Consider the following 57,121-nt stretch of genomic DNA (forward strand, 5'->3'; position numbering starts at 1 on the left):
CTGAACATTTCCCGTTTGTGTATTACAGCCAGACGCTGGAGATGGCGGATCGCGGTACGGCGGGGCAGCTGCTGGTGCAGCCGAGTCAGGTTGGCTAAGCGCATATCTGCATAGCCTGTTGGATTTTAAAAGCGCGTTAAGAAGCACTCAGCACTACAGGTGAACGCCCTCTAAAGCGATGCCTGAAGCCAAAGTGCAGGGAGACCGGGCAGAAGAGTAAAGCGTCCCGCGCCAGGGAGGGCGCGGGCCGAGCTGTCAGGGATGACGTTGTTTGCGTCTTTACGATCGGTCCGGTCTCCCTGCGGGAGCGCCAGACCTAACCGCGATTTTCATTAGACCCAACCGCGATTTTTATCAGAATCAACTGCGACTGTCAGCGGCAGCGAGTCGCTAAATCAATCATCCTCAATTCAGCTCATCCGGGTGTGGCCCCAGACGCGTACCGCGATCCATTTTCGCAATTTCGCTGATCTCTGTTTTCTCCAGGCGGAAATCAAACACGTGGAAGTTTTCCTCAATGCGCGATGGCGTTACGGATTTCGGAATAACCACCAGACCGCAATCCAGATGCCAGCGGATCACAACCTGCGCTGGCGTCTTGCCATATTTCTTCGCCAGCTGCTTAATCACCTCCTGATCGAACACGCCTTTGCCGCCCTGTGCCAGCGGGCTCCAGGATTCGGTTTGGATCTGGTGCATGGCATTCCAGGCATGCAGCTCACGCTGCTGAAGCAGCGGATGCAACTCAATCTGATTCACTACCGGCGTAACGCCCGTCTCATCAATTAACCGCTTCAGGTGCTTCTCCTGAAAATTACAGACGCCAATGCTTTTCGCCAGCCCTTGCTGCTGCAGCGCGATCATTCCTTGCCAGGCCTCGACATAATCATCCTTCCCGGGGCAAGGCCAGTGCATCAGATAGAGATCGACATACTCCAGCTGTAATTTTTGCAGGCTGCTTTCCATCGCCTGCTGCCAGTTCAACTGATCCTCATTCCACAGTTTTGTCGTCACGAAAATATCTTCACGCGCCACATCCGTTTGTTGCAGCGCCTGACCTATCCCTTCCTCATTTTTATAAATGGCGGCGGTATCGATAGAACGATAACCCACTTCAAGCGCCTTCAGCGCCGCATCGCGCGCTTCCTCTACGCTGGCCTGCCAGACGCCGAGTCCCAGCTGCGGCATCATATTGCCATCACGCAGTTTAATAATTGGTTGGTCTGCCATAACTTCTCCTTAATGGTGAGTTGGACCCGATAACGCTTAAGTTTAGTCGAGATATGCTGTAACGGCAGAGCCGTCCGGGACGTGGTAAAAAGTCCAATGCTCATTTCTGCCGGAAACTTGCCTGTTTCTCCAGGCCGCTGGAGAATTCTGCTGACCAGGGGCAAACTTGCTGAAAGGTCAACTGACGTGAGTAGAGAAGATGGATCGGGAAGCGATCTGCGCCGGCCTGGCGCAAAAAGTGATTCAGCTGCGTAAAGCCGAACGCGCTGCCTTGCCTGAACTGCCAGAGGTGCAGCTGCTTTATGCTGATAATACCCTGGGCCGCACGCCGGTCATGTACCGGCCTGGCATTGTTATTCTGTTTCAGGGCAAAAAAGTCGGCTATATCGGTACTACCACCTTTAACTACGATGCCAGCAAATATCTGATGCTGACCGTTCCGTTGCCGTTTGAATGCGAAACTTTCGCCACGCCGGAACATCCGCTGGCAGGCATTATGCTGCATGTGGATATGCCAAAGCTGCAGGATTTGCTCATCGAACTTAATAATGACGAAAGCTTCCAGCCTAAGCCGTTAAACCAGGGGATCCACTCAGCCCTGCTCTCAGAAGAGCTGCTGTGTGCGACCGAACGGCTACTGGATGTAATGCAAAAAGATCGCGATGCGCGCGTGCTCGGGCCGCAAATCGTGCGGGAAATCCTCTATTACGTTCTGACCGGTCCCTGCGGCGGTGCGCTACTGTCGCTGGTTAGCCGCCATACCCAGTTCAGCCAGATAGCGCGAGCGCTGAGGCGTATTGAAAGCTGCTATACCGACAGCCTTAGCGTTGAGCTGCTGGCGGCAGAAGTGAACATGAGCGTTTCGGCGTTTCATCATAACTTTAAGGCGGTAACCAGCACCTCGCCGCTACAATATCTGAAAACTTATCGGCTGCATCAGGCGCGCAACATGATGTTGCAGGAGGGCTTAAAAGCCAGCGCGGCGGCAATGAAAGTGGGTTATGAAAGCGCTTCGCAGTTCTCGCGCGAATTTAAGCGCTACTTCGGCGTCACGCCGGGCGAAGAGATCACAAGAATGCGGCTGGCAGGCTAACCGGCCCGCCAGCCGCTAATGCTCAGGCGCGCTGACGGCGCTTTTTCCAGATAAGCGCAACGCTGCCTGCCAGACCCAAAAACAGCAGGGCGACGGGCAGAATAATCAGAATCGCCATCACCTGATCTTCATGACGCTTAATAAAGGGCACCTGACTGATACCGTAGCCGAAAGCGGTAACCATCGTCACCCACAGCAGGCCGCTCAACCAATTAAACAGCTGAAAGCGCCCATTTTGCAGGCCAGAGATGCCCGCCATGGTGGGCAACAGCGTACGTACAAAGGCCAGAAAACGGCCAACCAGCAACGCCATCAGGCCGTGGCGGTTAAACAGATGCCAGGCGCGTTGATGATATTGCGCGGGCAGATGCATCAGCCAGCCTTTCACCAGTCGGGTATTACCCAGCCAGCGACCCTGCAAATAGCTTAGCCAACAGCCGAGACTGGCGGCAGTGGTCAGAATGACCAGCGTAGGGATAAAATCCATCACCCCTTTGGCAATCATCGCGCCCGCCAGCAGCAGCAGGCTGTCGCCCGGCAGGAAAGAGGCGGGCAACAGGCCATTTTCCAGAAACAGCGTAAGAAACATAATGCCGTAAACGATCCAAACCACATCTGGATTGGCCAGCGCGGCAAAATCCTGATGCCAGAGCGCCTGAACAATCTCATGTATCACACCCATGTGCTTCCTCGTTGACTGTGGTAATCGTTTAATTGTAACTGCAAAGGGACACCCGTCTTCTGCCGAAGCATGACAAAGGGCAACCCGTTAAGTATCCGTTTAAGGTTAACGTGATGTTTACCGCTTATGGTTGGGCGATGCGCGCGAAACCGGCGGCTAAATCGTCAATCAGATCGTCGAGATGCTCCAGGCCGATATGCAACCGCACCAGGGTCCCGCTAAAATCCACGCCGTTCACCGGACGAATCGCCGCCAGTTCTTCTGGCTGATTGGCCAGGATCAGTGACTCGAATCCGCCCCAGGAGTACGCCATGCTGAAGTGATGGAAACCATCGAGGAATTCTGCCAGCTTTTCATCGCTCAGTTTTTGCGCCAGCACAAAAGAAAACAGACCACTGCTGCCGCTAAAATCGCGTTTCCAGGCCTGATGGCCAGGACACTGCGGCAACGCCGGATGATTAACGCGTGCCACTTCCGGGCGTGTCGACAGCCATTCAGCTACCGCCAGCGCGCTTTCTTGATGCTGGCGTAGGCGCACCGCCAGCGTACGCAGGCCGCGACTGGTAACATACGCGGTATCCGCATCCACCATTTGCCCCATCAGATAGGAATTTTCACGCAGGCGATCCCAGCAGCGCGCATTGCTGACGGCGGTGCCGATCATCGCATCAGAATGACCCACCAGATATTTGGTGCCTGCCTGAATAGAAATATCCACGCCGTGATCCAGCGGACGGAACAGCAAACCGGCAGCCCAGGTATTATCCAGCATAATAATCGCATCGGGCGCTTTGCTGCGTACCGCCTGCACAATAGCGGGCACATCCTGCACTTCCATAGTGATCGAAGCGGGCGATTCGAGGAAAACCACTTTGGTATGAGGCTGCACCATATCGGCGATATCAGCACCGGCAAGATGATCGAAATAGCGTGTCGTCACACCCAGTTTAGCGAGAAGCTTATTGCAGAAATCCTGGGTAGGCTCATAAACCGAACCGGCCATCAGGACCTCGTCGCCCGCTTCGACAAATGCCAGTATCGCATTGGATACCGCTGCCGCTCCGCAAGGATAAAGCGCACAGCCCGCGCCGCCCTCCAGCTCACACATTGCCTCCTGGAGCGAGAAATGCGTTAAGGTGCCACGGCGGCCATAAAACAGTTCGCCCTGCGCACGCCCGGCGGTGGCGCGTTTTTTATCGGCAACGGTAGCAAATACCAGCGAAGAGGCGCGTTGAATAACGCTGTTAACGGAGCCCTGCGTGTAACGTGGTTGTCGTCCTGCGCTAATCAGTGCGGTTTCAATATTTTTTTTCGACATGCTGCCAGCGGTCCTGCCTTACCTGTAGTGAGGCGTTAACTTACCACGTTTAGCGGGTCGGGGTTGAGAGCGAATTGCCACTATCAGACAGTAGCCAGAGAGAGAAAGGCTGACGACAATCCTTCATCGTCAGCCGGGCATTATTCTTGTCACCGCTACGGCAAAAAAACGTTGCGGCAAAACAAGCGCGCGTTACATCACACCCATCATATGCGGCAGCCACAGAGAAATGGCCGGGACATAGGTTATCAGCAGCAGCACGACAAACAGCACGCAGTAAAACGGTAGCATTGCCTTTACCACCTGCTCCATTTTCTGCTTGCCGACCGCGCTGGCGACAAACAGCACCGAACCCACCGGCGGCGTAATCAGACCGATCCCGAGATTAATCATCATAATCATACCAAAATGCACCGGATCAATGCCCAACGCGGAGGTCACGGGCAGCAGCACCGGCGTCAGGATAAGAATAATCGGTGCCATATCCATCAGCGTACCAATCACCAGCAGCAACAGATTAATGCACATCAAAATGACATATTTATTATCGGAAATGCTGGTGAAAAAATCGGTAATTAGCTGTGGCAGTTGCATAAAAGTCATTACCGCGCCGAAGCCGGAAGCAAAGGCAATCAGCACCATGACAATGGTGACGGTTTTAATGGTGCGAAACAGCAGGATATGTAACTGGCTCCATTTAAAGTCACGGTAGATAAACATGGTGACGAAAAAGGCCCACACGCAGGCGATGGCCGCTGATTCCGACGCGGTAAAAATACCGGATAGAATGCCGCCGAGGATAATCACCACGGTAAACAGGCCCCAAAAAGCGTCAAGAAAGATTTTTATAGCCTGAGGGAAGGGGATTCGTTCACCGCGCGGATAGCCGCGTTTACGCGCAAAGCCAAGGCACATCACCATCAGACATAATCCCAGCAGCAAACCGGGCACGATACCGGCGACAAACAGTGAAGAGATAGTCACTACGCCGCCGGTGGCCAGCGAGTAGATCACTGAATTGTGGCTGGGCGGGGTCAGTATTGCCTGCACGGAACCGCTGGCAGTGACCGCAGCGGCAAAGTCACGCGGATAGCCTTTCTCTTCCATTTGCGGGATCATTACCGAGCCAATGGAAGCGGTATCCGCCACCGAAGAGCCGGAAATCGCGCCAAAAAAGGTTGAGGCAACGATATTCACTAATGACAGCCCGCCGCGGATAAAGCCGACAAAAATATAGGCAAAGTTAACCAGCCGTCGGGCGATGCCGCCTTCAGCCATAATCGCCCCCGCCAGGATAAAAAACGGGATGGTCAGCAAAGAGAATTTATTAACGCCATTAGTAATCTGGATAACGACCGCCTCCAGCGGCAGATCGATCCACCACGCGCCAATAAAAGCGCTGAGTCCGACGGCAAAAGCGACCGGAAAGCCCATCAGCAACAGGATCATCAGACTGCCAATTAAGATCAGTGCGTCCATTATAAGCTCCGAATCAGTGGGTGCCGCCAAGGCTGACCAGCGGGCGCTCGGACTGATCGCCGCACAGCAGGCGTTCAATCACAAACAGAATAGTCAGCAGTGCGCCGACCGGAATGGGCAGATACATCTGACCAAAGGTGATAGCGGGCAGCGAAGCCTGAGGCTGATACCACATCGCTTCGCACAGGGCATAGCTGGCCTGAAAAATAACCAGGCAGGCGACCAGCATGAGCAGATTACTGAGCAGCATCGCTATTTTTTGCCCATGCGCTGAAAGACGATCGGTCACCATTGTTACGCTAATATGGGTGCCTGCCCGAAATCCTACCGGCGCGCCAATAAAGGTGAAAATAATCATGCAAACAATGGCGACCGGCTCTGGCCAGGAGAGGGAATCGTTCATTACATAGCGGGCAAAAATGCCGATGGGGATCACGGTCACCATTAATAATAAAGAAACGGCGGCAATCATCATGCACAGCAGGTAGACCGCATCCATCAAACGTGAATATGCAGACATAGTGTGTTACCTGATTAGCAGCGCCACGAGGAGACGTGGCGCAAGGAAAAGGTTATTTCACCGCAGCGATTTGCTGCATTAGATCCTGGTAGTCTTTACCGTATTGATCGCGGACCGGCTGCGTCGCCTTCATAAATCCGTCGCGATCGATCTGCTGGAAGGTCACGCCGGCCGCTTTCATTTTATCCAGCGATTGCTGGTTATATTCAGCCCACAGCTTACGCTCATCTTCCTGTGCTTCTTTGCCCAGCTTGCGCAACAGGGCCTGATCCTCAGCTGAAAGTTTGTCCCAGCTGCGTTTAGAGAACAGGATCATTTCCGGCTGGATAAAGTGCCCGGTCAGGGTGTAATACTTCGCCACCGGCAGATAGTTATGGGCGACAAAGGTGGGCGGGTTATTTTCCGTGCCGTCCACCACGCCAGTTTGCATCGCGCTGAATACTTCGCTGACGCCCATCGCTACCGGGTTAGCGCCCATCGCCTTCAGCGTTGCCAGCGAAATGGCGCTATTCTGTACGCGGATCTTCATCCCTTTCAGATCCTCCGGCTTCGTTACCGGATCTTTGGTGATCATGTTGCGTACGCCCGCGTCGGTCCAGCCAAGGAACACCATGCGCGAGCGGGGATTCTGCTCAAACTTTTCCACAATCGCTTTGCCGGGTTCGCCGTCCAACACCTGGTGCATATGATTTTCATCACGGAAAATATAGGGCAGCGTCAACACGCCGGTTTCCGGTGCGATAGTCGAGACCGGTGCCAGCGAGACGCGGATCATATCTATCGCGCCGAGCTGCACCTGCTGCAGCGTTTGCTCTTCATCGCCCAGCGTACCGCCAGCATAAATTCGCATTTCCAGCCGACCATTGGTTGCCTGCTTCAGCTTTTCCCCCATATGTTCAAGTGCAACAACGGTGGGATAACCGGCAGGCTGGACTTCCGCTACCTTCAGTACCTTTGCCGAGGCGACTGTAGAAGCAAACAGCGCGGTGGATGCCAGCGACAATGCCAGCAACAGTTTTTTCATTTTCATATGATGTTCTCCTGCGCTTAAAGGGAGCCCGGTTTCTGGTCTGAAAGAGAGGAGAGTAAAGGTCAGAGGCCAGCAGGGCTGATTCACTATAAATAAATTGCGCAGGTGAAAAATTGGCGCAGATGAATTGGATGAATCCCATCACATAATTAAAACGATGTTTTAATAAATTTATACGCAGCGTCACAATTTAAAAACTAACCGCTTACATCATTCCGCCACACCGCCCGGGAAACCACAAAAGCGCGAGAAATGTTTGTAAATAGTAATGAGAACTAGTATCAATTCGCTTTTGTTTTGGTATGATCCGGAACTGTTTGAATGACTCATCTTAAGGTTGGAGAAATAGCGTGGTGACCAATGAACTGATGCAGACGGATCTCTCTGTCTGGGGCATGTATGAACATGCGGACATCGTAGTAAAAACGGTAATGATTGGGTTGCTTATGGCGTCCGTTGTCACCTGGACCATCTTCTTCGGCAAATTCACTGAACTGACCTCAGCGCGTCGGCGTCTGAAACAGGAACAGCAGACGCTGGCGGAAGCGCGTTCGCTGCGTCAGGCAGCCGAGCTCAGCGACAGTTTTCATGCACGCAGCCAGAGCGCGCTGCTGCTACAGGAAGCGCAGAATGAACTGGAGCTTTCAGCTGGTTCAGATGATAACGAAGGCATCAAAGAGCGCACCGGTTTCCGCCTGGAACGACGCGTTGCGGCTATCAGCCGTCACGCCGGTCGCGGCAACGGCTTCCTGGCGACTATCGGCTCTGTGGCACCCTTTATCGGCCTGTTCGGCACCGTCTGGGGCATCATGAACAGCTTTATCGGCATCGCTCAAACGCAAACTACCAACCTGGCGGTTGTCGCGCCGGGCATCGCTGAAGCGCTGCTGGCAACGGCTATCGGCCTGATTGCCGCTATCCCGGCGGTAGTCATCTACAATATCTTTGCGCGCATGATCGCCAGCTACAAAGCGGGCCTGGGCGATGTCGCGGCGCAGGTTCTGCTGCTGCAAAGCCGCGATCTTGACCTGGCGCGCAGCAAAAACGACGCGCAGCCGGTACAGAGTGCGCATAAACTGCGGGTAGGTTAAGCGTTATGGCGATGCGGTTAAATGACGACTTAGACAGTAACGGCGAAATGCACGAAATCAACGTGACGCCGTTTATCGACGTGATGTTGGTGCTGCTGATTATTTTCATGGTAGCCGCGCCGCTGGCCACGGTAGATGTGCGGGTTAACCTGCCCGCCTCGACCAGCGCGCCGCAGCCGCGTCCCGAAAAGCCGGTTTATCTTTCAATTAAGGCAGATAAACAGATGTATATCGGCAATGAAGCAGTGACCAAAGATAAATTAATTGAGGTGCTAAATGCACAGACCGAAGGCAAAAAAGATACCACTATCTTTTTCCAGGCCGATAAGTCTGTGGATTATGAAACGCTGATGAGCGCCATGGATGCGTTACGCGGCGCAGGCTATCTCAAGATTGGCCTGATGGGCATGGAAACCGCGCAAAAGTAACCGACCGGGGCAGTATGCCCCGGTAAACACCCTCTGTTTTTTGTCGCGCTTGTTTGTTACGCGCATGAATAGCGCTAAGCTTTCAACCCACTGCACTTTAAACCCGCCTGCACCAACGTCGCTGTAAAATAAGCCAAAACCTTCAAAGAAAGGAAACTATTATGGCTATGGCTATGGCTATGGCTATGGCTATGGCTATGGTTATGGTGACTCTACGCGCAAATATGAGACCAAAGGGTTGTTGGCGCATAAAAAATGCCGCAGCGTTATCCGCTGCGGCACTCTCGCTACGCTGGAGATAAACCTCCAGAGCACAGGCCAATCAAATCTTAGCCCAGATGTTCACCACCGGTCACGCCATGCACTTCCGCCGTCACATAGCTGGATTCCTGCGAGGCCAGGTAGACATAAACGCCTGCCAGCTCGGCTGGCTGACCAGCTCGCTTCATCGGCGTCTGCTTACCAAACTCCGGTAGTTTCTCCTGCGGCTGGCCGCCGGCGATCTGCAATGCGGTCCAGATGGGGCCTGGCGCTACGCTGTTAACGCGAATGCCTTTCTCTGCAACCTGCTTCGCCAGCGCGCGGGTATAGGCAAGGATTGCCGCCTTGGTGGAAGCGTAGTCCAGCAGATGCGGGCTTGGCTGGTAAGCCTGAATGGATGACGTGGTAATAATTGAGGCGCCTTCCGGCAGTAACGGAATAGCGGCCTGAGTGATCCAGAACAGAGAGAACACGTTGGTCTCATAGGTTTTACGGAACTGCTCAGTGGTCAGCTCAGCAATCTGTTCAACCGCCACCTGTTTACCCGCTACCAGCGCCAGGATATCCAGCCCGCCCAGTTCTTCATGCGCCTGCGCGACCAGCTGTTTACAAAACGCCTCTTCACTGATATCGCCCGGAATCAGCACAACTTTGCGGCCTGCCTCGCGGATATAGTTGGCCACTTCTTCTGCGTCACGCTGTTCAGCGGGCAGGTAGTTAATCGCCACATCCGCACCTTCACGGGCATAGGCAATAGCGGCGGCACGGCCAATACCGGAATCAGCGCCGGTTACCAGCGCCTTGCGTCCTTCGAGGCGCTGGCTGCCACGGTAGCTTTGCTCTCCGCAGTCCGGCACCGGCTGCATATCCTGCTGGATGCCAGGTGCGGGCTGGCGCTGTTTCGGGTATTCACCGCTGTAATACTGGGTGAGAGGATTCTGCATTTTATTCTGGTCTGCCATGTTTCCTCCTGATGTATTCAAAGAAAATTCACTGTTAAGGCTAGGAGAAACCCACGGGTTGTCGAGTCCTGTAACTGCTCATACCAGTCAAGTCACTGTCAGCAATAGAAAAAAGCGTGAAGAAAAAATGCGAGAAAATATTAATAAATATGAATAATCCCCATCAAAAAGTGCATTTTCCAGCGAAAAATAATCCCTACGTCGCTTTGTTAAATAATGGTTACTAAAGCGATCGTTTTGTAAACTGAAATGGTGATTATCATCACATTATGCGGACAGGAATCGGGCTACAACGGGAAAAAACACAAGGAAGCCAGTATGAAGTCAGCTAAAAATTTACAAAACTCGCGCCGCAGCGCCGCTAAAACCATCTTCAGCGTCACCAGCGGCAATTTTCTCGAAATGTATGATTTTATGGTATTCGGCTATTATGCCAGCGCAATCGCCAAAACCTTCTTTCCAGGCAATAATCCATTCGCCTCGCTAATGTTGACGCTAATGACCTTTGGCGCAGGTTTTCTGATGCGTCCGCTGGGCGCAATTGTATTGGGTGCGTATATCGATCATCACGGAAGGCGTAAAGGTTTGCTGCTTACGCTGGGGCTGATGGCGCTGGGCACGCTCACTATCGCCTGCGTACCGGGCTACGCCACGCTCGGCGTCGCCGCGCCGATTCTGATCCTGCTGGGACGTTTATTGCAGGGGTTCTCCGCCGGCGTCGAGCTGGGCGGGGTTTCTGTTTATCTGAGTGAAGTCGCTCCCAAAGGACGTAAAGGTTTTTATGTTAGCTGGCAGTCCGGCAGCCAGCAGATCGCGGTGATCTTTGCCGCGCTGCTTGGCCTGCTGCTTAACCATCTGCTGGCGCCGCAGGAGGTCACCGAATGGGGCTGGCGTATCCCGTTTGTGGTGGGTTGCCTGATTGTTCCGTTTCTGTTCTGGATCCGTCGTATGCTGGAAGAAACTGAAGCCTTTAGTCAGCGTAAGCAGCATCCTTCAATGCGCGCGATTATGCGTACGGTTGCCGGTAACTGGGCGTTGGTGTTGGCAGGTATGCTTATGGTGGTAACCACTACCGTGATGTTTTACATGATCACCGCTTTCACCCCGACCTTCGGCAAAACCGTGTTGATGATGAGCGATAAACAGAGCTTTCTCGTTACGCTGTGTATCGGGCTCTCCAACCTGATCTGGCTGCCGCTAATGGGGGCCTTATCTGATCGCGTTGGTCGTCGTCCGTTATTAATTACCTTTACCCTGTTAATGATAGCGACCGCCTGGCCTGTGCTGCACTGGCTGGTGGGATCACCCTCTTTTAGCCATCTGCTGGAGGCGGAGCTGTGGCTCTCTTTCCTTTATGCCAGCTATAACGGCGCGATGGTGGTCTACCTGGCCGAAGTCATGCCTGCCGAGGTGCGTGCCAGTGGCTTCTCGCTGGCCTACAGCCTGGCGACTGCGCTGTTTGGCGGCTTTACGCCAGCGATTTCCAGCTATCTTATTCATGCGACCGGCGACAAAGCGATGCCTGGCGTCTGGTTAACCATCGCTGCGGTCTGTGGCTTGCTGGGAACTTTGCTTATCAGGCGTTTGCTGAAGCAGTATCAAAGGCGTCAGGGTGGCGTTGTCGCGGCCTCTACGGCAGGGTAATAACGCACCTAATCAATAAATGACTTTTACTGTATAACCCGCTCTGGCAAAGCGGGTACCAGAAAATGGAAATTTTAATACCACATATTTATTAAGCCGCAGCACGTTAGGGACCTGGACTTATTTAAGGTCAACCCGCCGATCCCCCTCAGTGATATCTATCCGAAAATGTTTAACAGTGTTATTTTCTTTTTTGGCATGAGAAAGATCGCCTTTTTATAGGCTAACCTGACTAAGCTGGCACTAAAAACAAGTTGTTATAAAGCCTTATTGCTGGCAGGGAAATAAGCAGGCAGGCCTGAAGTCCGTCAGTACCAGGGGTTATTTGCTAAATAAACTAAAACAATTTTTATATATTTTTCATTTATCGTTGAACAATGTCCGCCGCTGGCAGGATGTTGTTTCCGGCAATCTCTTTTATTCATCAAGAGAGTGGTAAGTATTGGGTCTGGTATGCCGATAACTTATCCAATGCAAACCGTGTAACGCTTGCTGTTGCTTTTTTAACTTTGCGCCTGCTGCAGGCATTAACTGGCGGATAAGTCTATGTTGATAATGTCTTACGATACGGTAATGGTTATCGTATCGATACTCGTGGCTTTTCTGGCTTCCTATACTGCGCTGGATATGGCAGGCCGGGTAGTAAACAGCACCGGCAGAGCTGCTCAGGCCTGGCTGCTTGGCGGTGGATTTGCCATGGGTATTGGCATCTGGGCGATGCATTTTATCGGTATGCTGGCAATGAAGATGCCGATGATGATGAGCTACAACGGCCCGCTGACGCTACTGTCGATGATTATTGCTGTCGCCGCCTCGCTGTTTGCACTGTGGATCGTCTGCTACGGTGAACTGCGCTGGCCGCGCTTAAGCTATGGCGCATTGATTCTGGGCAGCGGCGTGGCAGCGATGCATTACACCGGTATGGCCGCGCTGATGCTTGAGCCGGAGATTATCTGGAAATGGGGCTGGGTGCTTGTTTCGGTGGTTATCGCCTTGCTGGCATCAGGCACTGCGCTGTGGCTGGCGTTCCGGCTGCGTAAAGGGGCAGGCCGTCTGGCGCTGCTGCGCGCGGGCGCGGCGATAGTCATGGGGTTTGCTATTGCCGGTATGCACTATACCGGCATGGTCGCCGCCAGTTTCCCCACCCAAAGCCATATGATGCACCAGGGCGTAGACAGCGACTGGCTGGCGATTCTGGTGGCGGTGGTCTCGCTCTCTATTCTCGGTATTACGCTATTGGTTTCGATGCTTGATGCGCGCATGCAGGCGCGTACGTCAATGCTCGCCTCATCCCTGGCGGAAGCCAACCGCGAGCTGGCGCAACTGGCATTGCAGGATAATCTGACGCGCCTGCCGAACCGTATTCTGCTGGAGGATCGTCTCGATCAGGCGATCAATAAAGCGACGCGGGAACATAGCCGTTTTGCGCTGATGTTTATGGATCTTGATGGCTTTAAGGCGGTCAATGACGCATTTGGACATCATATCGGTGACAGTCTGCTGGTAGCGGTGACGGAACGTATGACCACCAGTATCAACGGGCATTACACGCTGGCGCGGCTGGGCGGCGATGAATTTGTGCTGCTGATGGAAATCGAAGAGCCAAACGAAGCTGCGGTTACCGCAGATGCGCTGGTCAAGTTGATAGGGAAACCCTTTAACATCTCACGCTATGAACTTAATGTTTCGATCAGTATCGGCATTGCGGTTTATCCGGGAGATGGCGTTGATGAACGTGAACTGATGTTTAACGCCGATGCTGCCATGTATCACACCAAAAACAACGGGCGCAACGGCTATTATTTCTTCCAGCCTTCAATGAACACCATTGCGCAAAATCAGCTTCAGCTGATCAACGATCTGTGGCTGGCGCTGGATAAAAGTGAGCTGCGGCTGTTCTATCAGCCGAAATATACCGCACCAAGCGGCCCGATTGTGGGCTTTGAGGCGCTGCTGCGCTGGCAACATCCGCAGCATGGCCTGCTGCCGCCGGATACTTTCCTGCCGCTGGCGGAAAAGAGCGGCTTGATTATTGGCGTAGGTAACTGGGTAATTAATGAAGCCTGCCGACAGCTACATGAATGGCATAAACAGGGGCATAAAAACTGGTCCGTAGCGGTTAACCTGTCGGCGTTGCAATTTGAACAGAATAGCCTGGTTGATACCGTCATGATGGCGCTGGAAAAACATCATATCCCGCCGCATCTTCTAACGCTGGAGGTCACTGAAACCACCGCGATGCGCAATCCTGATGAGAGCGTGCGCATTCTCACGGCGCTAACCGATCTCGGGGTGAATGCTTCGATCGATGACTTCGGTACCGGCTATTCCAGCCTGCTCTATCTGAAACGTCTGCCTGCCAGCGAACTGAAAATCGATCGGGCCTTTGTAAACGAACTCAGCGAAGACAGCGGAGATGCCACCATTGTCTCTGCAATTGTGGCGCTGGCGCAGTCGCTTAACCTCAAAGTGGTGGCGGAAGGGGTAGAGACGCCGGAGCAGCAGGCCTTTTTAACCCATCTTGGCTGTAACAGCTTACAAGGCTATCTGTTGGGAAAACCGATCCCTCCTGAGCGTATCCATGAGCTGAAAGAATTTATCAAAACTCAGGAGAACGAGTCAGCTGAAATTGCCTGATAGAGAAAAAGGGCGGCTGGGATATCCGCTGTACCCGGGAAAAACTATAATAGTTGCCCTTTAGCCTTCCGGGACCTGTAACAGTTTATGGCAAAGTATCTTCAGCTAGTGGAGCAAATCCAGGCGCAAATAGATGCCGAAATCTGGCTGCCGGGCGAAAAGCTCCCTTCGCTGCGCGATCAGGTTAGCCAGAGCGGCATGAGCCTGATGACGGTGATGCATGCTTATCAGGTGCTGGAGAGCCAGGGCAGCATCGTTTCACGACCGCAGTCCGGCTATTATGTTGCGCCGCGCGCTGAATTTCTCAGCCAGCCGGTTAACCATCAAAAGGTGCAACTGGCAGAGGCGGTTGATATAAATTCCTTTATTTTCGATGTGTTACAAGCCTGCCGCGATCCACTGATTATCCCGTTCGGCTCCGCCTTTCCCGATCCGGAGCTTTTTCCGCAGCGCCAGCTAATGCGCGCCCTGAATCATGTTTCTCATCGTCTGACGCCGGGCGACGCCATTAATAATCTGCCACCCGGCAACGAAGCGCTGCGTAAAACGCTGGCTCGTCGCTACGCTCAACAGGGGATTGCCGTTTCGCCGGATGAGATTGTGATTACTAACGGAGCAATGGAGTCGCTAAGCCTGAGTTTGCAGGCGGTCACCGAGCCAGGCGATTGGGTGGTGGTAGAAAATCCGACGTTTTACGGCGCGCTACAGGCTATTGAACGTCTAAAGCTAAAAGCCGTGGCCATCGCCACCGATCCTCAGCACGGCATGGATTTAAACGAGCTTGAGCAGGCGTTAAAACGCTGGCCGATCAAAGCCTGCTGGCTGATGACCAATCAGCAGAATCCGGTAGGGTTTACCCTGAGCCGGGAGAAAAAAAAGGCGCTGGTTGCGCTGTTGGCAGCGCATCAGGTGGCGCTGATTGAGGATGATGTTTACAGCGAGCTTTACTTCGGTGCCGATAAACCGTTACCGGCTAAAACGTTTGATCGTCAGGGTAACGTACTGCACTGCTCATCCTTTTCCAAAAATCTGGTAGCGGGCTTTCGCGTAGGCTGGGTAGCGGCGGGCAAACAGGCGCAGCGTATTCAGCGGCTGCAGCTAATGAGTACGCTTGCCACCAGCGCGCCGATGCAGCTGGCGCTGGCGAACTACCTGAGTACCCGTAGCTATGACAGTCACTTGCGCAAGCTGCGTCAGGTGCTGGAGCAGCGCAAAAATCTGGCCCGGCAGTCGCTCAAGCGCCATCTGCCTTATGGCACCAAAATCAATGACTCACGCGGCGGCTACTTTTTATGGATTGAACTACCCGGACAGGTAAACGCGACACAACTCTACTATCGCGCGCTGGGACATAACATCAGCATCGCGCCAGGCAGCATGTTTTCCTCAGGACAGCAGTACGCGAACTACTTTCGCTTTAATACTTCCTGGCCGTGGGATAGCGCACAGGAAGCGGCTGTGGCCATCCTGGGAGGGTTGATTGCCGCCATGATGTAACAAGCGTTAGCAAAAAGCTGTAACAGTGGCCTGGCATACTTTAACGCGGCCATGAAAATGCGTAAAAAAATGAATGCACGCCACGCTGGTAGGGTAATTTGACTTAAGTATTGAAATTCAAAGAAATTTATTGGGAATTGGTCGTTATTCCTATTGCAAAGTTATTAACTTTTGCCACAATCAATTAACATTATGACCAACATGGAGGCGTAGTATGTTTCCCTCATCGTGCAGTCTTATGACAATGATGTCATTTGCGGCAGGCACACCTTTTGCGGGGACGTCCAACAACCCGCAGCATCTGATGCTGGCTATGCCTTCAAACGGTATTCCGAATAACCCGTTGCCGTTGATTATCTACCCGCGCGTGGTGCCAAATGATGTTGAGGACATTGCGGCCTGGTTCGAACAGCGGTTTACGGAACACCACTGGCCGCCACGCTGGCGCGCAAATATTTTTCCCTGGACGCATTATCACTCTAACTGTCATGAGCTGTTGGGCGTCAGCGCGGGCTGGGCTGAAGTACTGTTTGGCGGCGAAAGCGGCCGCATGGTAACGCTGCGCATGGGCGATGCGGTACTTATTCCAGCAGGCGTAGGGCATCAGCAGGTTGCAGCCAGCGAAGATTTCTTTACCGTTGGCGCTTATCCGGCAGGCATGGAGCCCGATACGTTGCGTGACGATAGAAGTATCCTGGAGAAATCCCTGAGCACCATTAAACGGGTGCCGTTACCGCAGTTCGATCCGCTAACCGGCGGCGAAGGTGCGGTAACCGATTTTTGGCATCCCGTTGCGCAGCAACAGGCCCATCATAATTAAACCAGAGACGGGGCGGCGACAGGCTGCCCGCTCGGGTTAAATTCATCGCTTTTGACACGCCTGTTTTATTGAAAGAATTAAAGAGATCTCTGTACGCAATTAACCGGTTAAACCAGATAATTTCTTTTAGCGACTTCATTAATATCAACCACGCTTTTTATACCCAGCTTGCGCAATATTTTAATTTTATAGGTGCTGATGGTTTTATTGCTAAGTGAAAGCTGTAAGGCTATTTCTTTATTAGAATATCCGGCAGCCAGTTTCCTGAGTACCGTTAGCTCTCGGCGGGAAAGCGACATTAATTTTTCACTTTCTGAATGCACCGCTTTTACCTCTGTATCTTGCGAGCAGGGATAGAATTTAATACCTTTATCGATGCTGCGAATCGCCTGTAACAGCTGGGTAATATCATGACTTTTACACAAATAGCCATCAACGCCCAGCAGCAGGCAGCGCTGCATATGGAACTTGCTTTCGGAGGCGGTTAATACGATGATTTTTTGCTGTACGTTAATACGCTTCAGGCTTTCAATGACTTGCATACCGTCCCTGCCCGGAATATTGAGATCCATAATCACCAGATCGGGACGATGCAGGCCAACATCCGCAATCACCGAAACGCCATCCTGCGCGATGCCGGCAATGGTATAGCCGTTAGCGCGTAAATACGTCTTAATGCCCGAACAGATAAAAGGGTGGTCATCAACAATAAATACTGTGTTAATCATAATTAATCCTGAGTGATATTATAAAATCCATAAATAATAATATTTATCCATTTGTATTCCTGGCGTAGTCAGTGAAGCAGTATAACTTTCCACCTAATCTATCAATGTGAGAATTGTCTCTAATTAAGCTGCGTTACTGATACGCAACGCGCCGCTATTCTCTGATTTGAATGCAAAACCGGTAGGTTTAATTACTCACAGGGTCTGCTTTCTCACAACTTTTTAAATCCGGCCTCTCATCAAAAAGTAAAAATATGGGAAAGGATTATTTACTGCCAGAGATTGATTGAAGACAAAATTCAGGGAAATAAGTTATTGAATAAAGCTTCTCTGTAAAAACTATTATTAACGACAGCAGGTTTAACAAAAGTTGGATGAAGTAAATATTAGTCCCGTTTTTTTAAATAAAACAGACGGGCCTGGGCATACAGCAGAAAACCAGCGCCTTTTTACGCTTAAAGCGGAACCGCATCACAGGAATGATGAGAGAACTGTACTTAAGTCCGGTGAGTCTGCTGTGTAAACGTTTACGCTGTGTTTTTGTGACCCAGAGCCGTTTAGCGTAATAATTATTTTGTGCGTGTCAGGGAGGGATAAGCCATAGAATCAAGCTTTCTGGCAGCGTAGCGATAAATTAAATCCTTTACTCTTAGCGGTATGGCGCGCTTTTCCCAACGCATAGCAAACTTAAACGCAAGCCAACCCGTTTAAGCTATACCAGATACGAGAGAATTCCATTACTCTCAGGCTAATGTTTTGACGTCAACCTTAATTGATGCTTCAGCCTGTCAGGCGGAAACTTCCTGCTGTCGATTTTAGTTAAATCACTATCAAGCCAGGAGGTTAGCCATGTTGCCTGAAGCATCGGCAGGCCGCGTCTGGGATACGCGTCGTACAGAGAAACAGCGACGCATCGCGTCTCTCTCTATCCCAGGTAAAGTTCTGCCCACTCATGATTTACCCACCGTTCTGGAAAAACTGATTGCCCCCGGCGACCGCGTGGTGCTGGAAGGGAATAACCAGAAACAGGCCGATTTTTTGTCACGTATGCTGGCAGAGGTTAATCCGCAAAAGGTACACGATCTGCATATGATTATGCCGAGCGTCAGCCGCAGCGAGCATCTTGATATTTTTGAAAAGGGCATCGCCCGTAAGCTCGATTTCTCTTTCTCCGGCACGCAAAGCCTGCGCATTTCGCAGCTGCTGGAAGATGGTCAACTGGAAATCGGTGCTATCCACACTTACATCGAACTTTATGCCCGTCTGTATGTTGATCTGGTGCCGAACGTAGCGCTGGTGGCGGGCTTCAAGGCTGACCGCCAGGGCAACCTTTATACCGGTCCCAGCACGGAAGATACGCCCGCGCTGGTCGAGGCCGCCGCTTTCCGTAACGGTATCGTTATCGCTCAGGTCAATGAGCTGGTGGATGACGTTAGCGATCTGCCGCGCGTCGATATTCCCGGATCCTGGATCGATTACGTGGTGGTAGCCGATCAGCCTTTCTTTATAGAGCCGCTGTTTACACGCGATCCGCGCCTGATCAAACAGGAACATATCCTGATGGCAATGATGGCGATCAAGGGCATCTACGCCGAACATCAGGTGCAGTCGCTGAATCACGGTATCGGTTTCAATACCGCCGCCATTGAACTGCTGTTGCCGACCTGGGGCGAACAGTTGGGGCTGAGAGGCAAAATTTGTAAACACTGGACGCTGAACCCGCATCCAACATTGATTCCAGCTATTGAAAGCGGCTGGGTAGAAAGCATTCACAGCTTCGGTAGCGAACTGGGCATGGAAAATTACATTGCCGCGCGTCCCGACATCTTCTTTACCGGCTCGGACGGTTCAATGCGATCCAACCGCGCCATGTGTCAGCTGGCCGGTCAGTATGCGGTGGATATGTTTATCGGCTCAACGCTACAGGTAGACGGCTACGCCAACTCCTCAACCGTAACCCGTGGCCGTCTTTCCGGCTTCGGCGGCGCGCCGAACATGGGTCACGATCCCCATGGCCGTCGCCACGCCACACCGGCCTGGCTGGCAATGATCGACAAGCCCGATCCCATGGTGCGCGGCCGCAAACTGGTGGTGCAGATGGTGGAAACCTTCCAGGCGGGCGGCAAGCCTACTTTCGTCGAGAAGCTGGATGCCGTTGATGTGGCGAAAGCCTCCTCAATGCCGCTGGCACCGGTCATGATTTACGGCGAAGACGTTACTCATGTTCTTACCGAAGAAGGTATCGCTTACCTCTACCGCGCCGAGTCAATGGAAGAACGTCGGGCGATGGTGGCTGCGGTAGCCGGGATTACCGATATCGGTCTGGGCGTTGATGCTCAGCGCGTCGCGAAGCTGCGTCAGGAAGGCAAAATTGCCTGGCCGGAAGATTTAGGGATTCGACGTAGCGAAGCCAACCGTTCTCTGCTGGCCGCAGGTAGCGTGGCGGATCTGGTGGAATGGTCAGGCGGTCTCTATAACCCACCGGCTAAATTCCGGAGCTGGTAATGGCAACCCAACCGCAACTCTCACCGCAGCGTGCCGAAACGCTGGCTTTACGGCTGGCGGAACAGGCCAGGGCCGCTCTGATCGCCGAAGCGCGTTTAACGCCGAAGCCGGGCCTGGTTGACGGGCGCGGCAGCGGGGCGCATCAGGATTTAAATCTGGCGCTGATGGAGCGATCCGCCTGCGCGCTGGAGCGGACCTTTTATGCGCTGGCGCTGCACAGCTGGCTGCGTCCAGCGGATATTGCGCTGCGTCAGCAGGTCGGCGAACTGGGGCGCGCTGGCGAAGCGCAAATGATGGCCGCTACGCAGGGCGTCAATACCCATCGTGGCGCGATCTGGGCGCTGGGACTGTTGGTCAGCGGTGCGGCGATGCTGGATGGCAAAGCTGAGGCCACCGCTATTTGTCAGGCTGCCGCCACGCTGGCACGTCTGCCGGACGATCGCGCGCCGCGCAGCTTCAGCAAAGGGTTGCGGGCAACGCAGCGTTATCGGGTTCCCGGTGCGCGTGAAGAGGCGCAGCAGGCTTTTCCGCATATTTCCCGGCTCGCGCTGCCCCAGCTTCGTCGCAGCCGTGCGGCTGGCGCAGCGGAAGCGGAGGCGCGCATTGACGCTCTGATGGCGATCATGACCTCGCTAAGCGATACCTGCGTGCTGTCACGCGCGGGTCTGACCGGCCTGCAGGCGATGCAGCAGGGCGCACAGCAGGTGCTGGACGCAGGCGGCTGTGCAATGCCCGTCGGACGCCAGGCGCTGGCCCGTCTCGATGCCGCCATGCTGCAGCTCAACGCTTCGCCAGGCGGAGCAGCTGATCTGCTGGCGGCCACGCTGTTTCTCGATGGTATTTGCTTACCTACAGATTGAGGATGTTATGGAACAAATCACACTTTCTTACCCCGCCACTCGCACGCTGTATGGACGTGCGCTGGCTGGCGTTGTGGGCTCCGGTGATATGGAAGCCCTGTTTGTCGCCGATCAAGGCGAAAGACTGGAAGTCAGCATCACCACTTCCATCGTCAATTTTGAAGCGCGCTGGCGGGCGCTGTTTGACCGTCTCAGCACGCTAACTGAACTACCGGCAGGTCAACTGACGATTCATGATTTTGGCGCTACGCCAGGCGTCGCGCGTATTCGTATCGAACAGGTATTTGAGGAGGCGGCCAATGCGTAACGACAGCAGTTTTATTGAGCTGCGGGCGCGTGAACGCGCACGTCTGCTGCTGGATGAAGGGTCTTACCGCGAATTGCTCGATCCGTTCGACGGCGTGATGTCGCCGTGGCTGCCGATGCAGGGCATTGTGCCACAGGCCGATGACGGCATGGTGGTGGCAAAAGGCACCATTGAGGGCAAGCCCACGGTGGTGATCGCCATCGAAGGCACCTTCCAGGGCGGCAGTATGGGGGAAGTCTCCGGCGCGAAAATGGCAGCAGCGTTAGAGCTGGCGGCAGACGATCATCGCCGTGGCGTGCCCACGCAGGCGGTGCTTTGCCTGGAAACGGGTGGGGTACGTTTGCAAGAAGCTAACCTGGGGCTGGCGGCGATCGCGGATATTCATGCGGCAATCGTTGATTTACGCCGCTATACCCCGGTGATCGGCGTTATTGCCGGTACCGTTGGCTGCTTTGGCGGGATGTCGATTGCCGCTGGACTGTGCAGCTCGCTGATTGTTACCCGTGAAGCGCGCCTGGGGCTGAACGGCCCGCAGGTTATCGAACAGGAAGCGGGTATTGATGAATATGACTCGCGCGATCGTCCATTTATCTGGCGCATGACCGGCGGCGAAGCACGCTATCGCAGCGGGCTGGCCGACGTACTGGTCAATGATGGCGTACATGCGGTGAAAGATGCGGTGACTAAAGCACTGGCGCGTGGCGTTCCGGCGCGGCACCGCACCGATAACTATCAGGCCATGCTGGCACGTCTGAACAAGGTGGATACCACTCAGCAGCCGGAAAGCGAACAAATTCAACAATTTTTTGCGGGGGATGCGTTATGAAAACCAACAGTCGTGGCGAGATTTGGCTAACGCTGCTGAGTCAGGACGCGCCGCGTTTAGGCGGTCTCTGTCCGTCGGTCCAGGCGGCGGATGCCGAGCTGGGCGGTGAAAGCGTGCGTTATATCGCCGTGGTACCCGATGAAAACAACCATTTCCCGCGTGCTGCAGGCGGGGAAGTCGGCCTGCTTGAAGGCTGGACGCTGGCGAAGGTGGTGCAGGAAACCATCGCTGCTGATGAACAGGCGGAGCATAAACGCCCCATCGTGGCGGTGATTGATGTGCCGAGCCAGGCCTATGGTCGTCGTGAAGAAGCCTTTGGTATCCATCAGGCGCTGGCAGCCTCGGCGGCGGCCTGGGCGCAGGCGCGTCTGGCGGGCCATCCGGTTATCGGTCTGATCGTTGGCAAAGCGATGTCCGGCGCGTTTCTGGCGCATGGCTACCAGGCAAACCGGCTGATCGCCTTCAACGATCCTGGCGTCATGATCCATGCAATGGGACAGGCATCAGCGGCGCGTATCACGCTGCGCAGCGTAGAAGCGCTGATCGAGCTGGCCTCTACCGTGCCGCCGATGGCCTATGACGTCAAAAATTTCCAGACGCTGGGCATCCTCGATGAAATGCTGAACATTGCCAAACCTGATGCGCCGGGCGAGCAGGAAAAACAGCAGGTGACCGAGTCGCTGATTCGCGCCATCAAAGATGCGCGTGAGGGCGATCGCACGCTGAAGCATCGTCTACGTGGCGACAACCGCCGCAGCTCTGTGCTGGTACGCGAGCGTATGCGCGCAAATTGGTAATCATGTTAAGACAAACCTGCCAGGTCGATAGTGATGGGCACACGCTGCCCATCCAGAAAAATAGCCTGTAAAAATAATAAACCATCGCACCTGTGCTAATTACAACGCTTTGTTATACAGGTGAAATATGACATACATCATTCTCCACGCGCTTGCCCCAATTTTCATCATTATGCTGTTAGGCTTTATGGCCGGTAAGGCAAAAATGGTGGATAACAAGAACGTTGCTTTACTGAATATCTTTGTGATGGATTTTGCACTGCCGGCTGCGCTGTTTAGCGCTACCGTGCAGACGCCCTGGAGCGGCATTGTTGAACAGATGCCGTTGGTGGTGGTGCTGACGCTGGCAATGTGGATCACCTACGCCGCCATCTACTTTATTTGCATTAAGTGGTTCCATAAGTCGCCGCAGGATGCCGCCGTGCTGACGCTGACGGTTGCACTGCCAAACTATGCCGCGCTGGGTCTGCCGATTCTGGGCAGCGTCCTGGGCGAGTCAGGCAGCACGTCGCTTTCGGTTGCGGTCTCAATTGCCTGCGGTTCGGTGCTGATGACGCCGTTCTGTCTGCTGATTCTGGAACGTGAAAAAGCGCGTACGGCAGGTACGGTGCAGGGCTCGTCGCTGACCATGCTGCCGGTTTTGATGTGGCGCTCGGTGAAAAAGCCGATCGTCTGGGGTCCGCTGCTGGGCGTGGTGCTATCAGCGCTGGGTATTCATATGCCTGATTTGGTGCTGACGGCAATTAAACCGCTGGGCCTGGCCGCTACCGCCGCCGCGCTGTTCCTGACCGGCTTGATCCTGTCGGCGCGTCAGCTGAAACTGAACGGCGCAGTGGCGCTCTCCAGCATCACTAAACTACTGATTCAACCGCTGATCGCCTGGGCGCTGGTGCTGATGATGGGGTTACAGGGTTCGCTGGCGATTACGGCAATTCTGATGATCGCGCTCTCTGCAGGTTTCTTCGGCGTGGTATTCGGCAACCGGTTTGGCGTGCAGTCTCCCGATGCGGAAGCCGCCTTGCTGATTAGCTCAGTGCTCTGTATCGTCACGCTGCCGCTATTTATCTCTTTAACCGCAGGAATGTAATTGATGTTACCGCGTCCCCACGACCTTATCTGGCTTAACGATCCGCAGGCGCTCACAGGTGAACTGCCTGACTGGGTCGCACAGCAGTGGCAGCCTGCGCTGCCACTGGTGGTGCGCCGGGACTGGCACCCGGATGGGCTTATCGCCGTGGGGATCCGTGGCATGGGGCGTGAACGGCGTGCCGCCGCCTGGCTTCCTGCCGGAGCCATTGCGCGCCGCGTGACGCCGGAATCGCTGGTGGATCTCCCGCAGCTGCTGCGTTCCCCTTTTGTTTCACAGCCGCCGGTGCAGGCAACGATCCTGCTGGCGCAGCAGTCATGGCCGTGGCAGTGGGGCGTGACCGGCAGTTGCGGTTATGCGTTGGCGACCGATGTGCCGGTATTGCACAGCGGCAGCGATCTCGATCTGCTGATCCGTGCACCGCAGCCGCTGCCGCCAACCGCGTTTCAGCGCTGGCAGCAGCAGGTGACGCGCCTGCTGTGCCGGGCAGATACCCAGGTGGAAACGCCCAACGGCGCTTTTGCCCTTAATGAGTGGCTGCGCGACGGAAGGGCGCTGCTAAAAACCAACCGGGGGCCGCGGCTGGTTAGCGATCCCTGGCAGGCAAAAATGGAGGATCCGGACTGATGAAAATTTTGTTTATGTTTCCCGGGCAGGGGCCGCAGCATGTGGGCATGCTTCAGGGGTTGCCGGATGGCGAGCACCTGTTGCAGGAAGCCAGCGCGGCGCTAAACGAAGATGCCGTTCAGCTGGACAGTGAGCAGGCGCTACGTCATACCCGCGCCGTTCAGCTTTGCCTGCTGATTGCCGGGGTCGCCTGGGCGCGTGAACTGGCGCGCCAGGGGCTGGAGCCAGATATGGTTAGCGGTCTATCCATCGGCGCTTTCCCGGCGGCGGTGGTAGCCGGGGCGCTCGACTTTGCCGATGCGCTGCGGCTGGTGGCGCTGCGCGGTGAACTGATGGAACAGGCTTATCCGTCCGGCTATGGCCTGACGGCGATCACCGGCCTGCGCCAGAGCGAGATTGACCCCTTGCTGGGCGACTGTTACCTGGCGAACATTAATGCAGCTCAGCAAATGGTGATTGCGGGCAGCGAAGCGGCGATGCAGCAGGTAGCGCAACAGGCGGTGGCGCACGGCGCGCAGAAAGTGCACCGGCTGGCGGTGAGCGTGCCCTCGCACTGCGCATTGCTGGACGAACCGGCGCGGCAGCTGGCGCAGGCCTTTACGCAGGTTACCCTGACGCGTCCGCGCTGTGCTTATCTCAGCGGTAGCAGCGCGCGTTTGCTGTGGCAGCCGCCACAGATCGCTGACGATTTGGCAATGAATATGGCGCGCACCGTGCGCTGGCATGAGGCGATGGAAGCGGCCAACGAACGTGACGTGGGGCTGGCGATCGAAATGCCGCCCGGTGCCGTGTTGACCGGACTGGCGCGTGAACCGCTGACGCGCGGCGATGCGCTGTCACTGGAGCAGGCGGGCGTCGCGCTGGTGCTCAGGCTGGCGACTCAGGCACGCGCTCAGCGTTAGCCAGCACCTCGCGGGCGTACATTCGCCCCTCGGCCACCAGCGCCAGCAGATTGGGATCGTGTTCGCGATTACGATCGAACACGATAGCGATCGACTGGCGCATCTGGTACGGCTCCGCCAGCGGCAGCAGCTGTACGCTGTTTTCATACACCCGCCGCATTCTGCCCGGCACCAGCGCAAAGCCAACGCCTGCCTGCACCAGGCTCAGCATGGAAAAAATATCGTTCACCCGCATCACAATATTGGCATCAAAACCTGCCACGCCGAACGCCTCCTGGAAGCCGTGAAAAGTGGCAAATCCCTCGGCCAGTGAAACAAACTTTTCTTGACGATAATTCCGTAAGTCAGCACTGCCCCCTTCATCCAGCCTGGCCTCGGCAGGGGCGGCGAGATAGATATTATCCTCAAACAGCGGCAGCACCTCATGTCGCCGGGTATCGATCTGGCTGTCATTCACCGACAGTAAAATCGCATCCAGCTCGCCCAGCTGAAGTTTTTCCAGCAGCAGCTGGTTAGATCCCATGGTCAGATCCAGCTCCAGTTCAGGACGGCGCAGTTTCATGCCCATAATCAGGCGCGGCACGGTTTCCAGCGTCAGCGAATAGAGGGTGCCGATGCGCATCCGCTTCTGACCCAGTCCGGCCTTCTGTCGCGCGTCGATAATCCCTTTTTCCATGACATCCACCGCCTCCTGCGCATATTCAAGCAGGGTATGGGCGGCGGCCAGCGGCTTCAGGCTGCGGCCCTGATGGATAAACAGCGGACAACGTACATTCTCTTCCAGCGTATGCAGCGCACGGTGCACGCTGACGTTGCTTAAATCCAGCTGTTCGGCGGTACGGGCAATATTGCCGCTGGCCATAAAGGCGATAAAAATTTCCAGTTTGCGAAAGCTAATATCAGCATCAATTTTCATGCGGTGCCTTGTCTGGTCAATAAATCAGTGAAAACCGGAACAGCATAACGTGTTTAACAAGGCGGAATTTTGATTTCCTCAGTGAATGGTTATAGACCACAGACGGCGAAAAAGCCCGAACCGGCGAGCGGATCGGGCAGAGAAGTAGAAAGCAGTTACCAGCCGGAGGGCAGCAGATTAAACAGCGAGGCGATGGCGTAGATCGCGCTGGCGAGATAGAGCAGCACGATAACGCTTTTGATGATCGGATGGGTCAGCCATGCGCGACATTGCCAGCTCGGCTGCACATCGCCCTGTTTTCGGGCGCTTTGTAAAATCAGCATCGGCATAATCGACAGCACCACGCCGCTGAAAACGCCGGCGATATAGAGCGCGTTGACAAAAGATACCAGCCCGCTATAGGCCAGCAGAAACGGCGGAAGCACCACCAGCAGCATCGCCATTAGCCGCTGACGCGCCGCGCTATCCACCTGCCAGTTAAAACGATCGCCGATATTGGTCAGTAAACTGCCGCCCAGCCCCCAGTAAGAGGTAAGCATGGCGAACAGGGCAAAAATATTAGCGGAGAAAAAGGCCCAGTTACCCAGTGCTTCGCCCCAGCTGAGCGTCGCGACCTCAGAGACATTCGCCAGGCCGTTAAGGGCAATAACCGACAGCGGCACCAGCGCCAGCAGAACAAAGGTTATGGCCATGCCGGTAACGATCGCTTTCGGTAGCTGTTCCGGCTTATTACTGAAGCCCCGCGCCATTTCCGGCACGATGTACTGCGCAGAGAAGCAGAAAACCACCACGTTAAATACCGGGATCATATAGAGCCAGTTGCCTTCCAGCAGATGCGCCAGTTGGGTGACCGGCTGCAGAAAGGTGGTGCCAACCAGCAACAGCAGCATCAGCACCATACAGATACAGATCACTTTTTCGCTGCGGCCGATTGCCTTCAGGCCGAGCCAGAGCACGCCCGCTGCGGGCAGGAAAAAGAGCAGACTGCCCAGCGAAGGCGGCAATCCCAGCAGCGACTGCAGTAGCCGTCCGCTGCCGCTCATATAGGCGGTTAGCGCCCCCAGCGAGTTAACACATACGGAAGCGAACATCAGCCAGCTGCCGAGGCGACCCACATAGCGGCGTGCCAGGCCGCTCAGTTGCAGGTGTGCGCGGGTGCGCAGCGTGGCTTCTGCCACGTAAAGCATCGTTACGGTGGTAAACAGACCCACCACCACCAGCCAGAACAGCAGCGGCATAAAGCCCGCCTTACGGGCGGCGTAGGCGATAGAAAGCACGCCCGCGCCGATATTGGTGCCGACAATCATCGCCACGCCTTCCACAAAGCTTAGCGGTTTGGCCTTTACGCCTGTAGCGCGCGCGGTGGCCGTTTTGGCGGATGCGGGCCAGGATGTTTCGTATGACATGGGAACTCCTTAGTGCGCTCAGGCGCCAGGTGAAGAGATGTCCATACAGAGATATTTGCTTTCCAGATATTCATCGATCCCGGCCTGCGAGCCTTCGCGGCCCAGGCCGGAGTGTTTGATGCCGCCGAAAGGAGCGATTTCATTGGAGATCTGCCCGGTATTCACGCCGACCATGCCATACTCCAGCGCCTCGCTGACGCGCCACTGGCGGGAGGCATTTTGCGTAAAGAGATAGGCGGCCAGACCGAATTCAGTGTCGTTCGCCATGGCGATCGCTTCTGCTTCACTATCGAAGCGGAACAGCGCTGCCAGCGGGCCGAAGGTCTCTTCATGCGCCACGCGCATCTGCTGGGTAACATGGGTTAACAGCGTGGGCTGAAAGAAGGTGCCGCCACGCGCGTCGCGACCGCCGCCGAGCCGCAGCGTGGCACCTTTAGAACAGGCATCGTCAATGTGGCTCTGCACTTTGGCAACGGCGGTATCGTCAATCAGTGGCCCCTGCGTTACGCCGGGCTGGCGACCATCGCCCACCTGCAGTTCACCGATTGCCTGCGCCAGCCGTTCGCTTAATGCCTGATAGATCCCGCTCTGCACGTAAATACGATTGGCGCAGACGCAGGTCTGGCCGCTATTGCGGAATTTACTGAGCATAATGCCCTGTACCGCCTGCTCCAGATCCGCATCGTCAAACACCAGCACCGGCGCGTTGCCGCCCAGCTCCAACGAGAGCTTTTTCACCGTCGGCGCGCACTGCGCCATCAACAGGCGTCCCACCTCCGTCGAGCCGGTAAAGCTCAGCTTGCGTACGCTGTCGCTGGCGCAGAGCGCCTGGCCAACGTTCACCGCGTCACCACAGAGGATCAGCAGCAGATCTGCAGGCAGCCCCGCTTCAGACGCCAGCGTCGCCAGCGCAAATGCGGTCAGCGGCGTCTGTTCGGCCGGCTTAACCAGCATGGAACAGCCAGCGGCCAACGCGGGCGCAACTTTGCGGGTAATCATCGCAGCGGGAAAATTCCACGGCGTAATAGCGGCGCAAACACCCACCGGCTGCTTCAGCACCAGCAGACGCTGTTGCGGCAGTGGAGAGGGCAGAATGGCGCCATCGGTGCGCCGCGCCTGTTCAGCAAACCAGCGAATAAAGGAAGCGGCGTAGCCAATCTCACCTCGTGCCTCGGCCAGCGGTTTGCCCTGTTCGGCGGTCAACAACTGCGCCAGCGGTTCCTGCTGCTGCAGTATTCGTTGATACCAGCCCATCAACAGGTCGGCGCGGGCGGTTGCCGTTTGTTGCTGCCACCGGCGTTGCACCCCAACAGAGCGGGCGATCGCCGCGTTAACCGCTGTCGCATCGTGGGTTTTAACCCAGGCCAGCGGCTCACGCGTTGCCGCATCGGTTACCGCCAGCCAGTTGCCGCTTTGCGGCGTCAGGCTAACGTCAGGATGATCGAGCAGTGCTTTTAGCGGGGCGTTAATCATGCCTGCGCCTCCAGCGCCTGACGCAGCAGCGTCAGCGCACGACGGAAAGTGGTTTCCTCGATGGTTAGCGGATAAAGGAAACGGATGACGTTGCCATGCTGACCGCAGGTCAGCAGCAGCAGCCCCTGCGCCATCGCGTGCTGCTGCACCGAACGCGCCAGTTCGGCATTCGGCTGGCCGTTGGCATCGGCGAACTCAACGGCGACCATGGAACCACGCGCGCGGATTTGCGCCATCGCGGGCAGGGTGCGCTGAGCCTGTTGCAACACCTCTACCAGTTCAGCGCCCAGCTGTGTGGCACGCTGGCACAGCTGCTCTTCATCAATCACGTCGAGAACCGCATGTGCCGCCGCGATGGCCAGCGGGTTACCGGCGTAAGTGCCGCCAAGGCCGCCCGGCGCTGGCGCATCCATGATTTCGGCTCGGCCGGAAACCGCCGATAGCGGCAAACCGCCCGCCAGGCTTTTCGCCATGGTAATCAGATCCGCTTTGACCTCGTAGTGTTCCATGGCGAACAGCTTGCCGGTGCGGGCAAAGCCGCTTTGCACTTCATCGGCAATCAGCAAAATGCCGTGGCGATCGCAGCACTCGCGCAGGCGCTGGAAAAATTCGGCAGGGGCGATATGGAAACCGCCTTCGCCCTGAACCGGCTCCAGCACAATAGCGGCAACATCCTGTGGCGCGATATCCTGGCTGAAAATCGCTTCCAGGCTGGCCATCGCATCGTCAACGCTGATGCCACGCAGTTCAACAGGATAGCGTGCATGGAATACCGAGGCCGGCATCGGCCCAAAATCCCGCTTATACGGCGCCACTTTGCCGGTCATCGCCATGGTCATAAAGGTCCGGCCATGAAACGCGCCGCCAAAAGTAATAATGCCGTGGCGGCCGGTGCTGGCGCGGGCGATTTTCACCGCGTTTTCTACTGCTTCCGCGCCGGTGGTAAAGAAAGCGGTTTTTGCCGGGCCGTTAACCGGCACCCGCTGGTTCAGGCGTTCCGCCAGCGCCACATAGCTCTCATAAGGAACAATCTGGTAAGCGGTATGAGTAAAATGCGCCAGTTGCTCTGTGACCGCAGCGATCACTTTCGGATGGCGATGACCGGTATTCAGTACCGCAATCCCGGCGGCGAAATCGATATATTCGTTTCCTTCCACATCCCACAGCGTGGCGTTTTCCGCCCGCGCGGCAAACCATGAGCACATAACGCCGACGCCGCGTGGGGTAGCCTGCTGTTTGCGATCGTTCAGTGCCGCATTCTTTATGTCCATAGCGTTACCTCATTGTTATCGTTTGTTTACAAAAGGAGCCTGATCACGTTTATTTAGCGGGGAGCCACTGTCGGTGACGAGAGCCATTTGAGAACAACAGGAGGGAGCCAATTGCACAGCCTGTATGGAGATCACCTTTTGCAGCGTCTGCAGCAGGAGACCGAAGGCGCGCTGCATCAGCGTCTGTTTCGCTGTTTGCGTAGCGCGATCGTTGAAGGCGTATTGCCGCCGCACAGCCGCCTGCCTGCTTCTCGCGATCTGGCGCGCGAGCTGGCGGTATCGCGTAATACGGTGCTTAACGCTTATGAACGTTTGCTGGCTGAAGGGTATGTGCAGGCGCGTACCGGCAGCGGCACCTGGGTAGCCGGTACGCTGCCGGACAGCTGCCTGAATGCAGGCGGTGAGCCGGTCCCGGCCCCGGAAGCGCCGTTTTCACCGGTTAAACTTTCCGCACGTGGTGCGGCGTTGTTGGGCTATGCCAGCGCATCGCCGCATCAGTGGGGCGCTTTTGTGCCTGGCGTCCCGGACGTGACCGCATTTCCACATGCGCAGTTCAGCCGCATTCAGGCGCGCCTGAACCGTCAGCCAGAAGTCAATCGCCTGACCTACAGCAGCGCCGGGGGCTGCGAGGCGTTACGCGCCGCGCTGGCGGACTACCTGCGTGTGGCGAGATCGGTGCGTTGCGAGGCCGATCAGATCCTGATCACCGAAGGGATCCATCAGGCGGTGGATCTGGTGTCGCGGTTGCTGTGCGACAATGGCGATCGGGTGTGGATCGAGGAACCCGGCTATTGGGGAACGCGCAATCTGCTGCGCATTAACGGACTCAAGCCGGTGCCGATGCGGGTGGATGAAGAGGGCATCGTGCCGGTTAACGATCGGCTGGCGCCACGGTTGGTATTTGTTACGCCTTCGCATCAATATCCGCTGGGCGCGCATCTGAGCCTGGCGCGCCGTCGACAACTGCTGGCGCTGGCGCGCCAGCACGGCAGCTGGATCGTGGAAGATGATTACGATAGCGAGTTTCGCTTCTCCGGTCAGCCTTTTCCGGCGTTGCAGGGGCTGGAGCCAGACGCGCCGGTGATTTACATGGGCACCTTCAGTAAAACGCTCTATCCGGCGCTGCGCATTGGCTATCTGGTGGTGCCAAAGGCGCTGGTTCATCCGCTGCGTATTGCGGCAGCAGAGCTTTATCGCGGCGGTCATCTGCTAATCCAGCGGGCGCTGGCAGAATTTATCCGCGAAGGCCATTACGTTGCGCATATTCGGCGGATGCGCCTGCTGTATGGCAAGCGCCGTGCTTTTCTGATCGGCCTGATCCAGCGCTACCTCGGTGAGAGCTTTATCCGGGAATTCAATCATGACGCCGGGCTGCATTTAGTGCTTAACCTGCCCGAGAGATGTGACGATGTAAGCATTGCCGCCAGCGCGCTCCGGCGCGGAGTGACGGTGCGGGCGCTGTCGCAATATTATATGCAAGGCCAGACGCGTCGCGGGCTGCTGCTGGGATTTGCCTGTGTAGAAGAGAAGAATATGCTGCCAGCCTTTAACACGCTGCGCCAAATCCTTACCGAGTACGGAATTACCCACACAGGAAATCTGGCTTAATTCTTTTGTTAAGATTATTTCAACAATAAATAGCTGAAAAATTTGTCAGCCTTGCCGATATGTATGGCAACAGTTTGCCCGATAGCTTTGTTTCGGGGAAATTGATAAATTTTTCTTTAGCGTAGCGCTGGTCAGACAGCGATACTACGTTGCCATCGCCAACCCACCCAGATCTCTTATTTGGGCAGCCATCGGGCAACAGGATGAACGAGAATCCAGATACACTTTATCGGCTACTGGTGCAAAGCGTAATCGATTACGCGATCTACATGATCAAACCCGACGGCACCATTGCCAACTGGAACACGGGCGCTAAGCATATTAAAGGCTATTTGCCGGAAGATATCATCGGTAAAAACATCGCCATTTTTTATGATAAAGCTGAACAGTTAAAAGGGGTCCCGGCCAACAATCTGGTTATTGCCGCCAGCCAGGGTCGGCTGGAGACAGAGGGCTGGCGCTATCGCCACGATGGCAGCGCGTTCTGGGCACACGTAGTGATCGATGCCATTTATGCTGACGATCGCACGCTGATGGGATTTGCGGTGATCACCCGCGATTGTACCCAACAGCAGGCGCAGCTTAGCCAGCAGCGCGAGCAGCAGGAAAGATTCCGTCTGCTGGTTGAGGGCGTTACGGATTACGCTATCTATATGCTTGATATTGATGGGATGGTGGTGAACTGGAACGCTGGCGCTCAGCGTGCCAAGGGCTATACGGCGGATGAGATTGTCGGGAAACATTTCTCCGCTTTCTACAGCCTGCAGGAACGCATGGCCTATATTCCGGAAAAGAATCTTCAGACCGCTTTTCGCACCGGCCGTTTTGAAGATGAAGGCTGGCGCTATCGTAAAGATGGCAGCGCGTTCTGGGCGCATGTGATTATCGACGCCATCCATGATGATAACGGCAAGCTGATCGGCTATACGAAAATCACCCGCGACTGCACCGAGCAGCGTGAGCTACAACGCGAGCGGCGCGCAGAAGAAGAAAAATTCCGGCTGCTGGTGGAAAGCGTCACCGATTACGCCATTTATATGCTGGATCCGGGCGGCCACGTTGTGAACTGGAACACGGGCGCCCAACGTGCCAAAGGCTATACGGCACAGGAGATCCTTGGTCAGCATTTTTCGCTGTTTTACAGTTCGCAGGAGCGTCAGAACAAGACGCCGACGACCAACCTGAATATTGCGCGCACCACAGGCCGCTTTGAGGATCAGGGCTGGCGCTATCGTAAAGATGGCAGCGCGTTCTGGGCGCATGTGGTGATCGACGCCATTCACGACGAAAACGGTAAGCTTATAGGTTACGCCAAAATTACCCGCGATATTACCGAGCGGCGTGAATATGAGCAGCAAATCCTGCGCGCCAAAGATCTGGCGGAAGCGCAGAGTGAACGTATGACCGCCATGTCGCGCTTTCTTGATACCATCATCAGCAGCATTCCTTCCTGCGTGCTGGTAGAAGATGCCGTTTCACGTGAGATCCTGCTGGTAAACTGCAAGACCGAGCAGTTGTTTGGCGTTGAGAAAAACAGTATGCAAGGGAAAAAGCCGCATGAGTGTCTGCCGCCGGAGCTGAGCGACTACTTTAACGTGCTGGCGGATGCGGCCTTGCGTAGCGAAAGGATCCATCAAAGCGAACGTCAGCTGATCACCGCAAGCGGCGAGCGCATTCTGCATACCCGGGCGGCCACGGTTCGCGGCGGCGATGCGCGTACCCAATATGTGATGCTGATTGTCGATGACGTCACCGATCAGCGCGCCGCCGATGCACGAATTCATCATATGGCGCATCACGATTATCTGACCAGCCTGCCCAACCGCATTCTGTTTCGTCAGCGGCTAAACGACGCGTTACGTCAGGGCGAGCGGCAAACGGCGGCGCTCTGTCTTGATCTGGATAACTTCAAAAACGTTAACGATGCGCTGGGGCATCAAATGGGTGACGAGCTGCTGCGCGTGATCGCCAAGCGCCTGCGTGCCGTGCTGCGTGAGCAGGATACGCTGGCGCGCATCGGGGGTGATGAGTTTGCTATTGTGCTGCCTGGCCTGAGCAACCAGCAGGAGGCGAGCATGGTAGCGCAGCGATTAATCGAGATAGTGCGTCCGCCAATCAATGTGGATGGACATAATTTGTCGGTGGGGCTGAGCATCGGCATTGCCTTTGCCGATGCCGAGCTGGCTTCACCTGAGCAGCTATTGCGCTGTGCCGATATGGCGCTGTATGAAGCCAAGCGCAACGGACGTAACCGCTATGAATATTTTACTCAGGAGATGGATGTTCAGGCGCGGGCGCGACGCTGCATGGAAAACGATCTGCGCGAGGCGATCACCGAAAATCAGATGCGGCTCTATTATCAGCCGATCACCAACAGCGAACAGCATGCGATTATCGGCTACGAGGCGCTGATGCGCTGGCATCATCCCTCAAAAGGGCTGATTATGCCGGCTGAATTTATTCCGCTGGCGGAAGAGACCGGACTGATCCATAGCCTGGGCGCATGGGCCCTGTATGAAGCGTGCCATGAGGCAAAAAAATGGGCGGGCGGGCAAACGGTATCGGTTAACCTCTCTCCGGTGCAGTTTAAAAACAGCACGCTGATTTCACTGGTTGAAGGCGCGCTGCGTGAGTCAGGACTGGAGCCATGGCGGCTGGAGGTGGAGATCACCGAGTCGGTACTGCTGAATGATACGCTGGGCAATATTCGCACGTTGCAAAATCTGAAGGCGCTGGGGGTGCTGATTGCGCTGGACGATTTCGGGACCGGCTACTCTTCGTTAAGCTACCTGCGCTCGTTCCCGTTCGATAAAATCAAAATCGACCGTTCGTTTATCAATGATATGAGCGACAGCCGTGAAGCGTTGGCGATTATCCGTGCGATTACCGGCATGAGCCGCAGCCTGGATATTCAGATCACCGCTGAAGGTGTGGAGAGTCGTGAGCAGTTCGATAAGCTGAAGGAGGAGGGATGCACGCTGTTTCAGGGCTACTTCTTTGGCCGACCGCAGCCGTCTGAACTGCGGTTAACGGTGCTGTAATCGCCGCCCCGACGCGGCGATTCGCGTCGGAGCAGTCATACATCAAGCGGTTGGACCGTGGCTTTCATCATCCATTTTCGCCAGATCTTTATCCACAAAGAACAGGCCTTTACCGCTGTTGCCCACCAGCGCCAGCTTATCCAGCACCGATTTAAACAGTTTCTCTTCTTCATGCTGTTCCGCAACGTACCACTGCAGGAAATGGAAAGTTGAGTAATCCTGAGTAGTCATCGCCGCATGCGCCAGTTCATTGATTTTACGGGTAATCAGCTGTTCATGCTCATAAGTTTGCTCAAACACGTCTGCTAAAGAGTTAAAAGCCACCGGCGGTGCAGCAATGCTGCCTAACACCGGCATCGCGCCGGTATCGCTGAGGTAATCAAACAGGCGCTGCATATGCTCCATCTCTTCACGCGAATGAGATTTCAGAAAGGCCGCCGCGCCTTCAAAACCTTTGTCGCTGCACCAGGCGCTCATTTGCAGATACAGGTTTGCGGAATAGAACTCCAGGTTGAGCTGCTCGTTTAAACGCGCGGTCATGTCATTGGTCAGCATAGTGATTCCTCAGAATAGGGGGCAGATGAAAAGTGTTGTGCTGAATTATGCAGCAAAGCTGCTGAAAGGAGTATGCTTTTTTGTTTTTAATTTACTGATTTTAAAGATAATTAATTCACTATCTGAATGCGGCTTATTCGCATTTTCAGCCGCATTTGCCATGCCTGCCGTTGCGCTGATGCTGCTTTCACGCCGTATAACGATGCTGTAGTGGTAAGGACGCGGATGCTGGAAAACGGCGGCGGGCACCTGTCCCGCCGCCTGAATCAGATCAACGGCAGTTCGGGTAATTAGGCTTCTTTTAGCGCCTCGGCGACATGGCTGATGGCACTGACGACCTCCGCTGCGCTGTGACGGATTTCAGCAATCACCTCTCCCGCTTCCTGCGCCAGCTCCACGCCGCGATCGGCGCGCTGAAGATTGGCTTCGATGCCGGTTAGCGCTTTATTCGCCAGCTGATTATTATCCCGTACCATTGTTTCAATCTCGTTGGTGGCCTGGTTAATATTTGCCGCCAGCGCGCGCACTTCATTGGCTACCACGGCGAAGCTGCGTCCGTGCGCACCGGCGCGGGCGGCTTCAATCGCGGCATTCAGTGCCAGAAGGTTGGTTTGGCTGGCAATATTGCGGATGGTTTCCACAATCAGGCCGATACGATCTGACTGGGCGCTCAGGCTGGAAATATCGCCGGAAATGCCGTGAAGCTCGCTCGCCAGCCCGTTGATATTCTGCACGCTGCTTTCCACCACGGTTGCGCCGAGGCGCGTGCTTTCATCAGTACGTCGCGCGGTTTCATAGGCTTGATGCGCCGCGTCGCGCTCCAGCTGACTTTTCTCCACCTGCGCGGTGACGTTAGAAGCGAACTTAACGATCTTATACAGCCGGCCCTCTTCATCAAAAACCGGGTTATAGGTGGCGCGCAGCCACAGCGGACGGCCCTGTTTATCAATACGATGAAACAGGCCGGAAATAAAATCGCCCTGGTTGAGCTTCTGCCAGAATTTTTTGTATTCCGCGCTGTTACGTAGCTCAGAGGTACAGAACATTCGGTGGTGTTGCCCAACCACCTCCTGTTCACGGTAACCGGTTGTTTGCAGGAAGTTTGCGTTAACCTTCAGCACTTCTCCTTCAAGGTTAAACGTAATCACCGCCATTGAACGATCGATGGCTGCGGTCATTGCACGTTGCTCCTGGGCCTCCAGAACATCAGCGGTGATATCTGAAGCCAGCTTGATGATTTTCACTACTTTGCCGCGACGATCGCGCACCGGGACATAGTTAGCCTCCAGCCAGACCGGATGCCCCTGTTTGTCCAGGCGCAAAAATTTATTGCTGAAACTCTCACCGCGCTGTAATCGCTGCCAGAAAGAGAAATATTGCGGCGAGTTAATCAGATCTTCCGGGCAAAATATCCGGTGATGTTTTCCAGCGATCTCATTGAGACGATAGCCCATCCGCTGCAGAAAAAGAGCGTTGGCGGAGAGAATGGTGCCGTCGGGCTTGAACTCAATGATCGCGATTGCCTGATTTAATGAGGCAAGCGTGGCCGCTCCTCGCGGCTGTAAGGCAAAACGAGAAGCAATTCCTGATGCAATAGTACTGAACATGGTGAACCTTTATTGTGTTATGGGGTTTCACCGCGGATTATCGGCCTGCAAGGGTAAAGGTTAAGCAAAGGGAGGCGGGCCAGAGGCCTTTTTATGCCTGTTATTATCTATTGCTGCAAAAGAGCGCAATCAGTCAAAATTTAGTGAAAAGCATTTGACGACTTCGAGGCTTTACGGTTTAATGCGCCCCGTTGCCCGGATAGCTCAGTCGGTAGAGCAGGGGATTGAAAATCCCCGTGTCCTTGGTTCGATTCCGAGTCCGGGCACCACTTCTTTCAAACCCTCGCTGAAAAGCGGGGGTTTTTGTTTTTCAGGACGCGAAACCATCGTGAAACGCTGTTTGAGGGCCGCCAGCCGCCAGATAGTCACGCTTTCCGAGTCCATCCACCAAAGCTTAAACCCCATCCGCAGACAACATTTTTGCGCCAGCCTGATATAACAGTGATGAGATAATCATCTATCGGCTTAGCTGTTTCTGTTGATCGCGCTTAATACCCGCCAGGTGAATTCAGGGTAAAAAGTCACTGTTTGTAACCCACCGTGGCCGTTTACCCCTTACCGATATCATTGGTTATTCGTTATGTCAGGAAAACGCATCCAGCGAGAAAAGTGCACCATTGAGAAAATGATCGCCCTGTATCAGGCTGATTGCCCGCAGGCCGATAACGATACTGAACGTTACCGGTCGCTGTATCACTATGCGGTAAAGCGCCTGGACCGCTGCGCTTTTGGCGAAGAGAAGCCCGCCTGTAAACAGTGTCCGATTCACTGCTATCAGCCCGCAAAGCGCGCAGAGATAAAGCAAATCATGCGCTGGGCGGGGCCGCGTATGCTGTGGCATCACCCCATTCTTGCCATTCGTCACCTGATTGACGACAGGCGGCCCGTGCCGCCGATCCCGGAAAAATATCAGCCCAGGAAAAAAGGGTAGCCTTTTTAGCGCGCAGGCCTGTTACCGGTTGCCCTGCGGAACGCCCGACAGGTTTTACAAAGGCCTGTCCATATACAGGTCTTCCGTTACCTCTTTCAGTGGGTTTGTTGCACCAGCAGCGCGGCCAGCGCATCGACGTCAGCGAAGCCGCTTCCCACCGGGCAGGTGATCAGCCGGGCTGGATAAGCTCGCACCAGCTGCGGCAGGCAGGCGTCGTGAAAACGCTTTAGATCGAGAAAATAGTCCAGCGTATAGGCGGCCTCGCCTGGCCGACCACGCGCCATACAGCTTTCAAAACAGGCCTGCGGACAACGATCGATATAGAGCACTACATCGATCGGCGGATAGTCGCTCAGGCAGGTTTTGATCTGATAGTAATAATCCATATAGGCGGCGTCGGGGCGTTCGGTATGCAGGAAATTGGCGTGACAAAAAACCACGTCACTGTAAAGCGAACGCTCGATCAAATAGTTGCCGTCGGGCAGATCCTTCAATAGCTGCTGGCGCATCCGGGTGATATAGAGCTGAAAGCGTATTCGGGCATCGGCGTCGCCGGGGCTGCTGGTAAAGGCCTGCAGCAGCGCCAAAAACTGCGGATCGCCATCTACCGGCTCTACCATGACCTGCCAGCTTTCGCCACTCAACGCGGTAAGGCGTTCAGCCAGCGGCCCGATAAGCGAGCTTTTACCGGCGGCAATATTGGCCTCAATCGTCATTATCTTCATTCACTTAACCTGCCATACAGAAAATCGTTGCCGCTACCGTGCGGCATCAATGCCAAATAAGCGGCGCAGCACGTTAAAAATTTGCCTGCGACGCGGTAAAGCATAGCCTTCATTATGCGCGATCATCTCTTCTACGCCGATTTCGCCCAGCAGTTCGCGCATCATATTCTCGCTGCTGACGCATTTTTCTACCTGACGCTGTAAATCATCATACCAGGGCACGGTTAGCTCCTTTAGTGGTTAACGCAGCAGCCGTGGCGCTGCTGTTATCTCCCTTATTGCAAGCCGTATGCCATAGTTAAGTGGATGAATCTAAATGGGTAATCTAAAGTGCGCTGTCATTTTGATGCCGCCGAAACCTGTCAAAATGACGCAGGCTTGTCATTTTGACGCGCTGCCCGATGATGAAAGCCAGCACGGTTAAGTTTGTTTAATACCGCCTGCTACACTCGGTGCAGCGTAGCACGTCACTTAATCACTACTATCAAGGACACCACATCATGTCAGAGAACAATTATCAGCCGCCGAAGGTCTGGCAATGGGATCAGCAGGGTGCAGGGAGCTGGTCGAAAATAAACCGTCCGATTTCTGGCGCCACGCATGAGGCGGCTCTGCCGGTGGGTAAACATCCGTTGCAGCTTTACTCGATGGGAACGCCGAACGGGCAGAAAGTAACGATTCTGCTGGAGGAGCTGCTGGCATTAGGTGAAAGCGGCGCGGAGTATGACGCGCATCTGATTCGTATCAGTGAAGGCGATCAGTTCTCCAGCGGCTTTGTTGCGGTTAATCCCAATTCCAAAATTCCGGCGCTGCTTGATCGCTCAGAAACGCCTGCGGTGCGCGTGTTTGAATCAGGCAATATTCTGGTTTATCTGGCGGAAAAATTTGGCCATTTCCTGCCGCAGGCGCGCGGCGCGCGCGCTGAAACCCTGAACTGGCTGTTCTGGCTGCAGGGCTCTGCGCCCTATATCGGCGGCGGTTTCGGTCATTTCTATCACTACGCGCCAGAAAAAATCGAGTACGCCATCAACCGTTTTGCGATGGAGGCCAAGCGTCAGCTGGATGTGCTGGATCGTCAGCTGGCTCAGCATCGCTATATTGCCGGGGAAGAGTACAGCATTGCCGATATGGCGATTTGGCCCTGGTATGGCGTGCTGGTTCAGGGTGGTCTGTACGAGGCGGCAGAATTCCTTGATGCTGCTTCCTATAAAAATCTTCAGCGTTGGGCGCAGGAGATTGGTGAGCGGCCAGCCGTACAGCGCGGACGCATCGTTAACCGTACCTGGGGCGAGCAGTCGCTGCCAGAGCGCCACGATGCCACTGATTTCGACCCCTTTGGGCTGAATCAGGTACGCTAATCTGCAGCCACGGCGGAAAGCCGCCGTGGTTTTGCAGTGAATAAAATACCGCTATTAATTAATAACGCGCATTATCAACAGCGTGTTACTTATTTCCCGCGTACGAATTAGCTGATTAAATAATTAGAACGCATTAGCATTAATTCTAATTAACCGGCTGACTTTAAAATTACTTGTGATTCATGACATAACATTTTAGCCAATGGTTAACTGCTTTTTGGTTTGAAGCCGCTGTTATTATTAACGGTTTAAATAAAAGTAGTAATTAAAATAACATCCGGTAAAGCAGGTCGTGACAGAGATATTATCGTTTTCTTTTTGTAGTGGATAATCGGTAACCGGAGGCTGTCGGGAGGAGAATAATCCAGTCTGGCTGGTTATATAATCATTGCAACTATCCATAATATTAGCCATTTCCATTTTTAGTTTATGTGAAAATGCGCCCGTTTTAATCTGGCATGAGGGGTGAAAATAATCACCGTAATGAATCCGTCATTGTTTTTCTTTTCATGCTATTAAATGAGGTGGGCTATGAGTGGAAAGTTTCAGCATATTATAAACAGTCAGGCGTTATTTACCGCGCTGCGTCGCGATCTGCATCAGCATCCTGAAATTGGGCTGGAAGAGTTGCGCACCAGCAGTATTGTTGCTGATAAATTACGCTCCTGGGGTTATCAGGTGCATCGAGGCATGGCGAAAACCGGCGTGGTGGGCACGCTGAAAGTGGGCCACGGCGGTAAAACGCTGGGCCTGCGGGCGGATATGGATGCGTTGCCAATGCAGGAGCAGACCGGCAAGTCCTGGAGCAGCCGGACAGAAGGGAAATTCCACGGCTGCGGTCATGACGGCCATACGGCAACGCTGCTGTGCGCGGCGGAGTATCTGGCGAAAACACAGAACTTTTGCGGCACGCTGCATCTGATATTTCAGCCGGGCGAAGAGCTGCTCTATGGCGGCAAACTGATGCTGGAAGATGGGCTGTTTCAGCAGTTTCCCTGCGATGCGATCTATGCGCTGCACAATATGCCGGGCTTAAAAAAGGGGCATTTTTACTTTAAAACCGGTGCCATGATGGCTTCGTCAGATACGTTGCATATTGAGGTAAGCGGTAAGGGGGGCCACGGTGCTTTCCCGGAAAAAAGCGTCGATGCCACGCTGGTGGCCTGCCAGATTGTGCTGGCGCTGCAAACGGTGGTTTCGCGCAACGTCTCGCCATTTTCTCCCGCCGTGGTTACCGTTGGCAGCCTCTGCTCAGGCGAAGCGCCTAATATTATCAACGCCAGCGCCATGCTGAAGCTGAGCGTACGCGCACTGGATAATAAGGTGCGGCAGCAGTTGCTTAAACGCATCGGCGATATCGCTCACGGACAGGCGCAAAGCTTTGGCGCGAAGGTAAATATCGATCATATTAACGGCAGCCCGGTGCTGATTAATGACCCTGCGGCAACAGAGTTTGCCATCAACGTGGCGCGCGAGCTGGTCGGCGAAAGCCGGGTCTGCACCAATACCGCGCCGGTCATGGGCAGCGAAGATTTCGCCTTTATGCTGACGGAAAATCCGCACGGCAGCTATCTGTTCCTGGGCGCAGGCGACGAGCCGGAAAGATGTATGGTGCATCATCCAGGCTACGACTTTAACGATGAGCTGATTGTTCCGGGCGCAATGTTTTTTAGCCATCTTGCAGAACAATTTTTAAATTAAATATTGGCTGAGCATTATTCTTTTTGCATTGGGCATCGCGTAAACGCTCACAGGGAAATATAAAACAGAGGGACTCCGAATGTCTGCAACAGAAATAAAACAGATTAAATCCGTAGCGTATCAGGGAAGCGGTCGGTTAATTGTCGGAATTATGGCTGGGGTACTGACGTTTTGGCTGTTTGCCCAGTCGGTGGTGAATATCGTTCCGGCTATTCAGCAGGATGTCGCCATTCCTCTGGGATCGTTAAATTTAGCTATTAGCCTGACGGGACTTTTTTCCGGCTGTTTTATTGTGGTGGCGGGCGGCTTAGCCGATCGTTTTGGTCGGGTAAAAATGACCCAGCTGGGTTTTATATTAAGTATTATTGGCTGCCTGTGTCTGATTATGGCGCAAAATAGCCTGCTGTTTGCCGCAGGGCGAATTATTCAGGGGCTGTCCGCCGCCTGTATTATGCCCGCCACGCTGGCATTAATAAAAACCTGCTATCAGGATGCGGCGCGGCAACGGGCGCTGAGCTACTGGTCGATCGGCTCCTGGGGCGGTTCCGGTCTTTGCTCGCTGGCAGGCGGCGCGATAGCCACCTACTGGGGCTGGAAATGGGTGTTTATTCTGTCGATCCTCTTTGCGCTGGCGGGCATGCTGCTGATCCGCGGCACGCCGGAAAGCAAGGTGAATACCACCGTTTCCCATCGCTTTGACTATTTTGGCCTGTCTACCTTTGTGGTAATGCTTGTTTGCCTGAACTGGGCGATTACCAAAGGCAACGCCTTTGGCTGGACCAGCAGCCTGATCCTGATCCCTGCCATCATATTTTTGCTGGCGGCGGCGCTGTTTTTTACCGGCGCACGGCGTAAAAAAAGCGCCAGCTTTATCGATTTCGCCCTGTTCAGGCAACGAGCCTGGAGCGGGGCGACGCTCTCAAACTTTTTACTTAACGCGGTGGCCGGTACGCTGATTGTCGCCAGCATCTATGTGCAGCAGGGGCGAGGATTCAGCGCCTTTCAGTCCGGTATGTTAACCCTGGGCTATCTGGTTGCGGTACTGGCAATGATCCGTGTCGGTGAAAAGCTGCTGCAAAAGGTGGGGGCGCGTAAGCCGATGCTGTGGGGCACCGCGATGACCGGCATCGGCGTGGCCTTGATGGCGCTAACGCAGCTTCCTGACAGCACCTACGCGGCGGCGGTATTTACAGGTTATGTGCTGTTTGGTCTTGGGTTAGGTTTTTATGCCACTCCCTCCACCGATACCGCTATTTCCAGCGCGCCGGAGGATAAAATCGGCGTGGCGTCCGGTATCTATAAAATGGCCAGTTCGCTGGGCGGCGCCTTCGGCATTGCCATCTCCGCCTCGGTCTATGCCGCCGTGTTGCCGCTGGGCGCAGCAACCGCCGCGACCGCCGGGCTGCTGGTTAACGTCGGGTTTTGCGTAGTTTCATTTATTACCATTGCGCTGATGGTGCCGCGCCAGGCAGGCAGCGCTTAGCCATCAGGGCGTTTTTTTCTCGCCGCCCGGCTGCGGTGGCGGATAGTCATAATCAATACGTAATGCCGCCGCGTAAGGGCTATGCCACAGCTGTTGATAAAGCTGGTTTAACCGCTGCGCCATGCTCTCATTATTTAAAACCAGCTCCAGGTTGCGCGAGTTATCCAGATAGCCGCCGCGCCAGTTGCTGGTGCCTATCCAGGCAAGCCGATCGTCAAGGATCATTATTTTACTGTGGATCACCCGGGCATAAGGAATAAAGCCGCTGCGCGCAGGGGGAATGGTGACCACTTTAATCTCTACGTTGGGTACCAGCGCCAGGCTTTTCAGCCAGTGAATATCGGGGCGGTCGGTATTCCAGTCGGCAACCATCAGTTCAATATGCACGCCGCGTGCTGCCGCGCTGCGTAAGGCGTTATCGATAACCGGATAAAAAGGGCGGCTGTGCTGCGAACCATAAGAGAGCGGCGCATAGTCCATTACCTGAACGCGCACCGAGTGTGTGGCCGACGCCAGCAGCTGCGGTAACGCCGCCTGCGAATCAATGACCCCTGGCGGATTCCAGCTATGCGGGCTGGCGACCAGATAGTTGCCGGCAGGCAGATCCGTGCGCCTCTCCTGACTGGCAACAGGGGGCACCGGCTGATCGGCTGCCAGCAGCGCCTTGGCCTGCCAGTCCTGATTAAATATCGCGGCGATTTGCGCCACCACCGGCGCATCGCTGATGCGTAGGCCAGTCTCCTGAATATGTTCCAGCGCCCGCCAGTCGAAGTTCTGACTGCCGACAAACGCCTGACGAGCGTCTACGACAAAATATTTGGCGTGAATAATGCCGCCGCTGAGTTTGCCAAACGGCATCAGACGTAGCTCAAGATTGGGAATGCTTTTCAGCTGTTCCAGCGTCTCCGGTGTGCTGTTACGCAAACCTTTCTCTTCCATAAGAAAGCGGATTTTTACGCCACGCTCGCCTGCAGCGCGCAGCGTCTGTAGCACTTCATCCAGCTTTGAGCCGGGCTGGTTGGCAACGTAAAACTGGGCGATATCGATCTGCCGTTGCGCACTCGCAAACATCTCGCGCCAGACATCGTCGCTGCGGCGCAGATCTTCCGCCTGTAATTGGGTCTCTACCGGCGCGGTGTAGACCAGCTCATAACCTTCGGTTTCAAAACGCGCGCTGGCGCCGGGACTTAATATCAACAGGCTACTGCTCCAGATTAAAAATTGCAGGCGGCAGCGCCACCTGCACGAAAAAATGTCAGGCATAACGCTGCGCTCCGTTTTTTACCCAGTTATCGGCAGCGTCGGGCAGCGGCAGTGCCGATCCGGCCGCGCGGATAAGCAGCACTTTTAACAGTTCGCCAATGCGATCCATACGGCTTTGCAGATAATTATTGCCTACCAGCGCAATCAGCGCGATGGCAATGCCCAGGCCGGTGGCATACAGCGCAGTGCCCATTCCTGCCGATACCAGGCTCGGCTCAGAAACGCCGGAAGCGGAGAGCGCTTTAAAGGTATCGATAATCCCCATTACCGTTCCCAGCAGGCCAAGCAGCGGTGCGGCGGTAACGATGGTTTCCAGCAGCCACAGTCCACGGTTCAGCTGTGGCTTACTCAGCAGATATTGCGTTTCCACCATATCATTCAGCGACTGCGCGTTATGCTGATTTTTATGCAGCATAATTGGCTGAATCATTGAGAGCGGCAGGCTGTTACGGCGCAGCAGTTCGGCGGGCAGGGCTGTAATCTGCCCTACCTGCGGCGTCAGCGCCTGCTCCAGCTGCCGCGCCTGGCGCCATGTCCAGGCGAAGCTAATCGCCCGCTCAATAATGATCACCAGCGCAATAGCCAGTGAAAAGTACATGATATAAAAGATAATGTCGTGCAGTAAGGTCGCGTTCATTGTGTTGGTTCCTGATTCATCAGAAGGTGGCTTCCAGCGAGACGCTGAAGGTACGCTCCTCGCCAACGTTGTAATAAGGCGTGTTAGCATCCAGTCCGTTACGCGCGCTGGCGTTAAACACGGTGGTGCGTGCCGAGGTGAGATACTCTTTATCAAACAGGTTATCGACGCCGAAACGCAGCGCGGCGCTTTTCACAATTTTTTTATCGACCGGCAGATGAACGCCCGCTGCCAGATCAAATACCGTGCGGCCGCCCACTTTTTCATCATTGGTGAGATCGCCGTAAAACGCGCCAACATATTTAGCGGTTACGCCGCTATACCAGAGGCCATCGTCGTAGCCCAGCGTCAGGTTAAGCAGGTTTTTCGGCACGTTAGGCAGTGTCTTGCCGGAGGTCGGCAGGGTCACACCCTCGGTAGTGAGATCCTCTTTCTGTTCTGAATCGGTGAAGGTATAAGAGGCGTAATAGTTGAAGTTATGCGGCAGCTTTCCGCTCCACTCCAGCTCTATCCCCCGGTTCTCTACCTTGCCGACGTTCATCATTTCATAGTCGCCGCTGCTGTTGGTGGTGGAAACCTGACGATCGCTATAGCGCAGCCAGAACAGCGTGGCGCTCAACAGCATATCTTCCTGCTGGAAACGCCATCCCAGTTCGTGGTTCCAGCTCAGCTCTGGTTTGGTGCTGATCGAGTCGCCGACGTTGTACAGCACATAGTTAGGTGGCGTACGCATATTGCGTGACAGGCTGTAGAACAGCTGATTCTCCGGGTTCAGGCGATAGCTGGCGCTGAAGTTGGGCAGAAGCTTATGGTAGCTGGCGCGGCGATCTTCCGGGCTGCTATACAGGCTGCCATTATTCTCGCCGCGTCGCTCAACGTGCTGCCAGGCCAGGCCGCCTACCAGCGTCCAGTCGGGCGAAAGATACCAGCTATCCTGTACCCAGATCTTTTGCGCTGGCGTAACGGTGTACTGATCGCGGCCCTGTACTGTCTTGCCATTGGCATCGGTTACCTGATTTGAGCCGCCTGGCTCGCCCCACAGATCCGCCGGGTTGCCGTCTGAGTTGATGCTGATAAACGGCTGGGTCTGGCGCTGACGCGCGCGCTCGTACCAGTAGCCGAGGTCGAGGCTGTGCTGTTCGTTAATGTCCCACTTGAGTTTAGTGGTAATGCCGGGGCGCCAGGTCTGTGTCCAGGAAGGGCGATAGTAAGTATTGCTGCTGAGATTGCTTAAATCATACTGTCCGGCCCGGTCCGAGGTGGGAGAGAGCGTTGACGCGTTCTGACCGCTGAAGCTGCCGCCGTTACCCCAGTAATAATAGGGTTGAATGGTCCAGCTCAGATTATCGCGTAGCTGGAGTTTCTGGCTAAAGCTGACGGTCAGGTTTTCAAACGGGTTACGGTTCAGCTTGTAATAGCGGCTTATTTGACCGCGGCTGTTGTATTGCGGCGAGGAGGGAAAATCGCCGGAGCTGCGCCCCTCACTTTCAAATTGCGCCTTGCTGATGGAGTTATAGTTGCTGTTTTCCTGACGGTTATATTTCACAATCAGATTGCTGGTGTTGCCGTTTTCCGCCTCAAACAGTGAGTTCATCTCAAACTTATCAGAGTAGAGACGACCTTCGCCGCGCCATTTTTTCGCTTCGGTATGGGAATAAGAGAGCCAGTTGCTGAAGCCGCTATATTCACCGGTCTCCAGGCGGGCAAAGGTTTTACTGAGATTATTGCTGCCGAGCGTCTGTTTCACGAAGCCGCCGAACTCTTTCGCCGGACGACGGGTCACCAGCCCGATATTGCCGCCGCTGGAGCCGATATGCGGACCATCAGCCTCAGACGCGCCCTGCGTTACAAAGATCTCCTGCAGGTTTTCCGCATCGCCCAACAGGCTAGGGTAGGCCGCATAGTTGCCGGAATCGTTAATGGGAATGCCGTCCATCGACAGGCCAATCTGATCGGAATTCATCCCGCGCATGGTGTAGTCAACGCCGCTCAGGCCGCTGGCATCGGTACTGTTAACATTCAGCCCTGGCGTATATTTCAGCTTATCGATGGCATTGGCGGCGGAAGGCATTTTATCCATCGCCTCTTTTGTCACGGTGGAACGCGCTTTAGGCGTCTCCTCCTGAACCATCATGCCGCCGCCGAGAGAAACGCCCTGCACATCAATGGTGCCGACATCGCTATTCTCTTCCGCCTGCGTCAGGCCGGGCAACAGCGCAGCCATAATCGCAAGAGATATCCCAGAACGTTTAAATGCTGTCATTTTCTTTTCCTGTCGTACGATGAGAGGTTCCGGCATCAGGGGGCCCGGTAGTTGAAAGTGGCGGTAAAACGTTTACGGCTTTGTCCGGCGAAAGCGCCTTCAGGGAAAGGCTTAAGCTGGCTGATACTTTGCAGGCTGCTGCTGGCGGCGCGGTTAAGTAGCATGCTGCGCGCTTTGCCGGCGATGCCGGAAGCGAGCACGCGACCGCTGCGATCCACCTCCAGCCAGACTTCAACGCTGCCTTCCGGACGTTCAAGCGAAGCCTGACGACCGGTGGGATAACGCTTACGCTGTTCCAGATCGCGGCGCAGCGCCTGTAAATAGCCACTCTCCAGCGCGCCCGCACTGGCGACGTTGTTGCTGGCCGCAGGGGCGCGCGACGCGGCGGAGGTCCGGAGCGGCGCGGTCGCCGCCGCCGTCGGCTGTGAGCGGGGCGGGGCTTTAGGTTTATGAGCAGGCTTTGGCTGCGTGGTCGGTTTGGGTTTCGGCTTAGGCTGCGGCGGCGCGACCGGCGGTGTTGGCTGCGGTTCAGCAACCGGCTGGGGTTCGGGATCCGGCAGCGGTTGTGGCGGCGGCGCAGGGTCAGGCTGCGGCACAGGGTCAGGCTGCGGCGCGGGACCCGGTTCCGGCTCGGCAGGCGTCACCGGCGCAGGCGGCTCTGCCAGTACCAGTTCCATGGTGGATTCATCATAACGAGGCTGTACTTTCAGCGTGACCTGCTGGTTCATCCACAGCATCCAGCCTGCCGCCGCAAGGGCAGGGAACCAGCTCAGCAGATGGCGAGAGCGATAGAGCGAGTACATATCACAGTTTCCGTGTGGCGATAGAAACGGAGGTAAAGCCGCCCTGGCGCAGGTTATCCATCACTGTGACCAACCGTTCTACGGCGACGCCCTTATCGCTGTTGAGGATGATGGTCAGCGGTTCGCTCTGCTGCTGCTGTTTTAGCTTACCTACCAGTTCCTGCAAGGCGATCGGTTGCCCATCCAGCTGCAAACGATCGTTATCGCCTAGCGTCACAATCGCTTTTTTCTGCGGCTTCAGCTGTTGCGCGCTTGCCGCACCGGGCAACTGGGTTTTCAGTCCCTGGGCCGGTATCACATTCAGGCTAATCAGCACAAAGAACACCAGCAGAAACATCATCACGTCGATCATCGGGATCAGTTCTATATGCGCTTTGTTTTTCCTGGCTTCATTCCAGCTTCGCATGGCACCTCCTGGGTGAAAGAGCAGCCACTATAGGGGAGCTTTGTTTATTTTTTGTTACGTTTGAAAGACAAAATTTTCACAATATCCCCAGAGAACGGGCATACAGAACGGGTGAACAATAACCCTGGCTTAAGCATGCGCGGAAGGGGGCAAATCAAGAGCGGCGCTGGTCAGCCCAGCAGGCCGGATCGGTGTGTGAAACGTTGATGCGCAATAAGAAGGTAAACGCAACGAAGTACGCCCAGTAAGCAGGTCGCTTTGGATTTCGCTGCCTTGATGTTGCCGCCAACGGTTATTTATTCCTCTGCTGTAACGCTTTTTGTTGTGATCTTTATCACATAAACAGGCGATCTCAGCGAAGCGGGTCTAGACTTATCTTTACCTTTCCCTCTTTTTCTGGAGCAAAACCCTTTAATTTCAATCAATAACATCTGCACAGAACATTACAAAATCAATAACAGGGAGCACTATGACCGACTATTCATCTCAGCCCTCATCCATAGAGGTGACGGAAACCAAAGACACTATCAGGCAACGCATATTTACCGTGGTGCTGGTAGCAACGATGGGGGCGCTCGCCTTTGGTTACGATACCGGCATTATTTCCGGTTCTTTACCTTTTATGTCAGCCGCACCGTCAGAAGGCGGGCTGGGGTTAAACTCCTTTACCGAGGGACTGGTAGCGTCATCACTGATTTTCGGCGCGGCGCTGGGATCGTTTCTTAGCGGCTTTATGTCTGACCGTTTCGGGCGACGCATGACGCTGCGCAGCCTGGCGCTGCTGTTTATTGCCGGCGCGCTGGGTACTGCCGTTGCGCCATCGGTGCCGACCATGGTGGCGATGCGTTTTGTGCTGGGGATTGCTGTGGGCGGCGGCTCTGCCACCGTGCCGGTGTTTATCGCTGAAATCGCCGGGCCTAAGCGACGCGCGCCGCTGGTGAGCCGCAACGAGTTAATGATCGTCAGTGGTCAGCTGCTCGCTTATATCGTCAGCACCGTGATGAGCTATACATTGCACGATCCGCATATCTGGCGCTATATGCTGGCGCTGGCGATGGTGCCGGGCATTCTGTTGTTCATAGGCACCTTCTTTGTGCCCGCCTCACCGCACTGGCTGGTAGCGGAAGGCCGTTTCACCGAAGCGTTAAAAGTGCTGAAAAAGCTTCGTGAAACGCCGCGCGAAGTGCGCAAAGAGATGGCGGAGATGCGCAAGCAAGAGAAGCTGGCACGTAAAGGACCCTCGATAAAAGAGCTGCTTCGGGAGCGCTGGGTGATTCGTCTGCTGCTGACCGGTTGCGGTCTGGGCTTTGTAGCGCAGTTTACCGGCGTAAACGCCTTTATGTATTACACGCCGATTATCCTGAAGACCACCGGCATGGGCACCAACGCTTCCATCGCCGCCACCATCGGTAATGGCGTTGTATCGGTACTGGCGACGCTGGTGGGTATCTGGGCGGTAAGCCGCTTTAGTCGCCGCCGCATGCTGATGGCTGGACTGAGCATCGTGATTCTGGCGCAGGTGGCGCTGGGCATGACGCTGACTTTCCTGCCGCAAAACCTGATGCAAAGTTATCTGGCGCTGGGCTGTATTCTGGTATTCCTGTTTTTTATGCAGATGTGTATCTCACCGGTTTACTGGCTGCTGATGTCAGAGCTGTTCCCGATGAAAATTCGTGGCGCGCTGGCTGGCACCGCCGTCTCGTTTCAGTGGATCTGTAATGCCACCGTCGCTTTCGCTTTCCCGCTGATGTTGAATCTGATCGGCAACCAGACCTTCTTCCTGTTTGTACTGCTGAATATCGGTTCCTTTATTTTCGTTTACTTCCTGCTGCCGGAGACGCGCGGCAAGAGTCTGGAGGAGATCGAGAATATGATGCGTAGCAAATACGGTGAAGTTTAAAAAACCTGGACGGGCTATGATCGGCTCTCTTTTCGGGCTGACCGGCTCGTCCGGATTTACTTTTCCTGAACGCAAGAGGTTTAAATGTCAGGTTTATTTTCACCGTTTTCTTTGAAAGACGTGACGCTGCGTAACCGCATTGCGGTACCGCCCATGTGTCAGTACACCGCCACCGACGGCCTGAGCAACGACTGGCATCGCGTTCACTACAGCGGGCTGGCGCGCGGCGGCGCGGGACTGGTGATCGTTGAGGCAACGGCGGTAGCGCCGGAAGGCCGTATCACCCCCGGCTGTCTGGGCATCTGGAACGACGAGCAGGCAGAGAAACTGGCGCAGATCGCCCGTGATATTAAAGCGGCAGGCGCCGTACCAGGCATTCAGATCGCACACGCCGGACGTAAGGCAAGCGCTAACCGTCCGTGGGAAGGCGATGACCATATTGCCGCCGATGATGGTCGCGGCTGGGAAACCATCGCGCCTTCCGCTGTTGCCTTTGGCGCTAACCTGCCGCAGGTGCCAAAAGCGATGACGCTGGAGGATATTGCCCGCGTACGTGAAGATTTCGCCACGGCCGCCCGTCGCGCTCGCGATGCTGGTTTTGAATGGCTGGAGCTGCACTTTGCGCACGGCTATCTGGCGCAGAGCTTCTTTTCAGTACAGGCTAACCAGCGTCAGGATCAGTATGGCGGCGACCTTGCTGGCCGCAGCCGCTTTATGCTGGAAACCCTGGAAGCAGTGCGTCACGTGTGGCCGGAGAACCTGCCGCTGACCGCGCGTTTCGGCGTGATTGAGTATGACGGTCGCGATGAAGAGACGTTAGCGGAGTCGATCGAGGTAACGCGTCAGATGCGTGCCAACGGTCTGGATCTGCTGAGCGTCAGCATCGGCTTCTCTACGCCGGATGGCAATATCCCGTGGGGCCCGGCTTTCCTGGCACCGATCGCTGAACGCGTACGTCGTGAAGCGCAGATCCCGGTCGCTTCCGCCTGGGGCATCGATGCACCGGCGATTGCCAACCGTACCGTTGAAGAGCAGCAGCTGGATCTGGTTATGGTGGGCCGCGCTCATCTGGCAGATCCGCACTGGCCTTACAAAGCGGCGCTGGCGCTGAAGCAGGATAAAGCAGCCTGGGTGCTGCCTGCGCCATACGCTCACTGGCTGGAACGCTATCGCACCAGCGAGTAACGCAAATCACTCACTTCCGGCCTCGCCGGAGGTGAGTTTCCCTCCGGCTAACTGCGTTCGATCTTTTTTGCGGCCTCATCCAGCACATCAATAATGGCATACAGCGACTGCTGCGAAATAGTCTCCTCGGACAGACGCGTGTTTAAGGCGGTGCGCATATTATGAATGGCACGCTGTACTTCCGGCAGGCTGCGGTTATTGGCCAGTACCGCCAGCGACTGCATGCGGTCAATCACGCTCTCCAGCTGGGCCTGGTGCTGCTCCAGAAAATCTTTGCCTTCAGCAGTAATCCAGTGGTTTTTCTTGTTGTTATCTTCCATCTTCGCGGTAACGTAGCCCATCTCTTCCAGCAGCGTCAGATTGGGATAAACCAGGCTGGGACTGGGCGCATACTCGCCGCGTGACAGCTCTTCTATCGCCTTAATAATCTCATAGCCGTGCGCCGGCCGCGTCTCCAGAATACGCAGAATAAGCAGGCGTACTTCCGTTGCGTCCAGCAGCCGCTCTTTACGTTTTTTATGGGCAAAAAAAGCAGAACCGTTTTTATCTTTCATCCGTTTTTTCCTTTAACCTGGGGTTAAACAGGTAACAATCCCGGCCTTCCCAGCCGGGAAAAGATCACTTCTGATGCCAGTAAGCCACGCCGCGCAGATAGTTTTCATTTATCTGACGTTCCCCGATCAGATCATCAAGCAGCGCTTTTACCCGGGCGCCTTCGCCGGTGAGCCAGAGGAAATATCCCTGCTGCGGGATCGTCAACTGCCGTAGCGCATGCCGTGCGGCATCAACATCGCCTGCGGGCAGAAAGTGACAGGTCACGCCCGCCAGCGAGGGCAGGTAAGCTCTGCTCTGCGTTTCATCCGCCATAATCATGACGTGGATCTCTGCATCTGGCTGTGCTGCCTGAATTTCAGTCAGGCGACGGTTTAATGCGGGCAGGCTGGATTCATCACACAGGTAGAGCTGAAACGCATAGTCCAGCGGCATACAGAAAGAGCCACGCGGGCCGCCAATCACCAGCGGATCGCCGGGCTGCGCTTTTTCTGCCCAGCCGCTGGCGAGACCGCCTGGATGGATAAAGAAATCGATGGTCAGCGTATTGGCTGCTGCATCCCAGGTCAGCGGCGTATAGTCGCGCGACTGCGGACGCTTGCCTTCCGGCCATACCACGCCCTGATCGCTGATTTCCGGCAGCAGCAGCTCGCCGTTTTCTGCATCAGGGAAAAAGAGTTTGATGTGGTCATCGAAGCTGTGGGAATTAAAGCCCTGCAGGTCGTCGCCGGTGAAGCAAATACGGTAGAAACTGCCCATCTGCGTCTTGTGCAGTACACGCAGCTGCCGCAGTTTTAGCTGATTTTTTCTGCGTGTGGGAAGGGGCCATTCCTGGGTAAAGATCTCTGCGCTCATCGCCGTCGCCTTATAGTGAAGTAAGAGCAGAAACATATCTAAGATATATCTTTATCACAAGCGCCTTTTGTGCGCCTTTTGGTAAAGATTGACTATTTTTTTGCCTGTTTGTTAACCGAAACGGGTTATTTTTACTACGCTTTTGCAGTACTGCGTTACGGCTGTAAATGTTTTGCTGCCGTTTTTTCTTGTTACTTCAGGAGCCTGCCAATGAACCCCTATGCGACCAGACGTCACTCTGCGTTTGCAGTGGCGCTGTATGAATTTCTTAATCCTGTTCCGCTGGGCTTTTTCGTCGCTGCCTGGATTTTCGACATTATTTACTTCAATAGTTACAACCCAATGTGGACTAAAAGCGCCAGCTGGCTAATTGTGTTTGGGCTGATTATTGCCATTATTCCCCGGCTGATTAATCTGGTGCAGGTATGGGTAGGTGCTTCATGGCCGCAAACCTCGCCGGTAAAAATTCATTTTTGGGCCAATCTTCTGGCGATCGTGCTGGCGATTTTTAATGCCTTTATTCACAGCCGCGATGCTTATGCCGTGGTGCCGACAGGCGTGATCCTTTCCACGCTGGTGGTGGCGCTGCTCTGTCTCGCCAATATCCAACTGGCCCTGCGCCTTCGTAGTGCAGAAGGAGCGACACGATGAAAAAATTACTCTTGCTCGCCGTCTCTTCCGCGCTGCTGTTAAGCGGCTGTGATGAACAGGCTACCATCGATCCCAGCCAGCAAATGGGCCCCGATCCGGTATTGCCGAAGGCGCAGGATTTTCTGATCCCGCCAATGCAGGTGCCGAAAGGGGTTGCCTGGAAGCAGGGCGAAGCGCCTAAGGTCGCCAGCGGTCTGCAAATTACCAAAGTGGCAGATGGTCTGATGCACCCACGCCAGGTTTACGTACTGCCTAATAATGATGTGCTGGTGGTTGAAGCCAACAGCCCAGGCTCGAAGCCAATAAGTATGCCGAAACAGCTGGTGATGGGAGTGGTGCAGCAATCGTCCGGAAAAGGCGGGAAGGGTGGCAACCGCATCACGTTGCTGCGCAATTCCAGCGGCGACGGCGTGACCTGGGAGAAACATGTTTTTCTTGAGGGGCTGCATTCGCCGTTTGGCGTACAGCTGGTGGGCGATACGCTCTATGTGGCTAATGCCGACAATATCATGCGCTATCGCTATGAAGAGGGTGCGACACGCATTACCGACCCCGGCACTGAGGTAACCGATCTGCCTGGTGGGCCGCTTAATCATCACTGGACCAAGTCGCTGTTAGCCAGTCCGGATGGCAGCAAGCTGTATGTGGGCGTCGGCTCCAACAGTAATGTTGGCGAGAATGGGATCGGCGCGGAGTATCGCCGGGCGGCGGTGCTGGAAGTGGATACCGCTACCGGCGGCAGCCGTATCTATGCCAGCGGCCTGCGTAACCCCACCGGGCTACAGTGGGAACCACAAACCGGCAAACTGTGGGCGATCGTTAACGAGCGTGACGAGATCGGTGCCGATCTGGTGCCCGACTATCTGACTTCGGTACAGGAAGGCGGCTTTTACGGTTGGCCCTATAGCTATTTTGGTCAACATATCGATCATCGCATTATGCCGCAGCGTCCCGATTTGGTGAAAAAAGCGATTAAGCCGGACTATGCCTTAAGCTCGCATGTGGCGCCGCTGGGCCTGATATTTTATACCGGCACCACGCTGCCGGAAAAATATCATGGCGGTGCCTTTATCAGCGAGCACGGCAGCTGGGATCGGACACCGCTGAACGGCTATCGCGTATCGTTTGTCGCTTTCCAGAATGGCCGTCCGGTTGGTAAGCCGGAGCCGGTGGTCACCGGTTTCCTGACGGACGATCATAAGGAAGTTCGCGGCCTGCCGGTGGGCCTGGCAATGGATAAGCAGGGCGGCGTGCTGATTGCGGATGATGCCGGGGATACCGTCTGGCGGGTTAGCGCGGCACGGTAATGAGCGGTTCCCGGAGCGCCGCTGGCACTCCGGGAGAAGATTAATCCGCGAGGAAAGGATAATCGGTGTAGCCGCGCTCGTATGGCGGCTCCATCCGATAGAGGTTGTCACTATCCAGCGCGTTTAACGGCGCCTGATGCGCAAAGCGCGCCACCAAATCCGGATTCGCGATAAACAGTTTGCCAAAGCTCACGGCATCAGCGCCCCCTTCTGCAATCAGCTTTTCCGCTTCTTCACGCGTAATTCCCTCGTTCGCAATAAATGCGCCGCTAAACTTCTCGCGCACCAGCGGTCCAATAGGCTCCGCCTGCGTTAACGCTTCACGGGCAAAAATAAAGGCCAGCTTGCGGGCATCAAGCTGTTCTGCGACATAGCCAAACAGCGCGCGCGGACTGGAGTCTGACATGGAATAGGCATTAGACATCAGGTTTAAATGCACGCCAACGCGATCGGCGGGCCAGACCTGCAGAACCGCATCGACCACTTCCAGCAGGAAACGGGTACGGTTTTCAATCGGGCCGCCATACTGGTCAGTACGCTGGTTGGAGCCATCATGCAGAAACTGATCGATCAGGTAGCCGTTGGCAGCGTGAATATCGATACCGTCAAAGCCCGCCCGTTTGGCGTTTTCTGCAGCCCGGCGAAAATCTTCCACAATAGCGGCGATCTCGCTGGTTTCCAGCGCGCGCGGCGTAACGTAAGGGCGCTGTGGACGAACCAGCGTCACGTGACCCTCAGGCGCAATGGCCGAAGGCGCTACCGGCAACTCGCCGTTAAGGTGAATCGGATCGGAAACCCGGCCTACATGCCATAGCTGGATGATAATCTTGCCGCCAGCCTGATGCACCGCATCGGTGATTTGACGCCAGCCAGCAACCTGCTCCTCGCTCCAGATGCCCGGCGTATGAGGATAGCCCACGCCCTGCGGTGAAATTGACGTGGCTTCAGTCACGATTAGTCCTGCGCTGGCGCGCTGCACGTAGTGTTTTAGCATGATTTCATTTGGCGTACGTGCTTCAACCGCACGCATCCGCGTCAGCGGTGCCATCACGATACGATTTTTTAATTCCAGCGCGCCGATTTTTACCGGCTGGTACAAGCTTGTCATAATTACCTCATCCATTCAGTGAGCGTCAGACTTCAGTGAAATCATCATGCGGAGTGGGAGGTGGAGCGTCAATGCATAGCGGTGCAGCGGGGGAAGGGGCAGCATATTCTGTTAAAGTTAGATACGCTTTTTATGAATAAAAAATCACTATTATTGTGATAAAAAACACTATCTTATAAATTAGTATTTTAAATTCAACTTATTAACTTTTTATGATGTGATTGTCTATGCAGATTTCAGGGTTGTTTCCCGCAATAAAAAATGACATCATGACGCCACTTTTTTATCGTGCATCGTTATTGCGGGAGTGAGCGCTATGTTCGGATCGTTGCAAGCCCAGCGCCGCTGCGCCCGTGGTTATCGATCGCGGCGTGGACACGCTTCCTTTTTCCCTTCGGCAAACTCTCTATTCACCATGCGGTGAGGTTAATCTACGCTCCCTGTTGGACATGAGTAAAAACAGACGTGCTCTGATTTTACTGATGTCTATCGGTTGCAGCTGGAACCCTTTTGGCTTCGCATCCTCTCGACATCTTTCGCCGGGAAACTGATTCCCATTGCTGTGCCTTGCGCACCCGCTCATCCTTGACGCCTGAGGATTTGTGTTATGACACCATTGAAAATAGCTGCCAGCGCCGCGCTGGTGCCATCACTTCCTGTTGGACGAGAGATCGTTGCGCTCGATAAGACAGACTTTACCGATGTAGCGGCGGTCGTGGTTTCTGTTGCGGACGCGCGTAGCGGCATGTTGGGGTTATTACGCCATACTGGCTTTACGTTTCCGG

General features: G+C 55.0%; 52 protein-coding genes and 1 tRNA gene (2 of these 53 cut by a window edge). 29 read left to right on the forward strand and 24 right to left on the reverse strand.

Translation table 11 applies throughout. From position 1 onward, the window contains the following. Positions 1–98, forward strand: partial view of a cell division protein FtsP gene (gene ftsP / locus ACQE32_RS14560; RefSeq protein WP_426973496.1) — the 3' end only. It extends 1,327 nt beyond the left edge of the window; 98 of the gene's 1,425 nt are visible here — the last part of the coding sequence; its start codon lies off the left edge, out of view; the stop codon is at positions 96–98. A 307-nt stretch (positions 99–405) separates the two neighbouring features. Here the strand turns inward: ftsP and dkgA are convergent, their stop codons facing one another. Beyond that, the gene (gene dkgA, locus ACQE32_RS14565; RefSeq protein ID WP_426973497.1) at positions 406–1,230 is read right to left on the reverse strand and encodes a 2,5-didehydrogluconate reductase DkgA; all 825 of its coding nucleotides are present in this window, start codon (positions 1,228–1,230) and stop codon (positions 406–408) included. Between the two features lie 199 nt (positions 1,231–1,429). On the opposite strand from dkgA, the gene ACQE32_RS14570 reads away from it, so the two are divergent. After that, on the forward strand, positions 1,430–2,323 hold the full coding sequence (locus ACQE32_RS14570; protein WP_250650885.1) for an AraC family transcriptional regulator: 894 nt from the start codon (positions 1,430–1,432) through the stop codon (positions 2,321–2,323). Between the two features lie 22 nt (positions 2,324–2,345). Here the strand turns inward: ACQE32_RS14570 and ACQE32_RS14575 are convergent, their stop codons facing one another. From ACQE32_RS14575 to ACQE32_RS14595, 5 genes are all read right to left on the reverse strand, one after another. Then, positions 2,346–3,005 carry a DedA family protein gene (locus ACQE32_RS14575; protein WP_427022006.1) on the reverse strand — a complete coding sequence of 220 codons (660 nt, stop codon included), beginning with the start codon at positions 3,003–3,005 and terminating at the stop codon, positions 2,346–2,348. Positions 3,006–3,129: 124 nt separating this feature from the next. Continuing rightward, entirely contained in the window at positions 3,130–4,323 is a 1,194-nt protein-coding gene (metC, locus tag ACQE32_RS14580) for a cystathionine beta-lyase (protein WP_426973502.1), read from the reverse strand. 192 nt (positions 4,324–4,515) lie between these two features. After that, a complete protein-coding gene (locus tag ACQE32_RS14585; RefSeq protein ID WP_426973504.1) occupies positions 4,516–5,802 on the reverse strand; it encodes a TRAP transporter large permease in 1,287 nt (428 codons plus the stop codon). Positions 5,803–5,815: 13 nt separating this feature from the next. After that, a complete protein-coding gene (locus ACQE32_RS14590) occupies positions 5,816–6,322 on the reverse strand; it encodes a TRAP transporter small permease (RefSeq protein WP_427022007.1) in 507 nt (168 codons plus the stop codon). 52 nt (positions 6,323–6,374) lie between these two features. After that, the gene (locus ACQE32_RS14595; protein ID WP_426973508.1) at positions 6,375–7,352 is read right to left on the reverse strand and encodes a TRAP transporter substrate-binding protein; all 978 of its coding nucleotides are present in this window, start codon (positions 7,350–7,352) and stop codon (positions 6,375–6,377) included. Between the two features lie 353 nt (positions 7,353–7,705). On the opposite strand from ACQE32_RS14595, the gene exbB reads away from it, so the two are divergent. Together exbB and exbD are read left to right on the forward strand one after the other, a co-directional pair. Next, positions 7,706–8,443: a tol-pal system-associated acyl-CoA thioesterase gene (exbB, locus tag ACQE32_RS14600; protein WP_426973744.1), complete on the forward strand. Its 738-nt coding sequence runs from the start codon at positions 7,706–7,708 to the stop codon at positions 8,441–8,443. 5 nt (positions 8,444–8,448) lie between these two features. Continuing rightward, positions 8,449–8,871 (forward strand): TonB system transport protein ExbD, encoded by a 423-nt coding sequence (gene exbD, locus ACQE32_RS14605; RefSeq protein ID WP_085070078.1) that lies wholly within the window; start codon positions 8,449–8,451, stop codon positions 8,869–8,871. Positions 8,872–9,200: 329 nt separating this feature from the next. On the opposite strand, the gene ACQE32_RS14610 is transcribed toward exbD, so the two are convergent. Beyond that, entirely contained in the window at positions 9,201–10,094 is an 894-nt protein-coding gene (locus ACQE32_RS14610; RefSeq protein WP_085070080.1) for an SDR family oxidoreductase, read from the reverse strand. A 318-nt stretch (positions 10,095–10,412) separates the two neighbouring features. On the opposite strand from ACQE32_RS14610, the gene ACQE32_RS14615 reads away from it, so the two are divergent. The 4 genes from ACQE32_RS14615 to ACQE32_RS14630 all read left to right on the forward strand — a co-directional run bounded on the left by ACQE32_RS14615 (position 10,413) and on the right by ACQE32_RS14630 (position 16,692). Next, complete coding sequence (locus ACQE32_RS14615; RefSeq protein ID WP_427022008.1) at positions 10,413–11,738, forward strand: MFS transporter; 1,326 nt, start codon at positions 10,413–10,415, stop codon at positions 11,736–11,738. A 546-nt stretch (positions 11,739–12,284) separates the two neighbouring features. Continuing rightward, a complete protein-coding gene (locus tag ACQE32_RS14620) occupies positions 12,285–14,375 on the forward strand; it encodes a putative bifunctional diguanylate cyclase/phosphodiesterase (protein ID WP_427022009.1) in 2,091 nt (696 codons plus the stop codon). Positions 14,376–14,462: 87 nt separating this feature from the next. Then, positions 14,463–15,872, forward strand: a complete 1,410-nt coding sequence (locus ACQE32_RS14625) for a PLP-dependent aminotransferase family protein (RefSeq protein WP_427022010.1) — start codon at positions 14,463–14,465, stop codon at positions 15,870–15,872. 214 nt (positions 15,873–16,086) lie between these two features. Then, positions 16,087–16,692 carry a hypothetical protein gene (locus ACQE32_RS14630; RefSeq protein WP_426973516.1) on the forward strand — a complete coding sequence of 202 codons (606 nt, stop codon included), beginning with the start codon at positions 16,087–16,089 and terminating at the stop codon, positions 16,690–16,692. Positions 16,693–16,799: 107 nt separating this feature from the next. Here the strand turns inward: ACQE32_RS14630 and ACQE32_RS14635 are convergent, their stop codons facing one another. Further along, entirely contained in the window at positions 16,800–17,420 is a 621-nt protein-coding gene (locus ACQE32_RS14635; protein ID WP_426973517.1) for a response regulator, read from the reverse strand. A gap of 849 nt (positions 17,421–18,269) precedes the next feature. On the opposite strand from ACQE32_RS14635, the gene mdcA reads away from it, so the two are divergent. From mdcA to mdcH, 8 genes are all read left to right on the forward strand, one after another. Then, positions 18,270–19,925: a malonate decarboxylase subunit alpha gene (gene mdcA, locus ACQE32_RS14640; RefSeq protein WP_426973518.1), complete on the forward strand. Its 1,656-nt coding sequence runs from the start codon at positions 18,270–18,272 to the stop codon at positions 19,923–19,925. Continuing rightward, entirely contained in the window at positions 19,925–20,785 is an 861-nt protein-coding gene (locus ACQE32_RS14645; protein ID WP_426981965.1) for a triphosphoribosyl-dephospho-CoA synthase, read from the forward strand. The genes mdcA and ACQE32_RS14645 overlap by 1 nt, the downstream gene beginning before the upstream one ends. A gap of 7 nt (positions 20,786–20,792) precedes the next feature. After that, the gene (mdcC, locus tag ACQE32_RS14650) at positions 20,793–21,092 is read left to right on the forward strand and encodes a malonate decarboxylase acyl carrier protein (protein WP_085070106.1); all 300 of its coding nucleotides are present in this window, start codon (positions 20,793–20,795) and stop codon (positions 21,090–21,092) included. Then, positions 21,085–21,918, forward strand: a complete 834-nt coding sequence (locus tag ACQE32_RS14655) for a biotin-independent malonate decarboxylase subunit beta (RefSeq protein ID WP_250650875.1) — start codon at positions 21,085–21,087, stop codon at positions 21,916–21,918. The genes mdcC and ACQE32_RS14655 overlap by 8 nt, the downstream gene beginning before the upstream one ends. Beyond that, a complete protein-coding gene (mdcE, locus tag ACQE32_RS14660; protein ID WP_426981967.1) occupies positions 21,915–22,715 on the forward strand; it encodes a biotin-independent malonate decarboxylase subunit gamma in 801 nt (266 codons plus the stop codon). The genes ACQE32_RS14655 and mdcE overlap by 4 nt, the downstream gene beginning before the upstream one ends. 127 nt (positions 22,716–22,842) lie before the next feature. Next, positions 22,843–23,802 (forward strand): AEC family transporter, encoded by a 960-nt coding sequence (locus ACQE32_RS14665; RefSeq protein ID WP_250650873.1) that lies wholly within the window; start codon positions 22,843–22,845, stop codon positions 23,800–23,802. Positions 23,803–23,805: 3 nt separating this feature from the next. Continuing rightward, complete coding sequence (locus ACQE32_RS14670) at positions 23,806–24,429, forward strand: malonate decarboxylase holo-ACP synthase (protein ID WP_427022011.1); 624 nt, start codon at positions 23,806–23,808, stop codon at positions 24,427–24,429. Beyond that, positions 24,429–25,331 carry a malonate decarboxylase subunit epsilon gene (gene mdcH / locus ACQE32_RS14675; protein ID WP_427022012.1) on the forward strand — a complete coding sequence of 301 codons (903 nt, stop codon included), beginning with the start codon at positions 24,429–24,431 and terminating at the stop codon, positions 25,329–25,331. Before ACQE32_RS14670 ends, mdcH begins: the two co-directional genes overlap by 1 nt. Here the strand turns inward: mdcH and ACQE32_RS14680 are convergent. The 4 genes from ACQE32_RS14680 to ACQE32_RS14695 all read right to left on the reverse strand — a co-directional run bounded on the left by ACQE32_RS14680 (position 25,297) and on the right by ACQE32_RS14695 (position 30,391). Continuing rightward, positions 25,297–26,247, reverse strand: coding sequence for a LysR family transcriptional regulator (locus tag ACQE32_RS14680; RefSeq protein WP_426973527.1), 951 nt, complete (start codon positions 26,245–26,247; stop codon positions 25,297–25,299). The genes mdcH and ACQE32_RS14680 overlap by 35 nt on opposite strands. Positions 26,248–26,402: 155 nt before the next feature. Beyond that, positions 26,403–27,653 carry an aromatic amino acid transport family protein gene (locus ACQE32_RS14685; protein WP_426973528.1) on the reverse strand — a complete coding sequence of 417 codons (1,251 nt, stop codon included), beginning with the start codon at positions 27,651–27,653 and terminating at the stop codon, positions 26,403–26,405. 18 nt (positions 27,654–27,671) lie between these two features. After that, the gene (locus tag ACQE32_RS14690; RefSeq protein ID WP_426973529.1) at positions 27,672–29,126 is read right to left on the reverse strand and encodes an NAD-dependent succinate-semialdehyde dehydrogenase; all 1,455 of its coding nucleotides are present in this window, start codon (positions 29,124–29,126) and stop codon (positions 27,672–27,674) included. Continuing rightward, positions 29,123–30,391, reverse strand: a complete 1,269-nt coding sequence (locus ACQE32_RS14695) for a 4-aminobutyrate--2-oxoglutarate transaminase (protein WP_426982044.1) — start codon at positions 30,389–30,391, stop codon at positions 29,123–29,125. The genes ACQE32_RS14690 and ACQE32_RS14695 overlap by 4 nt, the downstream gene beginning before the upstream one ends. A gap of 117 nt (positions 30,392–30,508) precedes the next feature. On the opposite strand from ACQE32_RS14695, the gene ACQE32_RS14700 reads away from it, so the two are divergent. Together ACQE32_RS14700 and ACQE32_RS14705 are read left to right on the forward strand one after the other, a co-directional pair. After that, positions 30,509–32,005, forward strand: coding sequence for a PLP-dependent aminotransferase family protein (locus tag ACQE32_RS14700; RefSeq protein ID WP_427022013.1), 1,497 nt, complete (start codon positions 30,509–30,511; stop codon positions 32,003–32,005). Positions 32,006–32,208: 203 nt separating this feature from the next. Next, on the forward strand, positions 32,209–35,046 hold the full coding sequence (locus tag ACQE32_RS14705) for an EAL domain-containing protein (protein ID WP_427022014.1): 2,838 nt from the start codon (positions 32,209–32,211) through the stop codon (positions 35,044–35,046). A 42-nt stretch (positions 35,047–35,088) separates the two neighbouring features. Here the strand turns inward: ACQE32_RS14705 and ftnA are convergent, their stop codons facing one another. After that, positions 35,089–35,601 carry a non-heme ferritin gene (gene ftnA, locus ACQE32_RS14710; protein ID WP_427022015.1) on the reverse strand — a complete coding sequence of 171 codons (513 nt, stop codon included), beginning with the start codon at positions 35,599–35,601 and terminating at the stop codon, positions 35,089–35,091. A 25-nt stretch (positions 35,602–35,626) separates the two neighbouring features. Between ftnA and ACQE32_RS14715 the strand changes: the two genes are divergently transcribed. Continuing rightward, positions 35,627–35,812 carry a hypothetical protein gene (locus ACQE32_RS14715; protein ID WP_426973533.1) on the forward strand — a complete coding sequence of 62 codons (186 nt, stop codon included), beginning with the start codon at positions 35,627–35,629 and terminating at the stop codon, positions 35,810–35,812. A 79-nt stretch (positions 35,813–35,891) separates the two neighbouring features. Here ACQE32_RS14715 and ACQE32_RS14720 read toward each other — a convergent pair whose 3' ends face one another. Continuing rightward, positions 35,892–37,208 (reverse strand): methyl-accepting chemotaxis protein, encoded by a 1,317-nt coding sequence (locus ACQE32_RS14720; protein WP_426981971.1) that lies wholly within the window; start codon positions 37,206–37,208, stop codon positions 35,892–35,894. 193 nt (positions 37,209–37,401) lie between these two features. Between ACQE32_RS14720 and ACQE32_RS14725 the strand changes: the two genes are divergently transcribed. Both ACQE32_RS14725 and ACQE32_RS14730 read left to right on the forward strand, forming a co-directional pair. After that, positions 37,402–37,477: transfer RNA gene (locus tag ACQE32_RS14725), tRNA-Phe, on the forward strand. Between the two features lie 311 nt (positions 37,478–37,788). After that, positions 37,789–38,139 (forward strand): nitrous oxide-stimulated promoter family protein, encoded by a 351-nt coding sequence (locus ACQE32_RS14730; RefSeq protein WP_427022016.1) that lies wholly within the window; start codon positions 37,789–37,791, stop codon positions 38,137–38,139. A 95-nt stretch (positions 38,140–38,234) separates the two neighbouring features. Here the strand turns inward: ACQE32_RS14730 and ACQE32_RS14735 are convergent, their stop codons facing one another. Together ACQE32_RS14735 and ACQE32_RS14740 are read right to left on the reverse strand one after the other, a co-directional pair. After that, entirely contained in the window at positions 38,235–38,864 is a 630-nt protein-coding gene (locus ACQE32_RS14735) for a deoxynucleoside kinase (protein WP_426973537.1), read from the reverse strand. 33 nt (positions 38,865–38,897) lie between these two features. Then, positions 38,898–39,086, reverse strand: a complete 189-nt coding sequence (locus ACQE32_RS14740; protein WP_250650862.1) for a hypothetical protein — start codon at positions 39,084–39,086, stop codon at positions 38,898–38,900. Between the two features lie 278 nt (positions 39,087–39,364). Here ACQE32_RS14740 and yghU point away from each other — a divergent pair, with 278 nt between their 5' ends. The 3 genes from yghU to ACQE32_RS14755 all read left to right on the forward strand — a co-directional run bounded on the left by yghU (position 39,365) and on the right by ACQE32_RS14755 (position 43,406). Further along, positions 39,365–40,222, forward strand: a complete 858-nt coding sequence (gene yghU / locus ACQE32_RS14745; RefSeq protein ID WP_426973541.1) for a glutathione-dependent disulfide-bond oxidoreductase — start codon at positions 39,365–39,367, stop codon at positions 40,220–40,222. A gap of 531 nt (positions 40,223–40,753) precedes the next feature. Beyond that, the gene (locus tag ACQE32_RS14750) at positions 40,754–41,923 is read left to right on the forward strand and encodes a M20 aminoacylase family protein (RefSeq protein ID WP_426973543.1); all 1,170 of its coding nucleotides are present in this window, start codon (positions 40,754–40,756) and stop codon (positions 41,921–41,923) included. A gap of 79 nt (positions 41,924–42,002) precedes the next feature. Next, positions 42,003–43,406, forward strand: a complete 1,404-nt coding sequence (locus tag ACQE32_RS14755; protein ID WP_427022017.1) for an MFS transporter — start codon at positions 42,003–42,005, stop codon at positions 43,404–43,406. A gap of 3 nt (positions 43,407–43,409) precedes the next feature. On the opposite strand, the gene ACQE32_RS14760 is transcribed toward ACQE32_RS14755, so the two are convergent. The 5 genes from ACQE32_RS14760 to ACQE32_RS14780 are packed head-to-tail and all read right to left on the reverse strand — an operon-like array spanning position 43,410 to position 48,778. After that, on the reverse strand, positions 43,410–44,669 hold the full coding sequence (locus ACQE32_RS14760; protein ID WP_427022018.1) for a phospholipase D-like domain-containing protein: 1,260 nt from the start codon (positions 44,667–44,669) through the stop codon (positions 43,410–43,412). Continuing rightward, on the reverse strand, positions 44,662–45,306 hold the full coding sequence (locus ACQE32_RS14765; RefSeq protein ID WP_426973548.1) for a MotA/TolQ/ExbB proton channel family protein: 645 nt from the start codon (positions 45,304–45,306) through the stop codon (positions 44,662–44,664). The genes ACQE32_RS14760 and ACQE32_RS14765 overlap by 8 nt, the downstream gene beginning before the upstream one ends. Positions 45,307–45,325: 19 nt before the next feature. Then, positions 45,326–47,569, reverse strand: coding sequence for a TonB-dependent receptor family protein (locus ACQE32_RS14770; protein ID WP_427022019.1), 2,244 nt, complete (start codon positions 47,567–47,569; stop codon positions 45,326–45,328). Positions 47,570–47,604: 35 nt separating this feature from the next. After that, positions 47,605–48,372, reverse strand: coding sequence for an energy transducer TonB (locus ACQE32_RS14775; RefSeq protein WP_427022020.1), 768 nt, complete (start codon positions 48,370–48,372; stop codon positions 47,605–47,607). Between the two features lies 1 nt (position 48,373). After that, the gene (locus ACQE32_RS14780; protein WP_426973551.1) at positions 48,374–48,778 is read right to left on the reverse strand and encodes an ExbD/TolR family protein; all 405 of its coding nucleotides are present in this window, start codon (positions 48,776–48,778) and stop codon (positions 48,374–48,376) included. A 454-nt stretch (positions 48,779–49,232) separates the two neighbouring features. Between ACQE32_RS14780 and ACQE32_RS14785 the strand changes: the two genes are divergently transcribed. After that, a complete protein-coding gene (locus ACQE32_RS14785) occupies positions 49,233–50,678 on the forward strand; it encodes a sugar porter family MFS transporter (protein WP_426973746.1) in 1,446 nt (481 codons plus the stop codon). Between the two features lie 84 nt (positions 50,679–50,762). After that, the gene (locus ACQE32_RS14790) at positions 50,763–51,863 is read left to right on the forward strand and encodes an NADH:flavin oxidoreductase/NADH oxidase (protein ID WP_426973552.1); all 1,101 of its coding nucleotides are present in this window, start codon (positions 50,763–50,765) and stop codon (positions 51,861–51,863) included. Positions 51,864–51,910: 47 nt separating this feature from the next. Here the strand turns inward: ACQE32_RS14790 and ACQE32_RS14795 are convergent, their stop codons facing one another. Both ACQE32_RS14795 and ACQE32_RS14800 read right to left on the reverse strand, forming a co-directional pair. Then, a complete protein-coding gene (locus ACQE32_RS14795) occupies positions 51,911–52,417 on the reverse strand; it encodes a PadR family transcriptional regulator (RefSeq protein ID WP_426973553.1) in 507 nt (168 codons plus the stop codon). Between the two features lie 64 nt (positions 52,418–52,481). After that, on the reverse strand, positions 52,482–53,270 hold the full coding sequence (locus tag ACQE32_RS14800; protein ID WP_426973554.1) for a siderophore-interacting protein: 789 nt from the start codon (positions 53,268–53,270) through the stop codon (positions 52,482–52,484). A gap of 210 nt (positions 53,271–53,480) precedes the next feature. Here ACQE32_RS14800 and ACQE32_RS14805 point away from each other — a divergent pair, with 210 nt between their 5' ends. Further along, entirely contained in the window at positions 53,481–53,921 is a 441-nt protein-coding gene (locus tag ACQE32_RS14805; protein ID WP_426973555.1) for a DUF2231 domain-containing protein, read from the forward strand. Then, entirely contained in the window at positions 53,918–55,228 is a 1,311-nt protein-coding gene (locus tag ACQE32_RS14810) for a PQQ-dependent sugar dehydrogenase (protein WP_426973556.1), read from the forward strand. Before ACQE32_RS14805 ends, ACQE32_RS14810 begins: the two co-directional genes overlap by 4 nt. Positions 55,229–55,268: 40 nt before the next feature. On the opposite strand, the gene ACQE32_RS14815 is transcribed toward ACQE32_RS14810, so the two are convergent. Continuing rightward, positions 55,269–56,336, reverse strand: a complete 1,068-nt coding sequence (locus ACQE32_RS14815; RefSeq protein ID WP_426981978.1) for an alkene reductase — start codon at positions 56,334–56,336, stop codon at positions 55,269–55,271. A 607-nt stretch (positions 56,337–56,943) separates the two neighbouring features. Here ACQE32_RS14815 and ACQE32_RS14820 point away from each other — a divergent pair. Further along, positions 56,944–57,121, forward strand: the 5' end (the start) of a protein-coding gene (locus ACQE32_RS14820) for an ornithine decarboxylase (protein ID WP_427022021.1). 1,967 nt of this gene lie beyond the right edge of the window; 178 of the gene's 2,145 nt are visible here — the first part of the coding sequence; the start codon lies at positions 56,944–56,946; its stop codon lies off the right edge, out of view.

The sequence above is a fragment of the Pantoea sp. FN0302 genome, from assembly GCF_050113775.1.
Taxonomy (GTDB): domain Bacteria; phylum Pseudomonadota; class Gammaproteobacteria; order Enterobacterales; family Enterobacteriaceae; genus Mixta; species Mixta alhagi.

Excerpts from the sequence above, each read along its gene's own strand:
- dkgA (WP_426973497.1), bottom strand. The coding sequence starts at position 1,230 with ATGGCAGACCAACCAATTATTAAACTGCGTGATGGCAATATGATGCCG.
- ACQE32_RS14570 (WP_250650885.1), top strand. The coding sequence starts at position 1,430 with ATGGATCGGGAAGCGATCTGCGCCGGCCTGGCGCAAAAAGTGATTCAG.
- ACQE32_RS14575 (WP_427022006.1), bottom strand. The coding sequence starts at position 3,005 with ATGGGTGTGATACATGAGATTGTTCAGGCGCTCTGGCATCAGGATTTT.
- metC (WP_426973502.1), bottom strand. The coding sequence starts at position 4,323 with ATGTCGAAAAAAAATATTGAAACCGCACTGATTAGCGCAGGACGACAA.
- ACQE32_RS14585 (WP_426973504.1), bottom strand. The coding sequence starts at position 5,802 with ATGGACGCACTGATCTTAATTGGCAGTCTGATGATCCTGTTGCTGATG.
- ACQE32_RS14590 (WP_427022007.1), bottom strand. The coding sequence starts at position 6,322 with ATGTCTGCATATTCACGTTTGATGGATGCGGTCTACCTGCTGTGCATG.
- ACQE32_RS14595 (WP_426973508.1), bottom strand. The coding sequence starts at position 7,352 with ATGAAAATGAAAAAACTGTTGCTGGCATTGTCGCTGGCATCCACCGCG.
- exbD (WP_085070078.1), top strand. The coding sequence starts at position 8,449 with ATGGCGATGCGGTTAAATGACGACTTAGACAGTAACGGCGAAATGCAC.
- ACQE32_RS14610 (WP_085070080.1), bottom strand. The coding sequence starts at position 10,094 with ATGGCAGACCAGAATAAAATGCAGAATCCTCTCACCCAGTATTACAGC.
- ACQE32_RS14615 (WP_427022008.1), top strand. The coding sequence starts at position 10,413 with ATGAAGTCAGCTAAAAATTTACAAAACTCGCGCCGCAGCGCCGCTAAA.
- ACQE32_RS14620 (WP_427022009.1), top strand. The coding sequence starts at position 12,285 with ATGTTGATAATGTCTTACGATACGGTAATGGTTATCGTATCGATACTC.
- ACQE32_RS14625 (WP_427022010.1), top strand. The coding sequence starts at position 14,463 with ATGGCAAAGTATCTTCAGCTAGTGGAGCAAATCCAGGCGCAAATAGAT.
- ACQE32_RS14630 (WP_426973516.1), top strand. The coding sequence starts at position 16,087 with ATGTTTCCCTCATCGTGCAGTCTTATGACAATGATGTCATTTGCGGCA.
- ACQE32_RS14635 (WP_426973517.1), bottom strand. The coding sequence starts at position 17,420 with ATGATTAACACAGTATTTATTGTTGATGACCACCCTTTTATCTGTTCG.
- mdcA (WP_426973518.1), top strand. The coding sequence starts at position 18,270 with ATGTTGCCTGAAGCATCGGCAGGCCGCGTCTGGGATACGCGTCGTACA.
- ACQE32_RS14645 (WP_426981965.1), top strand. The coding sequence starts at position 19,925 with ATGGCAACCCAACCGCAACTCTCACCGCAGCGTGCCGAAACGCTGGCT.
- mdcC (WP_085070106.1), top strand. The coding sequence starts at position 20,793 with ATGGAACAAATCACACTTTCTTACCCCGCCACTCGCACGCTGTATGGA.
- ACQE32_RS14655 (WP_250650875.1), top strand. The coding sequence starts at position 21,085 with ATGCGTAACGACAGCAGTTTTATTGAGCTGCGGGCGCGTGAACGCGCA.
- mdcE (WP_426981967.1), top strand. The coding sequence starts at position 21,915 with ATGAAAACCAACAGTCGTGGCGAGATTTGGCTAACGCTGCTGAGTCAG.
- ACQE32_RS14665 (WP_250650873.1), top strand. The coding sequence starts at position 22,843 with ATGACATACATCATTCTCCACGCGCTTGCCCCAATTTTCATCATTATG.
- ACQE32_RS14670 (WP_427022011.1), top strand. The coding sequence starts at position 23,806 with ATGTTACCGCGTCCCCACGACCTTATCTGGCTTAACGATCCGCAGGCG.
- mdcH (WP_427022012.1), top strand. The coding sequence starts at position 24,429 with ATGAAAATTTTGTTTATGTTTCCCGGGCAGGGGCCGCAGCATGTGGGC.
- ACQE32_RS14680 (WP_426973527.1), bottom strand. The coding sequence starts at position 26,247 with ATGAAAATTGATGCTGATATTAGCTTTCGCAAACTGGAAATTTTTATC.
- ACQE32_RS14685 (WP_426973528.1), bottom strand. The coding sequence starts at position 27,653 with ATGTCATACGAAACATCCTGGCCCGCATCCGCCAAAACGGCCACCGCG.
- ACQE32_RS14690 (WP_426973529.1), bottom strand. The coding sequence starts at position 29,126 with ATGATTAACGCCCCGCTAAAAGCACTGCTCGATCATCCTGACGTTAGC.
- ACQE32_RS14705 (WP_427022014.1), top strand. The coding sequence starts at position 32,209 with ATGAACGAGAATCCAGATACACTTTATCGGCTACTGGTGCAAAGCGTA.
- ftnA (WP_427022015.1), bottom strand. The coding sequence starts at position 35,601 with ATGCTGACCAATGACATGACCGCGCGTTTAAACGAGCAGCTCAACCTG.
- ACQE32_RS14715 (WP_426973533.1), top strand. The coding sequence starts at position 35,627 with ATGAAAAGTGTTGTGCTGAATTATGCAGCAAAGCTGCTGAAAGGAGTA.
- ACQE32_RS14720 (WP_426981971.1), bottom strand. The coding sequence starts at position 37,208 with ATGTTCAGTACTATTGCATCAGGAATTGCTTCTCGTTTTGCCTTACAG.
- ACQE32_RS14730 (WP_427022016.1), top strand. The coding sequence starts at position 37,789 with ATGTCAGGAAAACGCATCCAGCGAGAAAAGTGCACCATTGAGAAAATG.
- ACQE32_RS14735 (WP_426973537.1), bottom strand. The coding sequence starts at position 38,864 with ATGAAGATAATGACGATTGAGGCCAATATTGCCGCCGGTAAAAGCTCG.
- yghU (WP_426973541.1), top strand. The coding sequence starts at position 39,365 with ATGTCAGAGAACAATTATCAGCCGCCGAAGGTCTGGCAATGGGATCAG.
- ACQE32_RS14750 (WP_426973543.1), top strand. The coding sequence starts at position 40,754 with ATGAGTGGAAAGTTTCAGCATATTATAAACAGTCAGGCGTTATTTACC.
- ACQE32_RS14755 (WP_427022017.1), top strand. The coding sequence starts at position 42,003 with ATGTCTGCAACAGAAATAAAACAGATTAAATCCGTAGCGTATCAGGGA.
- ACQE32_RS14760 (WP_427022018.1), bottom strand. The coding sequence starts at position 44,669 with ATGCCTGACATTTTTTCGTGCAGGTGGCGCTGCCGCCTGCAATTTTTA.
- ACQE32_RS14765 (WP_426973548.1), bottom strand. The coding sequence starts at position 45,306 with ATGAACGCGACCTTACTGCACGACATTATCTTTTATATCATGTACTTT.
- ACQE32_RS14770 (WP_427022019.1), bottom strand. The coding sequence starts at position 47,569 with ATGACAGCATTTAAACGTTCTGGGATATCTCTTGCGATTATGGCTGCG.
- ACQE32_RS14775 (WP_427022020.1), bottom strand. The coding sequence starts at position 48,372 with ATGTACTCGCTCTATCGCTCTCGCCATCTGCTGAGCTGGTTCCCTGCC.
- ACQE32_RS14780 (WP_426973551.1), bottom strand. The coding sequence starts at position 48,778 with ATGCGAAGCTGGAATGAAGCCAGGAAAAACAAAGCGCATATAGAACTG.
- ACQE32_RS14790 (WP_426973552.1), top strand. The coding sequence starts at position 50,763 with ATGTCAGGTTTATTTTCACCGTTTTCTTTGAAAGACGTGACGCTGCGT.
- ACQE32_RS14795 (WP_426973553.1), bottom strand. The coding sequence starts at position 52,417 with ATGAAAGATAAAAACGGTTCTGCTTTTTTTGCCCATAAAAAACGTAAA.
- ACQE32_RS14800 (WP_426973554.1), bottom strand. The coding sequence starts at position 53,270 with ATGAGCGCAGAGATCTTTACCCAGGAATGGCCCCTTCCCACACGCAGA.
- ACQE32_RS14805 (WP_426973555.1), top strand. The coding sequence starts at position 53,481 with ATGAACCCCTATGCGACCAGACGTCACTCTGCGTTTGCAGTGGCGCTG.
- ACQE32_RS14810 (WP_426973556.1), top strand. The coding sequence starts at position 53,918 with ATGAAAAAATTACTCTTGCTCGCCGTCTCTTCCGCGCTGCTGTTAAGC.
- ACQE32_RS14815 (WP_426981978.1), bottom strand. The coding sequence starts at position 56,336 with ATGACAAGCTTGTACCAGCCGGTAAAAATCGGCGCGCTGGAATTAAAA.